The sequence below is a fragment of the Kitasatospora sp. NPDC032757 genome, from assembly GCF_055579305.1.
The window spans coordinates 56,531-106,580 of record NZ_JBVINN010000031.1 but is presented as its reverse complement, the minus strand read 5'-3'; the positions used below and the strand labels follow the sequence as shown (position 1 = coordinate 106,580).

Genomic DNA, 50,050 nt, shown 5'->3' with positions numbered 1-50,050 from the left:
CCACACCCCCCACCCCCTCACCCCCAGCCACCACCCCCCCCCCCCCCCCCCCCCCCCCCCCCCCCCCTCCCCCCCCCCCCCCCCCCCCCAGGGCCTCACTGCTTTCGGAGCGGCGTCGGAGCGGCTCGGAGCGGCTTTCGGGTCAGCCCAGTTCGAGGCTGCGCAGGACCAGCCCGGTGGCCGGCTTCGGGCCGAAGGAGGTGGACTTGCGCGGCATGGTGACGCCCTGCTCGGCGAGCCGGCGGACCACGCTCTCGCGCACCGGGTGCAGCAGGACCGCGGTGCCGCCGCTGCGGGCGGCTTCACGCTCGGCGGCCACGGCGGTGTGCAGGTAGCCGATGTCGTCCGGGCCGTCGGGGACGCGCCAGGTGTGGTCGAGCAGGGTGGCGTGCAGGACGGTCGCGTCCAGGTGGCGCCACTCCTCCGGCCGGTCCTGCGGCACGGTGGCGTCGAGCAGGTCCTCGTCGGGTTCGCCGACCAGCCAGAACACGCCCTCGCCGCCGGTCAGCAGGAAACTGCTGCCGCCGTTCCGCTTCTGCTCGGCGAGGGACCGCAGCGCCGTGTCCAGCGGGCCGGGCACCTCCTTGACCTGCCAGCGGTCGCCGAGCTTCTCCAGCGCCTCGGTGACCGGCAGCCGGTACAGCACCCGGTGGATCGCCCGGACCTTCAGCGGGTAGCGGGCGGTGTCGACCAGCAGCACCAGGCCGCGGTCCCACGGGCTGCGCGGCAGGTGCCGGTGCTCGCGCTGGAGCCGCAGGTACATCTCCCAGCGGTGGTGGCCGTCGGCGATCAGCGCCCGGCAGGTGGCCAGGTCGCGGCCGATCTCGGCGATCTCGGCGGGGTCGGTGACGGCCCAGAGACGGTGGTGGGTGCCGTCGGTGGTGGTCGTGGTGAGCAGCGGCTCGCCCTGGACGGCGCGTTCGACCACGCCGGCCGCGCCGCCGTTGCCCCGGTAGGTGAGCAGCAGCGGTTCGAGGTTGGCGCGGGTGGTGCGCATCAGGCCGACCCGGTCGGCGACCGGCCGGGGCATCACGTCCTCGTGCGGGAGGACGACGCCGGCCTCGCTTCCGCTGACGGCGAGGGCACCGATCAGGCCGCGCTGGAGCAGCTCCGGGGAGTCGCCGCCGGCGGGCACGCGCTGCTCGTAGACGTACAGCGCGGGCTCCGGGTCGGCGGCCAGGACGCCTTCGCGCTGCCAGTCGCGCAGCAGCCGGGCGGCGTGCCGGTACCGGGTGTCGCGGTCGGGGCGGTCGCCGGCGTCGTCCGGTTCGGGGCGCGGCAGGATCAGCCGGACCACGTTGTGCGGGTCGGCCGTCTCCAGGTCGAGCCGGCGGCCGGGGTCGACGACGTCGTACGGGGGCGAGGTCACCGCGGCCAGGGTGCCGACCCGGTCGGGGACGTATCGGAGGCCACGGAAGGGGGACAGGGACAGACCTGCGGTGGCGACGTGACCGGGATCGCCGGGGCCGCCCTGCGGAGACTCCGCTCCGCTTTCTGCACTGGGGGTGCTCATTCTGGGCATCGTAACCGGGTACGCGTTGTTCAGAGATCGGAACACCCGTGCTGGTCGGTGGGGCGGGTGTCGTGACCGAGGGCGAGGTACGGCGTGAGCGAGCGCAGCGGCGGGCAGGAGCGGGTGGACGGCGGCAGCGGGGGCGCGGACGGCTCCCCGGGCGGATTCGCGGGCGATGAGGGCTCCGACGGGGGCGGGGTCCCGGCGCAGGGACAGGCGGGGGAGCCCGTGGGGGACGTGTACGAGTGGTTCCGCCGGGGCGGGAAACTGCTGGCGCAGGGGCACCCGGCCGCTGCCGAGCAGCTGCTGGCGCGGGCGGCCGCGGCGGAGCCGCACTCGCGCAGCATCCGGGAGACGTTGGCGAGAGCGCAGTTCGACGCGGGTTCGTACGCGGCGGCGCTGGAGAACTTCCGGGCGGTCGCCCTGGCCGATCCGTCGGACGACTACGCTCAGTTCGGGTGGGGCGTCGCGGCCGCGCGGCTGGGCGACTTCGAGACGTCCGCCGAGCACCTGGCGTTGGCCGTGGCGATGCGACCGGAGGCCGACCACTACCGGGCCGCGCTGCGGCAGACCCGGGCGACCCTGGCGGCGCGCGCGGGCGCGTTCGGACCGCTGCTGCCCGGGGCACCGGGGTACCTGGAGCCCCCGCGGGCCGGTGACGGCTCGCAGGCCGTGCCCGGCCCGGACGACTCGGGCGGCTCGGGCGGCTCGGGCAACCCGGAGGGCTCGGGCGGCCCGGACGCCACGGGCGGGCGGCGCGGCACGCATGGCACGGATGACGGCGATCGACGCAGTGAATGAGGTAGAGCAGGCATGACCGAGACGGCCACCACCGCGCGACGGACCTCCCCCGGCGGGAGCGGGCTCCCGCTGACCGAGGCGTACGACACGGCACTGCTGGACCTCGACGGGGTGGTGTACGCCGGGCCGCACGCGATCGAGCACGCGGTGGCGTCGCTGGCCTCCGCGCGGACGGCCGGGATGCGGCTGGCGTACGTGACCAACAACGCCTCCCGCCCGCCCCGGGTGATGGCCGCGCACCTGACCGAGCTGGGCGTGCCCGCCGAGCCCGCGGACGTGATCAACTCGGCGCAGGCGGCCGCCCGGGTCGTCTCCGAGAAGGTCCCGGCCGGGTCGAAGGTGCTGGTCGTGGGTGGTCCGGGCCTGGAGGAGGCGCTGGCCGAGCGTGGCCTGGTGGCCGTCCGGACGCTGGCCGAGGAGCCGCTCGCGGTGGTCCAGGGCTTCGACCCCTCGGTGGGGTGGCAGCACTTGGCCGAGGCGTCGTTCGCGATCCAGAGCGGGCTGCCGTGGGTGGCGTCCAACCTGGACCTGACGGTGCCGCAGGCGCGCGGCATCGCGCCGGGCAACGGCACGCTGGTCGCGGCGGTGCGGGCGGCGACGGGCGTGGAGCCGGAGGTGGCGGGCAAGCCGCTGCCGCCGATGCACCGGGAGACGGTGCTGCGGACGGGGGCGCGGCGGCCGCTGGTGGTCGGGGACCGCCTGGACACCGACATCGAGGGCGCGTTCAACGGCGGGGTGGACAGCCTGCTGGTCTTCACCGGGGTGACGACGGCCGCGCAGCTGCTGGAGGCCCCGGTGGAGCACCGGCCGACGTACCTGTCGGCGGACCTGCGCGGGCTGCTGGCCCCGCACCCGGAGGTGGCCGGGCAGTCGGGCGGCGGCTTCGGCTGCGGCGGCTGGGTCGCGGCGGTGCAGGACGGCGAGCTGCGGTTCGCGGCCACCGGTGAGGACCGCTGGGACGGGCTGCGGGCGCTGTGCGCGGCGGCCTGGACGGCGCTGGACGCCGACGGCGGGCCGGCGGACGGCCGGAAGGCGCTGGCCGAGCTGGGCTTCTGAGGGCCGTCCGGCAGATGCCGGGCCCCTGAGGCCGCGCCTGGGGCCCGGGAGCCGGGTCAGAGCAGGGTGCGCAGCCGCAGCAGGTCGCGGAAGCCCGCCTCCAGCTTGACCCGGCCGCCGGCCCAGGCGGACGCGAAGTTGAGCCGGCCGTCGACCATGGCGACCAGGTCGTCGCTGCTCATGGTGAGCCGGATCTCGGCCTTCTCCGTCGGGGCGCCGGGGGCCTCGGTGACGTCCTCGATGCGGCCGTCGCGCAGCCGGCCGGTGAAGGTCAGGTCGAGGTCGGTGATCCGGCAGGTGAGCGAGCGGTCGAGGGCGGCGGCCTTGCGGACGTCTCCGGTGGACTTCGCCATGTTCCGGCTGAGCTGTTCCAGTGCCGCGCGGCACTCCTCGGCGTTGGCCATGGCGGCTGGTCCACTCCCTGTACGGCGGCGACTGCGGTGACTGCGGGGTCACGGTACCGCAGGAGGGTTTTGGCGGTAGCGTCGTCTGTGGGGTGCCCGGAACGGTCCGGGCACCGACGGCGACGAAGCAATGCGCGCAGGCGCTAAGGAGGCACCCGGATGCTGCCGAAGACGGTGCGGGGAGCGGTGGAGGTCGCCGCCGGGCTGGTGGAGGAGGTCGGCAAGCGGGTCGTCGGGACGGCGGCCGGGTTGCTGGAGAAGGGCGGGCTCGACGTCGCCGAGCTCGAGCGCCGGCTGGGTGGGCAGTTCCCGCCGTCGGCCGAGTCGCTGCAGACGCTGGCCGAGGAGGCGTTGACCGCCGGGCGGGCCGGGGTGGACCTGGCCGTCGGGGTGGCGCGCGGCGAGGTGGAGAAGGCCTTCGAGCGGGTCGGTGACCAGGTGACCAAGGTCGGCGTGGTCCTCGCCTACCTGGAGAGCAAGCTGCGCGAGGTCGAGGAGGAGGGCGTCGCGCCCGCGCCGAAGCCGGGGGCCGGGGCGGAGGAGCCCGGGCCGGCGCCGCGGGCCGACGGGCTGTTCGGGCAGGGCTGGGAGCGTGAGGACGAGCCGGCGGCGCCCGCGGCCCGGGCGGTCGGTGAGCCGATAGTGGCCGAGCGGGTGGAGGTCGACGCGCCGGTCGAGGTCGATCCGCCGGTGCCGCCGGTGCGTGCGGGGCGGGCGGTGCAGGAACCGGTGGCGGAGAGGCCGCCGAGGAAGGCCCCGGCGAAGCGTGCGGGCGCCCCCGAGCCCGCGTCCAGGGCCACGTCCAAGGCCGTGTCCAAGACGCCCTCGAAGCCCGCCCCGAAGCCCGCGGCGAAGAAGGCGGCCACCAAGAAGGCGGCCACCAAGAAGGCGGCCGCGAAGAAGGCGGCCACCAAGAAGGCGGCCGCCGACAAGACGACGGTCCGGAAGCCGGCCACCAAGGCCGCGGCCACGGAGAACGCGGCCACCAAGGACGCGGCGGCCAGGAAGGCCGTCACCAAGAAGGCGGCGGTGAAGAAGACCGCCGCTGTCAGGAAGACCGGCGGCGCGAAGAAGCCCGAGCAGCCCGATGCCTGACCTCGACCCGGCCGTCCCGGCTCCCGCCCCCGCCGCGGGCACGCCCGGCGCCGTGGGTGAACCGCTCCCGCTGGGTGTCGAGCTCACCCCGACCGGCCACCCGGCCGTGGACGCCGGGCTGGCCCGGCTGGAGGTGCTGGACGGGGTACCGACCGACGCGCACGTCGCGGTGTACGAAGATGTTCACCAGCGGCTGACCGACACGCTGGCCGCGCTCGACCGGGAATGACCCGCCGGGGATGACCCGCAGAACCACCTGTAGGAGCTGAAACACCAGTGGCAGTGGCACGACGCCGTCTCGACGCGGAGCTGGTCCGCCGCAAGCTGGCCCGGTCGCGCGAGCACGCGTCCGAGCTGATCGCGGCCGGCCGGGTGACCATCGGCGGCACCACCGCGACCAAGCCGGCCACCCAGGTGGAGACCTCGGCGGCGGTCGTGGTGGCCAAGGACGAGAACGACCCGGACTACGTCTCGCGCGGCGGCCACAAGCTGGCCGGCGCCTTCGCCGCCTTTGTGCCGCAGGGCCTGGTGGTCGAGGGCCGCCGGGCGCTGGACGCGGGCGCGTCCACGGGCGGCTTCACCGACGTGCTGCTGCGCGCCGGGGCGGCAAACGTGCTGGCGGTGGACGTCGGCTACGGGCAGCTGGCCTGGTCGCTGCAGAGCGACGACCGGGTGACGGTGATGGACCGCACCAACGTGCGCGAGCTGACCGTGGACCTGATCGGCGGCACGCCGGTCGACCTGGTGGTCGGCGACCTCTCGTTCATCTCGCTCGGCCTGGTCCTGCCCGCGCTGGCCGGCTGCGCCGCCGAGGACGCCGACCTGGTGCTGATGGTCAAGCCGCAGTTCGAGATCGGCAAGGAGCGGCTCGGCAGCGGCGGGGTGGTGCGCAGCCCGCAGCTGCGTGCCGAGATGGTGCGCCAGGTCGCCGGGCAGGCCTGGGAGCTCGGGCTGGGTGTGCGGGCCGTCACGGCGAGCCCGCTGCCGGGGCCGTCCGGGAACGTCGAGTACTTCCTCTGGCTGCGCCGGGACGCCGAGCAGTTGGACCCGGCGGAGGCGGACCGGGCCGTCGCGGAGGGCCCCCGATAGGGTGCTCTGCGGACGTCCGGTCCGTCATGCTGGGTGACGCGGCCGAACCGGGCCAAGGGCGACCCGGCAGCCGTAGGGAGAGGGCAGCGGGCATGAATGATGAACGTACGGTCTTCCTGATCGCGCACACCGGCCGGGAGGCGGCGCTGCGCAGTGTCGAGGGGCTGGTGCACGGCCTGCTGAAGGCGGGGATCAGAATCCGGCTGCTGGCGGCCGAGGCGGTGGACCTGGATCTGCCGGACGGGGTCGAGCGGGTGGCCGGGGGGCCGGGTGCGGCGGACGGTTGTGAGCTGATCCTGGTCGCGGGCGGGGACGGGACGCTGCTGCGCGGTGCGGAACTGGCGCGCGAGCACGGGCTGCCGATGCTGGGCATCAACCTCGGCCGGGTGGGCTTCCTCGCCGAGGCCGAGCGGGACGATCTCGCGGTGGTGGTCGAGCGGGTGGTCGACGCCGACTACGAGGTCGAGGAGCGGATGACCCTCGACGTGATCGTCCGGACCAACGGCGATGTGGTGCACCACGACTGGGCGTTGAACGAGGCGTCGATCGAGAAGGCGTCCCGGGAGCGGATGCTGGAGGTGGTGACCGAGGTGGACGGCCGCCCGGTCTCCAACTTCGGTTGTGACGGGGTGGTCTGTGCGACGCCGACCGGCTCGACGGCATACGCGTTTTCCGGCGGCGGGCCGGTGGTCTGGCCGGAGGTGGAGGCGCTGCTGATGGTGCCGATCAGCGCGCACGCGCTGTTCGCCCGGCCGCTGGTGACCTCGCCGGACTCGGTGCTGGCGGTGGAGGTGCAGCCGAAGACCCCGCACGGGGTGCTCTGGTGCGACGGCCGCCGTTCGGTCGAACTGCCCGCCGGGGCACGGGTGGAGGTCCGCCGGGGCCAGACGCCGGTGCGCCTGGCGCGGCTGCACCGGGCGCCGTTCACCGACCGTCTGGTGGCCAAGTTCGCGCTGCCGGTGACGGGTTGGCGCGGACGGGCGGAGACGCACTGAATCCACCGCAGGTCACGGTGAACTGATCCTTCGTCAGACCGCCAGTGGCTGGCTGTCGTCGGCGGCCTCGCTCCACCGGCCGCCGGCGGCCGCCCGGGTGGCGAGCGCGGCGAGGCGTTCGACGGCGGCCGGCACGGCCGGGGCCGGCAGGGTGAGCGGAATCCGGATGTGGTGCTCGAACGCGCCGTCCGAGCCGAAGCGGTTGCCCGCGGCGATCCGGACGCCACCGTGCTCGCCCGCCAGGGCCAGCGCCGCGCCGGAGACGCCGCCGGTGGAGACCCAGAGCACGAGCCCGCCGGGCGGGGCGGCGTAGCGCCACTCGGGCAGGTGGGCGGGAAGTGCGCGGGCGAAGGCGTCGGCGGTGGCCCGCATCCGGTCCCGCTGATGGGCGCGGACGGCGGCCAGCGGCTCGCCCAGCAGCTCGGCGGCGATCAGCTGGTCCAGCACCGGGGCGCCGACGTCGCTGTAGACGCGCTCGGAGGCCAGCCGGCGGACCAGGGCGGGGGCGGCCCGGACCCAGCCGATCCGCAGGCCGCCCCAGAGCAGCTTGCCGGCCGAGCCGACCGTGACCACCTGGGCCGAGCGGTCCAGTGCGGCCATCGGGCGGGGGAGTGCGGCGTCGTCCGGGACGCCCCAGCCGAGTTCGGCGGTGGTCTCGTCGACCAGCACCACGGTGCCGGCGGCGCGGGCGGCGGCCAGCAGTTCGCGGCGCTGCTCCTCGGAGACGAGGGCGCCGGTCGGGTTGTGGAAGTCCGGGATCACGTAGGCGACCTTGGGCGCGGCGCCGTGCAGCACCCGCCGCCACTCGGGGAGGTCCCATTCGGGCTGCCGGGCCGCACCGCCGGGCCAGGCGTACGGGACGGGGACGAGGCGGGCGTCACCGCGCCGCAGTGCTTGCAGCGTGTGTGCGTAGCTGGGCGCCTCGACGGCGACCCGGTCGCCGCGGCCGATCAGCGCCCGCTGGACGAGGTGCAGGCCGCCCATCGCGCCGATGGTGATCAGGATCTGGTCGGGGGTGGTGGGCAGTCCGCGTTCGGTGAAGCGGCGGGCCACCGCCTCGCGCAGCACCGGGACGCCGGTGGGGAAGTGGCCGTGCCCGGCGGCGTACGCGGGCAGCTGCTCGACGGCCCGGGCGGCGGCCGCGCCGAGGAAGGGCTGCGGGGCGGGCAGCGCGGCGACGCCGAGGTCCAGGGTGTGGCCCTGCTCGTCCGGCGGCACCGGCTGCAGTGCGTCGCCGGGCGGCGGCGCACCCTCGGGCAGGGCGGTCCAGCTGCCGGATCCGCGCCGGCTGCGCAGGTAGCCGTCGGTGCGCAGGGCCTCGTACGCGGTGGCCACGGTGGTGCGGCTGAGCCGCAGGGCGAGGGCCAGTTCGCGTTCGGCGGGCAGCCGGGCGCCGACCGGCAGCCGGCCTTCGGAGACCAGCAGCCGGATCTGCCCGGCCAGGGTGCGGTAGGCGGGCCGGCGGGAGGCCGGCTCGGGCAGCCGGGCGGTGGAGAGCAGCCGGGCGAGCGCGGCGGCGGTGACGGTGGTGTGCCAGTCGGCCATGCTGATCAGTCCACTTGCTTGGAATTGGCCCTGGAGCGGTCTTCATTGGCCTGCCCATCATGGCAGGGCGGCCATGGAGTCCGCCACCGCCGGCGGCGAGGCCCCGGGGTGCAGCACCACCCGCAGGAGACCCGATGGCCACCACCACCACGCCCGCGCCCGTCCCCGCTCCCGTCACCGCCGGGACCTCCCTCGCCGTCCGCCTGCTCGGTGACACCCACGCGCTGGGCCGCCGGCTCCCGCAGCTCGCCGTCGGGCTCTGGCTGTACGGGACGAGCATGGGGCTGATGCTGCGCTCCGGGCTCGGTCTCGACCCCTGGGACGTCTTCCACCAGGGCCTCCAGCGCACCGCGGGCCTCTCGGTGGGCACCTGGGTCACCATCTGCGGCGCCCTCGTCCTGCTGCTCTGGATCCCGCTGCGCCAGCGCCCCGGCCTCGGCACCGTCGCCAACGTGCTGGTGCTCGGCGCGGCGATGGACGTCACCCTGAGGGTGGTCGGCACACCCGGCCCGCTGCCGGCCCGGATCGCCCTGATGACCGCCGCGATCCTGCTGAACGGCCTGGCCACCGGCCTCTACATCGGCGCCCGCTTCGGCCCCGGCCCGCGCGACGGCCTGATGACCGGCCTGCACCGGCGTACCGGCCGCTCGCTGCGGCTGATCCGGACCGGGATCGAACTGGCCGTGCTGGCCGCCGGTGTCCTGCTCGGCGGCACCGCCGGCGTCGGCACCGTCGCGTACGCGCTGGCCATCGGCCCGCTCGCACAGTTCTTCCTGCGCTGGTGCACCGTCCCCACCAGTGCGCAAACTTCCCGGAAGGGATGAACTTGCGGGCGCAGAGTTGCCGCTCGTCGCGCGGCGGGGGTGGAACCTCGTAAGGTCGTCACCGTGTTGGACGAGATGCGGATACGGGATCTTGGGGTCATCGACGACGCGGTGGTCGAACTGGCCCCCGGCTTCACCGCCGTGACCGGTGAGACCGGCGCCGGCAAAACGATGGTGGTGACCAGCCTCGGGCTGCTGCTCGGCGGCCGCGCCGACCCGGGCCTGGTGCGCAACGGCGCCGGGCGCGCGGTCGTCGAGGGCCGCCTCGAGCTGCCCGCCGGCTCCCCGGTGGCCGCCCGCGCGGTCGAGGCCGGCGCCGAACTGGACGACGGTGCGCTGCTGATCAGCCGGACCGTCTCCGCCGAGGGCCGCTCCCGGGCGTACGTCGGCGGCCGGGCCGTGCCGGTCGGGCTGCTGGCCGAACTCGGCGAGGACCTGATCGCCGTCCACGGCCAGACCGACCAGCAGCGGCTGCTCCGCCCGGCCCGCCAGCGCGGCGCCCTGGACCGTTACGCGGGCGAGGCGGTGGCCGAGCCGCTGGCCCGGTACCGCGAGGTCTACCGCCGGCTGCGCGAGGTCTCCGCCACCCTGGAGGAGCTGACCACCCGGGCCCGCGAGCGCGCCCAGGAGGCGGACCTGCTCCGCTTCGGCCTGGACGAGGTCGCCGCCGCCGAGCCGGTGGCCGGCGAGGACGCCGAACTGAGCGCCGAGGCCGAGCGGCTCGGCCACGCCGACGCGCTCTCCTCCGCCGCCACCCTCGCCCACGCCGCCCTGGCCGGCGACCCGGCCGACCCGGAGGCGCTGGACGCCGGCACCCTGCTCGCCCAGTCCCGCCGCGCCCTGGACGCCGTCCGCCACCACGACGAGCGGCTCGCCACCCTCGCCGACCGGCTGAACGAGGTCGGCTACCTGCTCGCCGACGTGGCCGGCGACCTGGCCGGCTACGCCGACGACCTGGACGCCGACCCCGTCCGGCTGGCCGCCGTCGAGGACCGCCGGGCCGTCCTGGCCCAGCTGCTGCGCAAGTACGGCGGCCCGGAGAACTCCCTGGCCGAGGTGCTGGCCTGGGCCGAGACCGGCTCCGCCCGGCTCCTCGAGCTCGACGGCGACGACGAGCGGATCGACGAGCTGGGCGCCCGGGAGACCGCGCTGCGCGCCGAGCTGGCCGAGCTGGCGGCCGAGGTCTCGGCCGCCCGGCACGCCGCCGCCGGCCGCTTCGCCGAGGCCGTCTCCGCCGAGCTGGCCGAACTCGCCATGCCGCACGCCCGGGTCACCTTCTCGATCAGCCAGGTCGACGACCTGTCCGGGATCGAGATCGAGGGCCGCACCGTCGCCTACGGACAGCACGGCGTGGACGAGGTCGAGGTACTGCTCGCCCCGCACCCCGGCGCCCAGCCCCGGCCGATCGCCAAGGGCGCGTCCGGCGGTGAGCTGTCCCGGGTGATGCTCGCCGTCGAGGTGGTCTTCGCCGGCGCCGACCCCGTCCCCACCTACCTGTTCGACGAGGTGGACGCCGGCGTCGGCGGCAAGGCCGCGGTCGAGATCGGCCGCCGCCTCGCCAAACTGGCCGAATCCGCCCAGGTCGTGGTGGTCACCCACCTCCCGCAGGTCGCCGCCTTCGCCGACCGGCACCTGGTGGTCGAGAAGACCAACGACGGCACTGTGACCCGCAGTGGTGTCAAGGTGCTGAACGACGAGGAGCGGGTGCGCGAACTCTCCCGGATGCTGGCCGGACTCGAGGATTCCGAGCTCGGCCGCGCCCACGCGGAGGAGCTGCTGGCCGCCGCCAGGGCGCCGCGCCACGGGTAGCCGGCGCCGGCGGCCCCCTGCGGACCGACGGCGACGCGCCCTGGTGGCGCCGACTGTCCAAGAGGGCCGCCGACCTGGCATGGTGGCGGCTGGACACTGGCTTTCCAGTCCCGAGCGTCGCTGGCGGGAAATCCTCGCACCGCGGCGCGCGAACCTGATCGAGTCGGATGCGAGACGACGTGGACCATTCCGCCGCCCGGGCCGCCGCGGCCGCCCCAGAACCGGGTCAGCTGCACGTGGTGCTCGTCCTGGCCGCCAGTACCGGCGGCATCGGTGCGCACGTGCGCTCCCTGGCACAGGGCCTGGTCGCGCACGGAGTGGCCGTGACGGTGTGCGCGCCCGCCGGCACGGACGCGCTCTTCGGCTTCTCCCGCACCGGCGCCAGATTCCACCTGGTCGACATCACCCCCACCGCGGGAGCCCGCAGCGACGCCACCGCGATCGGCGAGCTGCGCCGGGCCTTCACCGGCGCCGACGTGGTGCACGCCCACGGCCTGCGCGCCGCGCTCCTCTCCGACCTGGCGCTGCGCACCGCCGGCCGCTTCCCGGGCCTGCGCCCGGAGACCCCGTTGGTGGTCACCTCGCACCACGCGCTGCTGGCCACCGGCATGGAGCGGCGGCTCCAGCGGCTGATGGAGCGCCGGGTGGCGCGCGCCGCCGACCTGGTGCTCGGCGCCTCCTCCGACCTGGTGGCCCGGGCCCGCGAGCTGGGCGCCACCGACGCCCGCCTCGGGCCGGTCGCCGCCCCGCCGATGCCGGAGGGCCGGCTGGAGCGGGCCGAGGCCCGGGCGGCGCTGCTCGGCGACGGCCCGGACCGCCCGCTGCTGCTGGCGGTCGGCAGGCTCGTCCCGCAGAAGGCCTTCGGGCTGCTGCTGGACGCCTGCCGGGAGCTGGCCGCGCTGGACCCGGAGCCGCTGCTGCTACTCGCGGGGGACGGCCCGGAGGCCGCCCCGCTGCGCGAGCGGGTGGCCGCCGAGAAGCTCCCCGTCCGCCTGCTCGGCTACCGCACCGACGTACCGGACCTGCTGGCCGCCGCCGACGTGGTGGTCGTCTCCAGCCGCTGGGAGGCCCGTTCCCTGGTGGTCCAGGAGGCGATGCGGGCCGGCGTGCCGGTGGTCGCCACCGCCGTCGGCGGCGTCCCCGAACTGGCCGGGGACGCGGCTGTGCTCGTCCCGCCCGGCGACGCGGCCGCGATCGGCCGCGCCGTGCGCGAGCTGCTCGCCGACCCGGCCCGCCGCGAACGGCTGGTGGCGGCCGGCCGGCAGCAGGCGCAGACCTGGCCGGACGAGGCCGCCACCGTCGCCCAGGTGCTCAGCACCTACGACGAGCTGGTCCAGCGCACCGGCTAGGTCCCGTCCGCCGGGATCGACCGGACAGGACCCGCCCGCTCAGACGGTGGCCTGCTCGGCCCGGTCGGCGGCCAGGCCGTCCGGCTGGGCGGAGAGGTAGGCGCCGCCGCAGGCCGTGAGCCGCAGCGCGGTGTCGATCAGCGGGACGTGGCTGAAGGCCTGCGGGAAGTTGCCGACCTGGCGCTTCTCCCGCGGGTCCCACTCCTCGGCGAGCAGCCCGACGTCGTTGCGCAGGGCCAGCAGCTTGTCGAAGAGCTCGCGCGCCTCCTGAACCCGGCCGATCATGGCGAGGTCGTCGGCCAGCCAGAACGAGCAGGCCAGGAAGGCGCCCTCGTGGCCGGAGAGGCCGTCGACGTTGTTGCCGCTCTCGTCGTGCGTCGGGTAGCGCAGCACGAAGCCGTCCTCGGTGGAGAGCTCGCGCTGGATGGCCTCGATGGTGCCGATCACCCGCTTGTCGTCCGGCGGGAGGAAGCCCACCTGCGGGATCAGCAGCAGCGAGGCGTCCAGCTCCTTGCCGCCGTAGTACTGCGTGAAGGTGTTGCGCTCCGGGTCGTAGCCCTTCTCGCAGACGTCCCGGTGGATGGTCTCGCGCAGCTCGCGCCAACGCTCCAGGTGGCCGTCGGAGGGCGCGTCCTCGGGGGTCTGCTCCAGCAGCTTGATGGTGCGGTCGACGGCGACCCAGGCCATCACCTTGGAGTGGACGAAGTGCCGGCGCGGGCCGCGGACCTCCCAGATGCCCTCGTCCGGCTCCTGCCAGTGGTCCTCCAGGTACTCGATCAGGCGCAGCTGGAGGTGGTGGGCGTGGTCGTTGCGGACCAGGCCGGTCATGTGGGCCAGGTGCAGGGCCTCGACCACCTCGCCGTAGACGTCCAGCTGGAGCTGGCCCGCCGCGCCGTTGCCGACCCGGACGGGCTGGGAGCCCTCGTAGCCGGGCAGCCAGTCGAGCGAGGACTCGGTGAGCTCGCGCTCGCCGGCGATGCCGTACATGATCTGCAGGTTCTCCGGGTCCCCGGCGACAGCGCGCAGCAGCCACTCGCGCCAGGCCTTGGCCTCGTCGCGGTAGCCGGTGCGCAGCAGCGAGGAGAGCGTGATCGCGGCGTCGCGCAGCCAGGTGTAGCGGTAGTCCCAGTTGCGCTCGCCGCCGATGTCCTCGGGCAGCGAGGTGGTGGGGGCGGCGACGATGCCGCCGGTGGGGGCGTAGGTGAGGCCCTTGAGGGTGATCAGCGAGCGGATCACGGCCTCGCGGTAGGGGCCCTGGTAGGTGCACTGGCCGGCCCAGTCGTGCCAGAAGCCGGCCGTGGCGTCGAGCATCTCCTCGGCGTCCGGGGCGGTCGGCGCGTCCAGGTGGGAGGCCTGCCAGGTGAGCGCGAAGGCGATCCGCTCGCCGGCCGTGACGGTGAAGTCGGCGTAGGTGGTGAGGTTGCGCCCGTACGTCTCGGCCTCGCCGTCCAGCCAGACGGAGTCGGGGCCGGCCACGGCGACGGTGCGGTGGCCGCCGTCGGCCTGCTCGACCCGGTGCACCCAGGGGACGATCCGGCCGTAGCTGAACCGCATCCGCACCGCCGAGCGCATCCGGACGGTGCCGGACAGGCCCTCGACGATCCGGATCACCTGGGGGACGGAGTCCCGGCCGGCCAGCGGGCGCGGGGGCATGAAGTCGATCACCCGGACGCTGCCGCCCCGGCAGTCCCACTCCTGCTCCAGGATCAGCGAGTCGCCCCGGTAGCGGCGCCGGTCGGCGGGGACGGCCGGCGCGGCCGCGGTGGGCGGCGGGACGCGGAGGTCGCCGGTGTCGGTGAAGCGCGCGCGCGGTGCGGCCGGGGCCGGGGCGGCCGCCGGGGCGGGCAGCTCGGTGTCGACCACTTCGGCCGGGCCGATCCGCCAGAAGCCGTGTTCATCGGTGCCGAGCAGGCCGGCGAAGACCGCCGGCGAGTCGAAGCGGGGCAGGCACAGCCAGTCGACCGCCCCGTCCCTGCTGACCAGGGCGGCGGTCTGCATGTCCCCGATGAGTGCGTAGTCCTCGATACGGCCGGCCACGTGGATCTCCAGTTCGCAATGTGGTCACGACGCATCGGCGATCCGGGGAGAGCCAGCGGGTCTGCGGGGCCGGGGCCGCCCCCGGGACGTCCGGCCTGCCGATGGGTGCCGGCGGGCCTTGCTGGAGTGTCCGCGCGAGGCTCGGTCGAGACCCCGGAGTGGGTGGGGAGGGGCTCGAATACGGGGAGGTCCGGTCGCGCATCGGGGACCGAGAGGTTTCTGACCCTCCCACGCCCTCCGCGTGCTCGTGCTGTCGGCGATGCGTCCGTGCAGCTTACGACGGACGAAAGGGGCGAAGCACGCGGGCGCAGCCCCGTGTGGCGCCACAATTCGGCGGAAATGCCGTGCATCGCGGGGGTGGCGGGCAGGATGGCCCGGAAGGATCACCACCGGGTGGCCCGTCGGGAGGGCTGGTCATGGCCCGGACGAGTGCCGCCGGGTGGCCCGCCCGGGCCGGTCGTGAAACCGGTGTGACCCATGCGCCGTATGGTGCGCCTGTTGTGCGCCTGGTGGTGCGCCGGGCGTGCGGTCCGAGGACACCGGGAGTGCCCGGAACGCGTCCCGGCCGGGTCACTGTTACCCTGGTATCCCGTGGACCGGTGGGATCAAACGCCCCGGACCAGCCGAACCGACGACCCCGCGAGCGACGTGCACCGCACCCCGCTCCGGTCGGTTCAGGCGAGCCGCGAGCCTCCCGCCCACGTCACCTTCGACACGCGACCCACGGGAGCCCCCTCTTGGCACAGCCCCATTCCGGCAAGGCATCGAACGGCCGCGCCGTGACGACCAAGCACCTCTTCGTCACCGGGGGTGTCGCCTCGTCGCTCGGCAAGGGCCTCACCGCCTCCAGCCTGGGCGCCCTGCTCAAGGCCCGCGGCCTGCGTGTGACGATGCAGAAGCTCGACCCGTACCTCAACGTGGACCCGGGCACCATGAACCCGTTCCAGCACGGTGAGGTCTTCGTCACCGACGACGGCGCCGAGACCGACCTCGACATCGGTCACTACGAGCGGTTCCTCGACACCAACCTGCACGGCTCGGCGAACGTCACCACCGGCCAGGTGTACTCGACCGTCATCGCCAAGGAGCGCCGCGGCGAGTACCTGGGCGACACCGTCCAGGTGATCCCGCACATCACCAACGAGATCAAGTCCCGGATCCGCCGGATGGCGACCGAGGACGTCGACGTGGTGATCACCGAGGTCGGCGGCACCGTCGGCGACATCGAGTCGCTGCCCTTCCTGGAGGCCGTCCGCCAGGTCCGCCACGAGGTCGGCCGGGACAACGTCTTCTTCGTGCACGTCTCCCTGCTGCCCTACATCGGCCCCTCGGGCGAGCTGAAGACCAAGCCCACCCAGCACTCGGTGGCCGCGCTGCGCAACATCGGCATCCAGCCGGACGCCATCGTGCTGCGCGCCGACCGCGAGGTCCCGCAGGCCATCAAGCGCAAGATCTCGCTGATGTGCGACGTGGACGAGGAGGCCGTGGTCGCGGCCATCGACGCCAAGTCGATCTACGACATCCCCAAGGTGCTGCACGGCGAGGGCCTGGACGCCTACGTCGTCCGCCGCCTGGACCTGCCGTTCCGCGACGTCGACTGGACCACCTGGGACGACCTGCTGCGCCGCGTCCACGAGCCGCAGCACATCGTCAAGGTCGCGCTGGTGGGCAAGTACATCGACCTGCCGGACGCCTACCTGTCGGTGACCGAGGCGCTGCGTGCCGGCGGTTTCGCCAACAACGCCCGGGTCGAGATCAAGTGGGTCACCTCGGACGACTGCACCACGCCCGAGGGCGCACAGGAGCACCTCGGCGACGTGGACGCGATCTGCATCCCCGGTGGCTTCGGCGACCGCGGGGTGGACGGCAAGGTCGCCGCGATCACCTACGCCCGCGAGAACAGGATCCCGCTGCTCGGCCTCTGCCTGGGTCTGCAGTGCGTGGTCATCGAGGCCGCCCGCAACCTGGCCGGCCTGCCCGAGGCCAACTCGACCGAGTTCGACGCGGCCGCCAAGTACCCGGTCGTCTCCACCATGGCCGAGCAGCTGGCGATCGTCGACGGCAAGGGCGACCTGGGCGGCACCATGCGCCTGGGCCTCTACCCGGCCAAGCTCGCCGAGGGCTCGATCGTCCGCGAGGTCTACGGCGGCGAGCAGTACGTCGAGGAGCGCCACCGCCACCGCTACGAGGTCAACAACGCGTACCGCGCCGACCTGGAGAAGACCGGCCTGCAGTTCTCCGGCCTCTCCCCGAAGGGTGACCTGGTCGAGTACGTCGAGTACCCGCGCGAGGTGCACCCCTACCTGGTGGCCACCCAGGCCCACCCGGAGCTGAAGTCCCGCCCGACCCGTCCGCACCCGCTCTTCGCGGGCCTGGTGAAGGCGGCCATCGAGATCAAGACGGCGGACGCCTCGGAGTAGGCCGTCACCGTTCACCGACGGCGGCCCCGCGATTCCCGCGGGGCCGCCGTTCGGCGTTAGATTGTGTCGTACTGACGAAAAGGGGAGACCGATGGACGACCAGGGCATCTTCGACGTGGCGGAGGAGTGGGAGGTCCGGGAGAGCGATACGCCGTTCCAGGGCAAGGTCACCGGCGTGCGCACCGAGGAGGTCCGGATGCCCGACGGCAGCTGGGCCCGCCGCGACTACCAGACCCACCCCGGCTCGGTCTCCGTCCTCGCGCTGGACGACCAGCAGCGGGTGCTCATCCTGCGCCAGTACCGCCACCCCGTCCGCCAGCGGCTCTGGGAGCTGCCGGCCGGCCTGCTCGACGTGCCCGGCGAGAACCCGCTGCACGCCGCCCAGCGCGAGCTGTACGAGGAGGCGCACTGCAAGGCCGGGGCCTGGCGGGTGCTGGTCGACTTCTACACCTCGCCCGGCGGCACCGACGAGGCGCTGCGGCTCTTCCTCGCCACCGACCTCGCCGAGGCCGAGGGCGAGCGCTACGAGGCGCACGGCGAGGAGCTCGAGATCGAGACCGCCCGGGTGCCCGTCGCGGAGCTGGTCCGCCTGATCCACGCCGGCGAACTGCACAACCCCACCCTGATCACCGGCACCCTCGCCGTGCACGCGGCGCTCACCGGCCCCGGCGGCCTGGACGCGCTGCGGCCCGCGGACTCGCCCTGGCCGGCCCGGCCCTTCGAGGCCTGACTCCGGGAGCCGCGCCCCGCGGTTGATCCGCGGGGGTGATTTACCGGTTCGTACGACCGGATGTCACCTCGGCCGAGCCGGACGGCCGAACTACGCTTCGCAGACAGGGCGCCCCTGCCGGGCCGCCTCCGCTGAGCACTGGGTGACGTCGGGAGTGGCACGGGTGGCGAGAAAGACGGCGACCATGGAAGCGGGCTCCGGCGCACCCCCCGCGGGCGTTCCCGGGTTGGACCGGCTGCCCGCCGGGCCCGCCCTGCTCGTCGGCAGGCGCGCCGAGCTGGCCGCGCTGCGGGCCGCCGCCGCGCGGCCCGCCGAGGGTCGCAGTCCCGTCCTGGTGCTGGCCGGCCGCCCCGGCTCCGGCCGGACCACACTGGCGGCCCGGTTCGCCGTCACCGTCGCCGCCGACTACCCCGACGGCGTGCTCTTCGCCCGCCTCTCCGCCCCCGACGGCGGCCGCGTGCCGCCCGCCCGGGCCGCCCGGCGGCTGCTGGAGCAGCTCGGTGCCGACGGTGCCGGCGTGCCGCTGCCCGGCGCCGTCGAGGACGGGAGGGACGAGCCCGCCTGCGTCGCGCTGCGCGAGGCGCTGGCCGGCCGGAAGGTCCTCATGGTGCTGGACGACGTCCGGGACGCCGGGCAGGTCTGGCCGCTGCTCGCGGACGAGCCGGGCTGCCTCGTCCTGGCCACCACCGCCGGGCCGCTCACCGGGATCGAGGACATCGACCCGGTCATCCTCGGCGGGCTCGACCGGCAGGCCTCGGGCGAACTGCTCGGCGACCTGGTGGGCGGCACCAGGATCAGCTGCGACCCGGTCGGCGGGGCCGACCTCGCGGAGGCCTGCGCCTCCCGGCCCGCGGCGCTGCGGCTGATGGCCGGGTGGCTGCGGGGCAACCCCGAGCTGGCCGTCACGGACGCGGCGCGGGAGCTGGCCCGGGCGGTGCGGGAGGCGGACGGGACGGTGGCAGGCCAGGCGGCGGGGACTGCGGCGGCCAAGGCGGCGGGAAAGGCGGCGCAGGGGGCGGGGAAGGAGGGGAGGCCGGACGGGACGGGTGTTCCGGCGAAGGACGTTGCGGCCGGCGGGCAGGACGCCCCGGTCAAGGACTCCCCGGTCAAGGACTCCCCGGCCATGGACGTCCGGGCGGGGAAGAACGGGAAGCGCCCGTCGGCCGAGGAGCGGGCCGGACGGGGGAAGCGGCCGGCTGCCGGGGGCGGGAGGCCCGCGGACGCCGAGGCCGGGAAGCCGGCCGACAAGCCCGCCGACAGGCCGCTCGGCAAGTCACTCGACAAGCCGCTCGACAAGCCCGTCGTGCCGCCGACCGACCCGGCGGCCTGGGTGAAGCCCGGGCCCGAGCCCGCCGAACCCGTCCCCGTCCCGGACAACGACCCGCTGATCGGCGCGTTCACCCTCCTCTACGGGACGCTGCCGGCCGCCCAGGCCCGGATGCTGCGGTCGCTCACCCTCGCGCCCGCCCAGACGGCGGACCTGCGCACCGCCTCCGCCCTGGTCGGCTGCCCGGCGCCGGAGGCCGCCACGATGCTGGCCGCACTCGCCGAGCGGGAGCTGCTCGGCGAGGAGGCGCCCGCCGCCGACGGCACCCCCCGCTACCGGGTACCCGGCCGGCTCTACCCCCGGCTGGTCCGGCTGCGCGAGCGCGAGGACCGGCCCGCCGCGGTCGAGCTGGCCAGGGCGCGGCTGCTGGAGCGGCTGGTCCGGCTCACCGAGGCGGCCCGCGCCCTGCTCGACCCGGCCGGCGGCCCCGCGCCGGACCCGCTGCCCGGCCCGCTGAGACTGCGCTCGGCCGCGCAGGCCCGGCAGTGGCTGCTCGGCGAGCGCGACGTCCTGCTCGGCGCCGTCGCCGACGCGATCGGCCAGGGAGACCTGGACGGCTCGGCCGGCCGGCTGGTCACCGCCCTGCTCCGGTCGCTGCCGCTGACCGGCGCCGCCGCCCCGGCCGATCTCTACCAGCTGCACGAGCTGGTGCTGACGGTGGCCGAGCGGCACGGGAAGCCCCGCCGCGCCGCCGCCGCGCTGCTCAACCTGGGGGACCTCCAGGCCGCCGCCGGCAGCTGGGAGCAGGCCGCCGGCCACTACCGCGCCGCCCTGGACCACGCCCGCTCCGCCGACGACGAGCCGCTCTGTGCCCGCGCGCTGGAGAGCGCGGCCGGCTGTCACCGGGCGCTCGGTGACGCGGTGCGTGCTGCCGACTGGTACGGCCGGGCGCTCGGCCTGCGGCAGTCCATGGGCGACCAGGCCGCCGAGGCCCGGCTGCTCGCCCGGGTGGCGGAGGCGCACACCGCGCAGCGCCGCTTCGAGGAGGCCGAGCGGGAGTACCGGGCGTCCCTGTCGGTGCTGCGCCGGCTGGGCGACGAACGCGGGCAGCAGACGGTCGGCGCCTCCCTGGCGGACCTGCGGGAACGCCTCGACGCCGGGTGGTAGTGCGCGGTTCGGGAGTATCGTCAGAGATGCCCGGTTGAGACGCCATTGGTAGGAAGATCACTGGGGAAGCCTACGAACCTGCCAATGTGTCCGGCAGATTTATTCACTTTGGAAGGCTGACACGCCGCCTGGGCTTCATTACACTCGAACTCAGTCGCGCAGCGATCCGTGCCCCGGTGTCTTCCGGAGGTCTCCCCACGTGCGCGTCGCCCGCCGGTCTTCTCCGGTAGGGACCCCCATGGCAAGAGGACGTGTTTAGCCGTGAAGGTCGGCATCCCCCGCGAGGTCAAGAACCACGAGTACCGCGTGGCCATCACGCCCGCCGGCGTGCATGAGCTGGTCCGCAACGGACACGAGGTCTACATCGAGGACAACGCCGGTGTCGGCTCCTCGATCCCCAACGAGGAGTACGTGGCCGCCGGCGCCACCATCCTCCCCACCGCCGACGAGGTGTGGGCCACCGCCGACCTGCTGCTGAAGGTCAAGGAGCCCATCGCTGAGGAGTACCACCGTCTGCGCAAGGGCCAGACCCTCTTCACGTACCTGCACCTGGCGGCCGACCGCGCCGGCACCGACGCGCTGGTCGCGTCCGGCACCACCGCGATCGCGTACGAGACCGTGCAGCTCGCCAACGGCGCCCTGCCGCTGCTCGCCCCGATGTCCGAGGTCGCGGGCCGGCTGGCCCCGCAGGTCGGCTCGTACCACCTGATGCGCCCGGCCGGCGGCCGCGGCGTGCTGCCCGGCGGCGTGCCCGGCACCCACCCGGCCAAGGCCGTCGTCATCGGCGGTGGCGTCTCCGGCTGGCACGCGGCCACCATCGCCATCGGCATGGGTTACGAGGTGACCCTGCTCGACCGCGACATCAACAAGCTGCGCGAGGCCGACAAGGTCTTCGGCACCAAGATCAAGGCCATCGCCTCCAACTCCCTGGAGCTGGAGAAGGCCGTCCTGGACGCCGACCTGGTGATCGGCGCCGTGCTGATCCCGGGCGCCAAGGCCCCGAAGCTCGTCACCAACGAGCTGGTCTCCCGCATGAAGCCGGGCTCCGTGCTCGTCGACATCGCCATCGACCAGGGCGGCTGCTTCGAGGACTCGCACCCGACCACGCACGCCGAGCCGACCTTCCAGGTCCACAACTCGGTCTTCTACTGCGTGGCCAACATGCCGGGCGCCGTCCCGAACACCTCCACCTACGCGCTGACCAACGCGACGCTGCCGTACGTCGTCGAGCTGGCCAACCGTGGCTGGAAGGACGCGCTGCGCCGCGACCCGGCCCTGGCCAAGGGTCTGAACGTGCACGAGGGCCAGATCACCTTCGGCGCCGTCGCCGAGGCCTTCGGCCTGGAGTCGGTCGCCCTGGAGAGCATCCTCGCCTGATCTCGTCCTTCCGGGTCGGTACGGGTCCGCGCCCTCACGGGCGCAGGCCCGTACCGACCGTGGCCGCTCCCCGCGGGGCGGCCCGCAGGCCCCCGACCCTCCCTCCTTCCCCGTCGGCGGACAGGAGGGGCCCCATCCTGGGGTCGGGGGCTTCGGCATGCCCGTGAACGGGCGGTGGCGTGGGTGGGTCGCTCTGTCGTCAATTTCTGTGGGTCGCGTCACCCGACGGCAGAAACGTTAGGGTCAAGGGCCCGCGCATCCCTTGACAGAGGGATGCCCGATAGTCGACACATCCTGCCCACTACCGTGGATTGTGTTGCTGCGAACGCCTTGAACGGCCTAGAGTCGCAAACCGTCGGCATGCTGCCACGCTGACGAATCGACATAGAGTCCTGGATGCCCAAGGAGGTAAGACGACTTGTGAATGAGTCGACATTTGCTCCCGGGGGTGGTCAGCCAGGACTGGCGGAGCACACCGCCGGCCAGCCGAGTGAGGAGTCCGGGGCCCGGCAGGCCACCGTGGGCTCGGCCGAGGTCGGCTCGGTCGCACTCCGTACCTTCGAAGCACGCCAGAACACAGCACAGGTGACCACGGTGACCGACTACGACGCCGATCTGCCGGCCCACGGCCTGGCCTACGGCGAGTTCGCCTACGGCGCCTACGACGACCCGGACGCCGAGTACGAGCCGGACCCGGAGTACGCCGCCACGCTGGCCCCCGACGCCGCGCGCCAGCGCCGCGAGCGGGTCGGCCCGACCGGCCGTCCGCTGCCGTACTTCCCGATCCCCGCGCCGGTGGCCGAGCACGGCCCCGCGCAGATCATCGCGATGTGCAACCAGAAGGGCGGCGTCGGCAAGACCACGTCGACCATCAACCTGGGCGCGGCGCTGGCCGAGTACGGCCGCCGCGTGCTGCTCGTCGACTTCGACCCGCAGGGCGCGCTCTCGGTGGGCCTCGGCGTCAACCCGATGGAGCTCGACGTCACCGTCTACAACCTGCTCATGGAGCGGGGCCTGACGGCCGATGAGGTGCTGCTGAAGACGGCCGTGCCGGGCATGGACCTGCTGCCGTCCAACATCGACCTCTCCGCCGCCGAGGTGCAGCTGGTCAGCGAGGTGGCCCGGGAGTCCGCGCTGGCGCGCGCCCTGAAGCCGCTGCTGCCCGACTACGACTACGTCATCATCGACTGCCAGCCCTCGCTGGGCCTGCTGACGGTCAATGCCCTGACGGCCGCTCACAGCGTCATCGTCCCGCTGGAGTGCGAGTTCTTCGCCCTGCGCGGCGTCGCGCTGCTCACCGAGACCATCGAGAAGGTCTGCGAGCGGCTCAACCCCGAGCTGCGCCTGGACGGCATCCTGGCCACCATGTACGACTCGCGCACCGTGCACAGCCGCGAGGTGCTGGCCCGGGTCGTCGAGGCGTTCGGCGACCACGTCTTCCACACCGTCATCGGGCGGACCGTGCGCTTCCCGGAGACCACCGTCGCCGGCGAGCCGATCACCACGTACGCGACCAACTCGGTCGGTGCCGCCGCCTACCGTCAGCTCGCCAGGGAGGTGCTCGACCGGTGCCGCCCCGCCGAGTGAGTCTCCCGGGTGCCGACGAGCTGTTCCGGACCACCGGGGGGATGGCGCTGTCGCCGTCCCTCGCGCCGCGTCCGGCCGCCGAGGCTCCCAGACCGGAGACCGCACGGACCGTCAACGGTGCCGGCGGCACCGGCGCCGGCACGGACGGTGCCGAGGACGCCGAGGGCGGCGCCGAGGAGCGCCGGCCGTCGACGGTCGGCGCGCCGGGCGTCTCGGGCGGTATGCCGGGCACGGCGCCGGGCGGTACGCCGGCCGGAGTGTCGGTACCCGGTCCGGCGCAGCCGGGCGGTGCCCAGGGAGCCGGCCAGGGAGCCGGTGCCGGGCAGGCGGGTGCGGCGGGTGCCGCGCAGGCCGGGACGACGGTGCAGGGCGGCCGGGCCGCCGCGCCGGGGCCGCGCCAGCACGCGGGTGCCGCCGAGGAGCAGGCGGGCGGCGCGGGGCGCCCCCGTCCGCGTGGCCGGGCACCGCGCCGCCCGAGCGGGCGGGAGCGGCACGACGAGAAGATCACCGTGTACGTGTCGGCCGAGGAACTGATGGACCTCGAACACACCCGCCTGGTGTTGCGCGGGGAGCACGGGCTCGCGGTGGACCGCGGCCGGATCGTCCGGGAGGCCATCGCGGTGGTGCTGGCCGACCTGGAGCAGCGCGGCGAGGCGAGCATCCTGGTGCGGCGGCTGCGCGGGCGCTGATGCGCGGGCGCTGAGCCGGCGCCTACGGGTGCAGAGCGGGTGCCGGGCGGCGCTTACGGGTGGGCGCGGGTGCTGTGGTGCTGTGGCGGGTGGCTTTGTTCCTGCGGGTGCTGTGCGGCCGCTTGAGGGCTCTTTGCGGGCGGGTTGAGCCGCCTGCAGGGGTCGGGCCGCCCTGGGGGCGCCTGTCGGGCGCTGGGCCCTGCGCGCCGGGTGCGGTGTGTTCTCTGCTCTCTGCTGCGGTGGGCGGTGGCGCCCTGCGGCTGCGCCCCGCGGTCGGACCCGGGTGTGTGCCGAGGTTGCGGGCGGCGTGTCGGTGGCCCCGGCGTGGGGCGGGCGGCGCGGCCGGGTGAAGATGGACCGTCATGCCGAGCAGCCCCGAACCCTCCGTCGCCGCCGCCGGGACCGTCGGGCCCGCCGATGAGTCGCGGGGCGGCTTCCGGGTGCGGCTGGACAACTTCGAAGGCCCCTTCGACCTGCTGCTGAGCCTGATCGCCAAGCACCGGATGGACGTCACCGAGGTGGCACTGGCGACGGTCACCGACGAGTTCATGTCCTACATCCGGGCCATGGGCCCGGATTGGGACCTGGACGCCGCGACCGAGTTCCTGGTCGTCGCCGCGACCCTGCTCGATCTCAAGGCCGCGCGGCTGCTGCCCGCCGCCGAGGTCGAGGACGAGGAGGACCTCGCCCTGCTGGAGGCGCGCGACCTGCTCTTCGCCCGGCTGCTGCAGTACCGGGCCTACAAGCGGGCGGCCGCCGTGTTCGGCGAGCGCTGGGCCGCCGAGCTGCTCCGGCGGCCGCGGACCGCCGGGCTGGAGCCCGAGCACGCGCAGCTGCTGCCCGAGGTCGTGATCGGCATCGGCGCGGAGCGGTTCGCGCAGCTGGCGGCGAGGGCCATGGCGCCGAAGCCCGAGCCGGTCGTCTACGTCGACCACATCCACACCCCGCCGGTCAGTGTCCGGGAACAGGCTGGGCTGGTGGTCGGGCTGCTCACCGAGCTGGGCGAGGCCTCGTTCCAGCGGCTGGTCGAGGACGCGCCGGACGACCTGGTCGTGGTCGCGCGGTTCCTGGCGCTGCTGGAGCTGTACCGGGAGCGGGTGCTCGCCTTCGAGCAGCCGGAGGCGCTGGGCGAGCTGCTGGTGCGGTGGGTGGCCGAGGCGGACCGGGGCGCGGTCGAGGTGACGGACGAGTTCGACCGGCCGGCGGGCGAGCAGCCGGGCGGGCCGGGGCTGGGCACGTCGGGCGGGCCGCGGGGGGTCGGTCTGGAGCGGGTCGGGCCGCAGAAGGAGGAGCGATGACGTCTGGGACGGATGCCGGAGGGCGGCCGGTGCGGCGTCCGCTCGGGGTGCCCGGGCGGCCGCGGGCCGAGGAGTGGCTGGAACCGGCGCCGGGGCTCGGTGACGCGCTGCCCGGCGAGGTGGTGTCCGGTGACGCGGTACCTGGTGACGTGGTACTCGACGAGGCAGGGCTCGACGAGGTAGGGCTCGACGAGGGCGGGCTGGACGAGGTGGTGGCCGGGGGGTCGGCGGCCGGTGGGCCGGTAGCCGGCGAGCAGGCTCGGGCCGAGGCGCTGGTCGTGCACCAGAAGTCGGCCCCGACGACTTCCGGTGCCGGCGAGGTTCTGTCCGAGGAGGAGCCCGGGCTCGGGCTGAAGGCGGAGCTGGAGGCGATTCTGATGATCGTCGACGAGCCGGCCGGCGAGGCCCACCTGGCGTCCGTGCTGGAGCGGCCCCGGGCCGACGTGGCCGAGGCGCTGCGTGAGCTGTCCGCCGAGTACACCGCCCAGGGCCGGGGCTTCGACCTGCGGCTGGTCGCCGGCGGGTGGCGGTTCTACAGCCGGACCGAGTGCGCGCCGGCCGTCGAGCGGTTCGTCCTGGACGGCCAGCAGGCCCGGCTCTCCCAGGCCGCGCTGGAGACGCTGGCGGTCGTCGCCTACCGTCAGCCGGTGTCCAGATCGCGGGTCTCGGCCGTCCGTGGTGTGAACTGTGACGGCGTGATGCGTACCCTGGTACAGCGAGGACTGGTGGAAGAGGCCGGATCCGAGCCCGAAACAGGTGCGATCCTGTATCGGACGACGAACTACTTCCTGGAACGGATGGGGCTCCGCGGCCTGGATGAGCTGCCGGAGCTCGCTCCCTTCCTGCCCGAGGTCGACGACGTGGAAGCGGAGTCCCTGGAGGGCACGATGATCGCGGAGGCGGTCGCCGCCGCTGCCGTGCAGGCCGCGGGCGGCAGTGGCGAGGCCGATCGGGCTGCGCCTGATCGGTAGGGGGCGGTGAGGTCGGCCGAAACGACCGCACAGCCCAGACGGAAAACGACGTACGGACACTTTGATGCGTAGCAGTGGCAACGGCAGGAACAGCAGCGGCGGCGGCAGCGGTCGTGGCGGACAGGGCGGGGGCCGGGGCGGCAGCGGCTCCTACGGGGGCGGAAGCGGCTCCGGCCGCGGTGGCTCGGGCTCGTACGGCGGTGGCTCCGGCTCCTCGCGCGGCGGCTCGGGTTCGTACGGCAGCGGGTCGGGCTCCTCGCGTGGCGGGTCGGGCTCCGGCTCCTATGGCGGCGGTTCGGGCTCGCGTGGCGGCTCGGGTTCGTACGGCGGCGGCTCGGGTTCGCGCGGCGGTTCCGGCTCCTACGGCGGCGGCTCGGGATCGCGCGGTGGCTCCGGTTCGTACGGCGGCGGTTCCGGCTCCGCGCGGGGCGGTTCGTACGGCGGCGGGTCGGGTTCGCGTGGCGGCTCCGGCTCCTACGACCGCCGGGACGACCGCCGGGACGACCGGCGTGACGACCGCCGCTACCCGGACCGCCCGCTGCGGCCCGAGGAGCGTCGCTACGACCGCCCCGAGTACGGCGGCGGCCCCAACGCCACCCCCGCCCGTGGCGGCTACACCGGCCGTCGTCCCGGCCCGGCCCCGCGTCCGCGCCGTGAGGGCCAGGGCGCCCCGGGCGACCCGCGCCGTCAGCCGCAGCGTTCGCGCGAGCTGCAGGCCAAGATCGAGGACGCGGTGCTGGCCCGGCACGACAAGCCGGCCGTGAAGCTTCCCAAGACCTTCGGCGAGCCCGAGGGCGAGCGCCTGCAGAAGGTGCTGGCGCGTGCCGGTATCGGCAGCCGTCGGGCCTGCGAGGAGCTGATCGAGCAGGGCCGCGTCGAGGTCAACGGCAAGCGGGTCACCGAGCAGGGCAAGCGGGTCGACCCGGAGAAGGACGAGATCAAGGTGGACGGCCTGACCGTCGCCACCCAGTCGTTCCTCTTCTTCGCGCTGAACAAGCCGGCCGGCGTGGTCTCCACCATGGAGGACCCGGACGGCCGCCAGTGCCTCGGCGACTACGTGACCAACCGGGAGACCCGGCTGTTCCACGTCGGCCGCCTGGACACCGAGACCGAGGGCATCATCCTGCTCACCAACCACGGCGAGCTGGCCCACCGTCTCACCCACCCGCGGTACGGCGTGACCAAGACCTACCTGGCCGCCATCCAGGGGCCGATCCCGCGCGACCTGGGCAAGCGGCTGGCGCAGGGCATCGAGCTGGAGGACGGGTTCGCCCGCGCCGACAGCTTCAAGGTGGTCTCCAACGTCGGCAAGAACTACCTGGTCGAGGTGACCCTGCACGAGGGTCGCAAGCACATCGTCCGTCGGATGCTGGCCGAGGCCGGGTTCCCGGTCGAGAAGCTGGTCCGCACCCACTTCGGTCCGATCGCGCTGGGCGACCAGAAGTCCGGCTGGCTGCGCCGTCTGACCAACCCCGAGGTCGGCCAGCTGATGCACGAGGTCGGTCTGTAGACCGGTCGGCATATTTAGGTGGACCGGTCTGCATATTCTGCGGGCCGTCCGCCGTGCCGCGCTGTTCGTCGGCGTCTGCGGTTCGCTGTCCGCCGGCCGCTGACCGCCGCGTCTGACGGCGGTACGGCTCCGTATGTCCGCCGTCCGGCGCCTGCCTCGTTTCTGTAGACCGGTCGGCATAGATCGGTAGACCGGTCTGCATATTCGGGCGCTTCGGGCGACGTCGCCGCGGCGCTGCTGTGCCTGTGGCGTCATGCCGTGTCCTGAGGGCCTCCCCGCCGAGTGGCGGGGAGGCCCTCACGCCGTTCGGCGGGTTCTGCTGTGAGCCGGGACGCATCGCCTGGTCATCGCCTTGTCAGCGTCATGATCCGTGGCCGAGGATTGCCACCTGACCACGACCCGCCGGGTGGCGGGACTGCGCCACTTCGGCGCGGACGAGGGGCGAGACGGGGGAGCGGCGTCGTGTCCGATGCACCACTCAGCGCACTGGGACTGGCCGTGCCGGACGGACAGGTCTACGCGGCGCTGGTGGCCAATCCGCAGTCCACGGCGGAGGACCTCGCGGCCGGCTGCGGGCTGACCCTCCAGCAGAGCATCCGCGCGCTGGACCGGCTGGCGCAGCACGGCATGGCGACCCGGGCACCGGTGGACCGGCACCGGTTCCTGCCGGTCGCCCCCGACGTCGCGATCGGCACGCTGATCGGCCACCGGGAGTCCGAACTGCGGCACGCCCGCGCCGAGATGCACCGCCTGATGGACGCCTTCCGGGAGGCCTCGCGCTACACCGACCCGGCGCATTCGGTCGAGGTCCTGACCGGCGGGGAGGCGATCGCCCAGCGGCTGGAGCACATCACCGAGACCAGCCAGTACCAGGTGCGCGGCTTCGACTGCCCCCCGTACATCCAGGACCCGGTGGCCAACATCCCGTTGCAGCGGCAGCGGATGAAGGAGGGGCTGCGGTTCCGGACCATCTACGACCGGGAGGCCGTCGCCTGGCCGGGCCGGTTGGAGAAGAACATCCTGGTCGGCGTCGCGGACGGTGAGGAGGCGCGGGTCCGGCCGGTGCTGCCGATGAAAATGATCATGTCGGACGACCGGATGGCGATCATCCCGATCAGCGTCGGCGACAGCGTGCTCGACGCCGCCTACGTGATCCACCCGTCCGCATTGCTCCAGGCGCTGGACACGCTCTTCGAGGCGGAGTGGGAGCGCGCCGTCCAGCTCCAGGCCGCGCTCGGCGCGGCCGAGGGGGCGCTGGAGCCGGAGGCCGACCACCGCAAGCTGCTGGGCCTGCTGGCGGCCGGCCTCACCGACGAGTCGATCGCCCGCTCCCTCGGCTGGAGTGCCCGGACCACCCAGCGCCGGCTGCAGAGCCTGATGCGCGAGCTGGGCGCCACCACCCGCTTCCAGGCCGGCATGGCGGCCCGGGAGCGGGGCTGGCTCTGAGGACGGCGAGTCCCGGGCGTCGGGTCCCCGGGGTCGGGTCCCGGGCGTCGGGTTCGGGGCGTCGGGTTCGGGTACGGGGCCGGTTCCGGGGTGGAGCCGGTTCGGGGTGGAGCCGGCTGAGGGCGGGGAGGTTCCGGGCGGGGTGCGCCGGTCAGCTCCAGGGGGTGAGGCTCGCCCAGCGGCCGTCCGGTCCGCGCTCGACCTTCTCCAGGCCGACCACGGCGGACCGGTTCAGCCGGCCGTAGATGTGCGGGAACAGCACGCCGGGCGTGGCACCGGGCGGCGGTGCGCCGTTCGGAGCCTCCCACTTGACCATCGGCTCCACCAGCGCCTCCTCGATCAGCAGCACCATCAGCGGCTCGCGGGCGTCGGCGAAGAAGGCGTTGGCCACCGCGAGCGCCGTCTGCTCGTCCGCCGAGCAGTGGATGAACCCGTCGGTGAGCAGCGAGGCGGTGGCGTACGGCCGGCCGGGGTCGGCCAGCCAGTCGTCCAGGGGGGCGAGGTGCAGGATCATGTTCCTGTTGTACCCGAGCTTCCGGTCGGACCAGGGTTTGTACCCGGGCTTGTGGCCGGGCCAGTTCCTGAGCGGCCGTCAGGACGGCGGGTCGTGGAAGCGGTCACAGGCCCGCCACCTTCGCGGACGCGGAGACCTCGTAGACCAGCGTGACGGTCCGGCGTGCACCCGGGCCGAGCGGCAGGTCCCAGCGGACGATGCCCTCGGCGTCGAAGGCGTCCGGGGCCGGGGAGCACTCCTCTTTGCGCAGCCGCACCTCGACCGCCGACACCTCGGAGACCGGGACCCGTTCGCGGACCGTGACCAGCTGCTCGTCCCGCTCCTCGGGGCCGGAGAACCGCGAGAGGTGCAGCCGCACCGTCCGGGTGGTCACCGAGCGCTGGGTGAGGCCGGCGGTGGCCTGGCGCTCCTCGGTCTCACGGACCACCCGGTATCCGTCCGAGCTGCCGAACGCCAGCTCGGCGTCTGCGCCCACGGCCGTGAAGGACAGCTCGCCGCGGCCGGTGAAGCCGCTGCCGCGGACCAGCTCGACCGGCCCGGCGAGCAGCGCGTGCCCGGCCGCGTTGCAGAACCGGACCACCTGGGTGACCAGCGGGGACAGCTCCGGAGCGCACGCGTACTCGCTGCTCGCCGGAGCCGTGAAGGAGCCCAGCGGGACCCGGTGCGCCCGGCCGTCCGACGGCACGGTGGCCGGTGCGGGGGCGCGCAGCACCCGGACCTCGCCCCCGTCGTCCACCCCCGGCACCGCCTCGGACGGGCCGAGCGTGCTGATCGCCTCCTCGCGCAGCTCGACCTCGACCGTGCGGCGCTCCTCGGCGCTGCGCTCGCGCAGCGTCAGCACGTCCTCGGTGAGCGAGGGCGGGGCGGTGGCCAGGGCCGAGCGGGCGGTGGAGAGGGTGAGGCGGGCGCCCGTCCAGTCCTCGCCGGTGCGCTGCCACACCACGGCCTCGGACTCCAGTCGCAGCGCGCCGTCGGCGAGGGTGGCGCGGTAGGAGGGCCGCCAGACCGCGCACGGCACCAGGTGGCTGACGGTCAGCCGGACGGGGCCGGCGTCGCCCGCCTCGACGGTCAGGTCCAGGTGGGCGACCAGTTCGGCCGGCTCCTCCTCGGCCTGGTCGAGCGCGTTGTGGGCCTGCGAGCGCTGCTCTTCCAGGTCGCGCAGCCGGGAGCGGACGGCCCGCAGCTCCTCGCCGTACCGCTCGCGCTCGGCGTCCACCCGGTCCAGCTCGCGCGCCCAGCGGGCCCGCTCGACCTCGCCGATGCCGGCGCCCTCGCCGACCTCGCGCAGCAGGTCGGCGGAGAGCTGGGCGAGCAGCGCGAGGCGGGCCTGGATGCGTTCGTGCAGCTGGTCCTCGCGGCGGGCCTGCTCGTCGAGCTCGTGGACGCGGTGGCGCAGCGCGGAGTCGTCCGGGCCGGGTGGCAGCGGGGCGCGCGGGGTCCAGGCGCGCACGATGCGGGCGTCCAGGACGCGGGTGGCGGGGTCGCCGGTCTCGGCGCGCAGGGTGCGGTCGACGGCGAGGGCGGTGATCGGGCCGAGACGCAGCCGCTGGACGCCGGCGGCGAGGTCGAGGGTGACCGTGCGCTCGACCTGGCTGCGGTCCTCCAGGCAGGTGACGGCGGTGACCGGGAGGGGGATGGTCTCGCTGCTCATCGTTCAGTTCCTCCGGTTTCCGCCGACGATGGCCTTTCCGGCCGGGATTCTGATCTGGTAGCCGCCGTCGAGCTCGGCCCGGCCGCCCGGTGGCAGTTCGACCCGCCAGAGCCGGGTGCTGGGCGGGCACTCCGGGGACGGCACGGCGGGTGCGTGCCAGTCGGCCCGCTCCTCGATCCGGATGTCGGCCTCGCGGCTGACCGGTACGCGCTCGCGGACCTCGACGGTGACGGCCCGGCCGAGCCGGTTCGCCAGCTCCACGTGCACGCGGTGGTCGAGCACGGTGCTGTTGTTCAGCATGCCCGCCGTGGACTCGCGCAGCTCGGTGCGGCGCGCGACCTCGATGCTCTCGGTGACGCCGGTGCCGAGCCGTTGCGTGCCGCCCGGCGCGAGGGTGGGCAGCGCCGCGGTGAGCAGGAACTCGCCGTCGACGGTGACCTCGACCGGGCCGGCCAGGACGGCCTGCGCGGTCCGGTTGGCGAGCACCAGCGTGCCGTACACCGTCTCGTCGACCGCCGGGACGGTGACGTACTCGGCGTGGACGGAGAGCGGGATCTCGCCGACGGTGACGGTGTGCCAGGTGCTGTCGGACGGGATGTCGGCGGGGGCGGCGGCGTCGAAGCGGTGGTCGAAGGAGCCAGCCGAGACGCGCGGCGGCACGGCGTGACGAGGGAGCGGCAGGGTGGTCACGGCCCGGGCGGCGGTGGCGGCCGGGGACGGGGCGCCGCCGGGACGGCCGGCGGCGGGCGGGCGGAGGGTGCCGCGGTGGTCGGCGGACGCCTCGGGTCCGGCCAGGACCAGGGCGGGGTAGTCGAGGAGCGCGGCGTCGGGGGCCGGGGGAGCGAACGGGGACTGCGCCCTGGCGCCCGCCTCGGCTTCGGCGCCCGCCTCGGCTTCGGCGCCCGCCACGGCCTCGGTGGTCCAGGCGGGGGCGGAGGCCCGTGTGGTGCGGGCCCGGCGTGCGAGGGGGGCCGGGGCCGACGCGGCCGCCGGCGGGGCGGGCATCGGGGCCGGCATCGGGCCGCCGGGCTGCGGAGGCGGGGGCGGCGCGCCGTACCCGGCGAAGCCGGGGGTCGGCAGACCCGCCGCCTCGACGGCGCGGCTGCCACCCGGGCGCGCGGGGCGGGGTGCTGCCTGGGCGACGGGCATCGCGGGACGCGGCGCGGCGCCTCCGGCGACGGCGAGCGGGCGCCGGGGCTCGGGGCGGGGGCCGGCCGCCTCGTAGCCCGCGAAGAGGTCCGAGAGGCCGGCCGGGGGTTCGCGCCAGCCCGAGGGCGGAGCGGGGGGCTGGCTGCGGCCGATCCGCAGCGAGCGCAGCCGGGGAAGGTCGGTGCGGCGGTCGAGGTCGGCGGTCGAGAGGGCGAGGCGGACGCCGGTCCAGTCCTCGCCGGTGCGCTGGGCGACGGAGGCGCGCAGGACCAGCTGCCCGGTGTCCGAGCCCTGCCGGTACGACAGGCGGTAGGCGGGTACCCAGCGGGCGGCGGGGACGCCGTACTCGAGTTCGATGTCGAGTTCGGTGGGGGTGGGGGTCCCTGCGTCGGGGGTGGGCGGGCCGCCGGGGGCGGTCTCGGCGTCGGGGGTGGGTGGGGTGAGGGTGAGCAGGACGGTCGCGGAGGTCTCCACGGGCTGGGCCGGCCCGGCGGTGGACGAGCGCTCCAGCCGGTCGGTGAGCAGCGCCGTCTCGTGTTCGGCGAGTTCGAGTTTCCGCGCCAGCTCCTCGGCCCGCAGGTGGAGCCGGGTGAGGCGGTCGTCGACGAACTCGGCCAGCTCCAGCCAGGCGTCGGCCGGGGTCCGGCGCAGTGGCTCGTCGCGTCGTCGCTGCGGCGGCACGGCGCGCAGCGCGGCGGTCTCGGCGATCGCGGTGAGGACCAGCCGGTGCCGCTCGCGGACCGCGTGCTCCTGCTCCCTGGCCTCATCCAACTGCCGCTTCAGTTCGGGCAGTTCGGTGGGGCTTCGGAGTTCGGCGACCGGTTCGAGCCGAGCCTCGGTGACGGCGGTGCCGGGCGGGCCGTCGATCACCCGGGCCCGCAGCGACCGCCCGTCGATCACCCGGGGCAGACCGGTCAGCCGGAGCCGCCCGTCCGGTGGCAGGGTCACCAGGGCCCGCCGGCGGCAGACTGCGCCGGAGGCGTAGACCACGACGGAGTCGAGCACCGACGGGTGGGCCGGTACCGCCGGTCCGTCGGAGTGCTCCCTGTCGCCCGCGCTGTGCTGATCGTTCACCCGGTCTACCCCTTCGTTCGTGCCGCTCGCGCCGACTCGCGCGCTGCCGCCCCCTGAGCGGTCAGTCTGCCTCGCTTCGGCGTGGGCGTCCTCGGATTTCGCCCGTGCGTCCGGGCCCGTGTCCGGGCCCGGTTCTCCGTCCGTGCCTGCGTCTGCGTCCGTGCCTACGTGTGTGCCTGCCCCTGTGTCTGCCCCTGGGCCCGTCCCCGGGTCGGCGTCCGCGCCGGGTGAGGTCCTGTGCGTGCGGTCTTGTGCGTGCGGTCCTGTGCGTGCGGTCCTGTGCGTGAAAGGGGACGGGGACGGGATCGGAACGGTTGCGGTCGGCCGGTGGGCGCTGCCGGGCCGTGGCCGCAAGGGCGGTGGGGATGCGAGAGGATGGGCGGGCACGTCCAGGCCAGCCCCGTGAGGAGAGCCAACCCGTCATGCGCACTGCCGTCGTCGTCGGTACCGGACTCATCGGCACGTCCGCCGCGCTCGCCCTGACCGGCCGCGGACTGACCGTCCATCTGGAGGACGCCGACCCGGACGCGGCCCGCACCGCGGCCTCGCTCGGCGCCGGCACCACCGAACCCGCCGACGGTCCGGTGGACCTGGCGATCATCGCCGTGCCGCCCGCGCTGGTCGGCAAGGTGCTCGCCGACTGCCAGCGGCGCGGCCTGGCCCGCTGGTACACGGACGTCGCCAGTGTGAAGGCCGGGCCGCGTGCCGAGGTCGCCGCGCTGGGCTGCGACACCGTCCACTACATCGGCAGCCACCCGATGGCCGGGCGCGAGCGCTCGGGCCCGCTGGCCGCCCGCGCCGACCTGTTCGAGGGCCGGCCCTGGGTGCTCACCCCCACCACCGACACCGACACCGAGACGCTCAACGCCGTCCTGGAGCTGGTCGCCCTCTGCGGCGCGATGCCGATCGTGATGGACGCCGCCGCGCACGACCGCGCTGTCGCGCTGGTCTCGCACGCCCCGCAGCTGGTCTCCTCGCTGGTCGCCGCCCGGCTGGAGAACGCCGACGAGACGGCCATAAGGCTCTCCGGCCAGGGCGTCCGTGACGTCACCCGGATCGCGGCCTCCAACCCCGGCATGTGGGTGGACATCCTCTCCGCCAACGCCGGCGCGGTCGCCGACATCCTGGAGGAGGTCGCCTCCGACCTCGGCGACACCGTCACCGCGCTGCGTGCGATGCAGGCCGCCGGGGAGGGCGAGCGCCAGGCCGGCGCGGCCGGGATCGAGGCCGTGATGCGCCGCGGCAACACCGGCCAGGCCCGCATCCCCGGCAAGCACGGCGCGCCGCCCACCCGGTACGAGACGGTGGCCGTCGTGCTCGGCGACCAGCCCGGCGAGCTGGGCCGCCTCTTCGGCGAGGTCGGCGCGGCGGGCGTCAACATCGAGGACGTCGACATCGAGCACTCGACCGGCCAGCAGGTCGGCTTCGTCCAGCTGTCGGTCGCCCCGTCGGCGGTGAAGCCGCTGACGGCGGCACTGCGGTCGAGCGGGTGGAGCGTCCGGGACTGAGCCGGGCCCGGGCGGTGCGCGGCGCCGGGGTGACCGGTGCCCGCCGGGGTCGCGGCTGATCCATGGCGGCGAGCGGGTGCGGTCGGTGCGGTCGGTGCGGACGGTTCGATGGGGTTCGGACGGTTCGGACGGTTCGGACGGTTCGGCGGGTGTGGCGGGTGCGGCCAGGGGCTTGCTCGGGGCTTGCCGGGGCGTCGGGCGGGCCCGGAGAACGGGCGGGGCTGGGTCCGGCGGCAGTCCATTAACCTTGAGGGAGACATTCCCCGGTTTTCGCGCTGCGCGGATTCACGCCGCGCAGGTGCCGGGCCCCAGGATCAGAGAGAGGTTCGCCCCGTGGACACTGCCGACCGAGCGCACGCCCCGGTCGTCGTCGCCATCGACGGACCCTCCGGCTCCGGCAAGTCGACCGTCTCCCGGGCGGTCGCCGCCCGGCTCGGGCTGAGCTTCCTGGACACCGGTGCGATGTACCGGGCGATGACCTGGTGGATGCTGGCCAACGACGTCGACGTCCACGACGCCGAGGCGGTGGCCATCGCGTGCGGCAAGCCGGTGATCGTCTCCGGCACCGACGCGGACGGTCCGACGATCACCGTCGACGGGCAGGACGTCTCCGGTCCGATTCGCGGCCCCGAGGTCACCGCGCAGGTCAGCGCCGTGGCCGCGGTGCCGGCGGTGCGGGCTCGGCTGGTGGAGCTGCAGCGCGGCTGCGCCGAGGTCGCCGAGCGCGGCATCGTCGCCGAGGGCCGGGACATGGGCAGCGTGGTGTTCCCGGAGGCCACCGTCAAGGTCTTCCTGACCGCCTCCGAGGCGGCCCGCGCCGAGCGCCGGGCGGCCGAGCTGCGCGCCAAGGGGGTCGACGAGGCCACCATCACCGCGATGGCCGCCGACCTGGCCCGCCGGGACGCTGCCGACTCCACGAGGAAGACCGCCCCGCTCACCCAGGCCGCGGACGCGGTGCTGGTGGACACCAGCGAGCTCACCCTGGAGCAGGTGATCGGCACGATCGCCGCGCTGGTGGAGGAACGGGCCGGGCTCTCGGCGGTCTGACCGTGGGGTCGGGCTGTGAGGTCGGGCCGTGGGATCCGGCTGTGAGTTCCGGCCAAGGGCACCGACCGACGGCTCCGGCCGTGGGGTTGGCCGTCGGTCCGGCCTGTGGGCCGGACCGCGGCATGATCAACTGACCGCCGCACCAAAGCGGGGCGCCACCGAGGCGCTTCGCTCGTAGTACTCGCGCTGCCCCGACCGGGGCAGGTACGCACGGCACGCCCCTGGGAAGGGCCGGGCCGGGAAATGGAAAACACGAACATGACCGCAGAGCACTCCGCCACCGGACACGGTGAGCTGGACGCCGCCGAGTACGCCGAGTTCATGGCGCTCGCCGCCGAGGAGGGTTTCGACCCCGAGGACGTGGACGGCCTCGGCGACGGCAGCCACGTGCCGCTGCCGGTGCTGGCCGTCGTCGGCCGCCCGAACGTCGGCAAGTCCACCCTGGTGAACCGCATCATCGGCCGCCGTGAGGCCGTCGTCGAGGACAAGCCGGGCGTCACCCGCGACCGCGTCAGCTACGAGGCCACCTGGAACGGCCGTCGCTTCAAGGTGGTCGACACCGGCGGCTGGGAGATCGACGTCCTCGGCATCGACGCCATGGTCGCCGCCCAGGCCGAGCTGGGCATCGAGACCGCCGACGCGGTGCTGTTCGTGGTCGACGCCACGGTCGGCGCGACGGACACCGACGAAGCCCTGATCAAGATCATCCGCCGGGCCGGCAAGCCGACCGTGCTCTGCGCCAACAAGGTCGACGGCCCGTCCACCGAGGCCGAGGCCGCCTACCTCTGGTCCCTCGGCCTCGGCGAGCCCTACCCCGTCTCGGCCCTTCACGGCCGTGGCTCCGGCGACCTGCTCGACGCCGTGATGGCCGCCCTGCCCGTGGCCCCGCCGCAGCTCTTCGGCGACCTCGCCCCCGGCGGCCCGCGCCGCGTCGCGCTGATCGGCCGGCCGAACGTCGGCAAGTCCAGCCTGCTGAACAAGGTCGCCGGCGAGGAGCGGGTGGTCGTCAACGAGCTGGCCGGCACCACCCGTGACCCGGTCGACGAGATGATCGAACTCGGCGGCAAGACCTGGAAGTTCGTGGACACCGCCGGTATCCGCCGCCGGGTCCACCTGACCGCCGGCGCCGACTTCTACGCCTCGCTGCGCACCTCCTCCGCGCTGGAGAAGGCCGAGGTCGCGGTCGTCCTGATCGACGCCAGCGAGACCCTCGCCGAGCAGGACACCCGGATCATCTCGATGGCCGTCGAGGCCGGCCGCGCCGTCGTCGTCGCCTACAACAAGTGGGACCAGCTGGACGAGGAGCGCCGCTACTACCTGGAGCGCGAGATCGAGCGCGACCTCGTCCAGGTGCAGTGGGCCCCCCGGGTCAACGTCTCGGCCCTCACCGGCCGGCACATGGAGAAGCTCGTCCCGGCGATCGAGACCGCGCTGGAGGGCTGGGAGACCCGCATCCCGACCGCCCGGCTGAACGCCTTCCTCGGCGAGCTGGTCGCGGCCCACCCGCACCCGATCCGCGGCGGCAAGCAGCCGCGCATCCTGTTCGGCACCCAGGCGGGCACCCGGCCGCCGCGCTTCGTGCTGTTCGCCTCGGGCTTCCTGGAGGCCGGCTACCGCCGCTTCGTCGAGCGCCGGCTGCGTGAGGAGTTCGGCTTCGTCGGGACGCCGATCTCGATCTCGGTGCGGGTGCGCGAGAAGCGCAAGAGGAAGTAACGAGAAGACGTGTAGGTCGTGGGGTGCGCCGGAGCAGCGGAAGCCGTGACGGCGCGCACATGACGCAGAGAGGGCCCTGCCACTTCGGTGGCGGGGCCCTCTCTGCGTCGGGGTGCGGGGGTCGGGGTACGGGGTCGGGCTGCGGGCTGTGAGTGGCGTTGCGACGTTCTGGCGTTGTGGTGTGGGTGCGGCGGGGCTCGGGGCTCGGGTCAGTGCCGGTCGCTGCTGCGGCCCGGGGGGAGCGAGAGCAGGTTGCGGTGGCGGCCGACGGTGGCCGGACCGCTGCCGGCGCCCATCGGGGCCGGGGTGGCTGCGGGCATCGGGTGCGGGACCGGCCCGAGGTAGCCGGCCGCCACCCAGCCCTGGCCGTTGGTGAACTGGGCGGCGGGCTGGGCGGGTTGGCCACCCTGGGCGGGGTGTCCGGGCTGCGCGGCCGGTCCGCCCGGGTGGCCGTGGGTGTCGTGCCGGCCGGCCGGGTCGGCATGGCCGGTTCCGTCGCTGGTGGCGTTGGAGGTGCCGGAGGCGTTGGAGGCGTTGGCCGGGGTGTGCTGGGCGCCGCCGTGCGGGGTGTGGGCGGCGGGGTGGCTGCTGTGGCTGCTGTGGCTGCTGTGGGTGGTGAGGCCCGGGCCGGTCTGCTGGTTCGGCATGAACTGGGGGATGTCGAGGGCCTGGCCCGCGTACGTCTGGAACGTCTGCTGCTGCGGCGGGTACGGCCGAGGGTCGGCGAGCATCGGATAGCCGTTGTCCCGGACGGCGAACCCGGTGAACCTCAGGTTCTCCTCGCCGGCGCGGTCACCGGGCAGTGCCCGGAACAGCCGCCGGTACTCGGAGTACAGCTCGTCGTAGATCGGCGTCGCCGAATGGGGGTGCTCCGCGTCGTACGACGGGCGCATGCCCGGGATCGCACGGGGGACGGTGGTGGACCGGCGGTGGGAGGCGGAGACGTCGTAGCTGTACACACAGGGGCCAACGAGTGAACCCGCCCGGGGATGCGGGGTGGGCCTGCCCGGCCGGAGGCCGGCCGCATCGATCGGGGTGTTGATCGTGGCGGCCGGCCGTCGGCGGGGGTTGGTGGCCGGGGGGCCGGTGGCCGGGGTCGGGAGGGCGCGCAGCGGTTCAGGTGCGGGTGCGGTGCAGGCGCGGTGAGGGTCCGGTGCGGCGGGCGCGGCTCAGGTGCCCGCGAGCGGGAGGGAGGCGGCGACGACCTGGCCGAGGGCGACGGCACGCTCCAGCGCCTGACGGAGCAGGTCCTCGCGCGGCTGCCTGCCGACCAAGCCGGCCGGGACCGCGTACATCGTCACCTCCGTCAGCTGGTTGGCGGCGAACCGCCAGGCGTCGGTGACCTGGAGCGGCTGGTGCGCCTGCCACCAGCCGGTGCTGCCGCCGGCTGCCGCCGGCTGGAGGATCGCGTGCAGCTTGCCCATCGCCACCAGCACCGACCAGCCGGCCAGCTGGTCCGGCGTCTTGTTGAGGTCGGTGACGGGCTGGAAGCCGGCGTCCTGAAGGAGGTCCAGGAACTCGTCGGTGCCTGAGGTGTTTCCCGGACGGCCGACCGGCCCGGTGGGCTCGACGACGAGCGAGGCGTGACCGGTGTCCCCGTGCAGGACTAGGCCGCAGGTGATGCCGAGGATGGCGGCCTGGCCGGGCGCGCTGGGCTGGGCGGGGGCGGGCTGGCCGGCGCCCGGGACTGCCGGGCCCGGTACGACCGGGGTCGGGGCGAGGGCCGGCGTGGCTGCGGGGGTGTCGCCCTGGGCCTGGCTGATGCTGCGCACCGCGCCGACCAGTTGCTCCTCGGCGACCGGCACCACCTGGGAGGGGATGCAGCGGGCGTGGGCGAAGGCGAGCACCGCTGTCTCCTCGCCGACGAACAGCACGGTGCTGGTGGGCTCCTGGAGGGAGTCGCCGGGGGTGCGGCAGGAGGTGCACTCGTAGCTGTCGGGTGCGTGGGCGCCGCCGAGCAGGCGGTCGGCCTCGTCGTCGCCGATCTCGGATCGGACCTCGTCGCTGACGTCGAGCATGCGCGGCACTGGGACTCCTCGGGTGTCGGGTTTGTCGCGGGCGGGGGCGGGGGTGGGGGCGGAGGCGGGGGCGGGGCGGTGCGAACGGGGCGGTGGGTGGGGCCGGGGCGGGTGGGCGTCGGGTCGGTCTGTCGGGTCGGTGTGTCGGCTCGGTTCTCCGAGCCGTCCTCAAGACCGTCCAGGACTGTTCGGGACTGTCCGAGTGGCCGATTCCGGCCGCCTTTACCAACGGACCCCTGTGGCAGGGGTCACGGGTGGGTGCCGAGGCTGACGGGAATTGCCCCTGAACCGATCGCAGTGCGTGTTCCGCTGCTCGCAATCTGTCGATGTCGATGGCAGGCCTGCCGGAATGAAACGGTGAGGTGGGTCACGGCTCGGCGATGTTTGATCTAGGAAATGACGGTTAAATCGGACATTTGGGGCAGGATTGCATGGTCGTTACCGTGGGTAACGCCTGGCTGAGCTGGGCAGACCGCCGGTTGTTTGGTTCCCCGGCCGCCGACTCGTAGCTTCATTGGCGGTGCAACGAGCACCACCCGGGTTCACCCCCGACGCACAGCCCGCCGGTTCACCCGGCGCCGGCAGTGCCCGCCGATGCGACCGCTCGAACAGGTCCCCGGTGCGTGGCGGGTGGCCAGGGCGGCGCGGCACGTCCGACACGTGCCCGGCCGCCCGACGGACGCGGCGAGCGAAATCGACCCCCTTCGAGGGCTTGGTTCCGCATGCCCGCCCGGGGCTGTCGAGAGGAACCCCATGACCTTCCGTAACGAGTCCGCCGCTGCCACCACCTCCACCGTCACCAAGCGCAACCGCGTTCGGATGGCTGTCGTGGCGGGCGCCGCTGTCGCGGCCCTGCCGGTGGCCGGCCTCGTCACGGCCACCTCGGCCTCCGCCGCCTCCGTCTCCACCTGGGACGCTGTCGCCCAGTGCGAGAGCGGCGGCAACTGGGCCATCAACACCGGCAACGGTTTCTACGGCGGTCTGCAGTTCACCTCCAGCACCTGGGCCGCCTTCGGCGGCACCGCCTTCGCCTCGCAGGCCAACCTGGCCACCAAGGCGCAGCAGATCTCCATCGCCGAGAAGGTCCTCGCCTCGCAGGGCCCGGGCGCCTGGCCCGTGTGCTCCGTCAAGGCCGGCCTGACGAAGGGCGGCGCCCCCGCCGCCGTCGACACCTCCGCCGCCGCGAAGCCGGCCGCCCCGGCTGCCACCGCCGCGCCGAAGGCCGCGCCGGCCCCCAAGGCCGCCGAGGCTCCGAAGACCGCCGCCCCGAAGGCCGCCGAGGCCCCGAAGGCTGCCGTCGCCGCGCCGAAGTCCTCGGACTCCGCCAAGTCGTGGAAGTCCGACAACGCCGCGAAGTCCGGCAAGGCCGCGACCTCGAACGACGCCCAGCCGGTCGCGGGTGGCAACTACACCGTCAAGTCCGGTGACACCCTGAGCACCATCGCGGCTGCCAAGGGCATCGACTGGCATACCCTGTACAACAACAACACCAAGGTCATCGGCGGCAACCCCGACCTGATCTTCCCGGGCCAGGCCCTGACTGTCTGATCCGATGGACCCCGGGCCGGCCGACTACTGGTCCGGTTGACCCCGGGGCCGACCGATTCGTTGGTGGCGTGCCACTTCGGACGTACTGTCCGCCCGGCCGCTTCTCCGCTGTGCGGGGGAGCGGCCGTCTGCGTGTCCGGCGTGTCGGGACGGTCCGGGGCGGTGCGCGCCTGGGGTCGGCCGCTGTGCCTTCTCAGCGTTCATAGGATCAGCCGCGAATCCTTCGTACCGATGGGCAGTCCGGCGCGGGTCTTCGCCGCGCTCGTCGCTGTCCTGCTACTGACCGTAGGCACGGTGTCCGGTGGGCAGGCCCAGGCTGCCTCGACCGTCGCGGACCTGGTCTGGGACGACCTCGCCGAGTGCGAGAGCGGCGGTGACTGGCAGGCGAACACCGGCAACGGCTGTTTCGGCGGGCTGCAGATCTGGCCTCCGACCCGGGCGGAGGTGGGCGGTCCGCGGTACGCCGACCGGCCCGACCTTGCGAGCCGGCGCCAGAAGACCACCGTCGCCGAGGAGATCCTCCGGATGCAGGGGTGGGATGCCTGGCCGGTCTGCGCTCGGGAGATCGGGATGATCGGCGAGGCGCGGCGGTGAGCGGTGGCGGGTCCCGCTTGTCGGAGGGGTGCGCGAGGATGGTGGGGTGATCCAGGGCGAGCTGTTCGGCGAGGGCTCCGGCGCCGGCACGTCACGTGAGCGGTCCGAGCCCGCGCCCGGCGCCGTGCTCGTCCCCGGCTGGCTGGACGCCGCCGCCCAGCTGCGCCTGGTGGCCGCTTGCCGGGAGTGGGCCCGCCCGCCGGCCGGTATGCACACCGTCCGGATGCCGACCGGCGGCCTGATGTCCGTGCAGATGGTCAGCCTGGGGTGGCATTGGTTTCCGTACGGCTACCGCCGGACCGCTGCCGACGGGACGCCGGTCAAGGCGTTCCCGCCGGAGCTCGGCCGATTGGCCCGCCGGGCCGTCGCGGACGCCTACGGCGGGGCGGCCGGCGAGATCGCGGGTGCGGCCGGCTACGAGCCGGACATCGCCATCGTCAACCACTACCCGCACGGCGCGAAGATGGGTCTGCACCAGGACCGCGACGAGCGGACCGACGCCCCCGTGGTGTCGCTGTCGCTCGGCGACACCTGCGTCTTCCGGCTCGGCAACACCGAGACCCGGACCCGCCCGTGGACCGACCTGGAGTTGCAGAGCGGCGACCTGCTGGTCTTCGGCGGCCCGTCCCGGTTCGCGTACCACGGCGTGGTGCGCACCCTGCCCGGCACGGCGGACCCGGCGCTCGGCCTGACCGGGCGGCTCAACATCACCGTCCGCCGGTCCGGTCTCTGAGCGCTTGCGGGAACGGTCCGCCGCCCGCCGTCGGCGTTCGAGAGAGTGGGACCTCGTTCGAGTGAATCGGCGAAAGGTGCCCCCGGTGTCGGGAATGCCCGGGCTCGCTGGAGAATTCGATGGGGCGGGAGAATTCGAGAACACGGGCGTCGGCGGCCGGGCGGAAGACCTCCGTCCGGACCGGCCGTCCGGAGAGGAAGTGCACGCATGGGTACCCCCGTCGACGAGCTTGTCGAACTGCTGGACCTTGAGCAGATCGAACTGAACATCTTCCGCGGGCGCAGCCCCGAGGAGGCGCTCCAGCGGACGTTCGGCGGCCAGGTCGCCGGACAGGCGCTGGTTGCGGCGGGGCGCACGGTGGACGGCGAGCGCCCCGTCCACTCACTGCACGCCTATTTCCTGCGCCCCGGCGTGCCCGGCGTGCCGATCGTCTACCAGGTGGACCGGATCCGGGACGGCCGCTCCTTCACCACCCGCCGGGTGCTGGCCATCCAGGGCGGCCGGTCGATCTTCGCCCTCACCGCCGACTTCCACCTCCCCGAGGAGGGCGGCATCGAGCACCAGTACCCGATGCCCGAGGTCGCCGCCCCCGAGGACCTGCCCAGCGCGCTGGAGGAGGTCGGCTCCCGCCTCGGCGAGCTGCCCCCGTTCATCAGCCGCCGGCAGCCGTTCGACATCCGGTACGTCGACCGGCTGCGCTGGAGCAAGGAGGAGCTGGCCGGTGTCGAGGCCCGCAGTGGCGTCTGGCTGCGGACCAACGGCGCCCTGCCCGACGACCCGCTGATCCACGTCTGCGCCCTCACCTACGCGAGCGACATGACGCTGCTGGACGCCGTCCGCGCCCCCGTGGAGCCCCTCTGGGGCAGACGCCACTTCGACATGGCCTCGCTCGACCACGCCATGTGGTTCCACCGGCCGTTCCGGACCGACGACTGGCTGCTCTACCAGCAGGAGTCCCCGATCGCGCACGCCGGCCGCGGCCTGGCCCGCGGGCAGATCTACGACCGCAGCGGGCAGCTGGTGGTCTCCGTGGTGCAGGAGGGGCTGTTCCGGCCGCTCAAGGGCTGATCCCCGGCCGGGATGATCTGCTGCCGTGATCGGTGTTGAGGTGGTGACGGACGCGTCGGAGCTGTCGGCGGACGCGTGGCGGTCGTGACGGTGTCGACGGACGCGTGAAGGCGTCGACGGACACGTCGAGGCGTCTTCGAAGGCGTCGAGGCGTCGGGCGTCGGGGCGTCGTCGGACGCGTCGAGGTCGATGGTGTTGTCGGACAGGGACGGCCTGCGGGTCGTGGACCGGAGCGGGAGGTACGCCGATGACGGCGACAGCCGCGGAGGAATGGAAGCACTGGAGCGACAACCGGGCGGCGGCGGTGAGCACGCCGCACGGCCAGCTGGCTCTCACCGGTACGCACTGGCTGGAGCCCGAGCCCACCGAGGTCCCCGGCCTGCCCGGCCTATGGTGGGCCGACGCCGAGGGAGCCCGGGTCCGGGCGGCGGCGGCCGACGGGATCACCGTCACCGGTGCGCCGGCCCCCGTCGACGGTGAGGCGTTGCTCCGACCGGACACCGACCCGGCCGCCGACACCGCCTCGCTGGGCGAGCTGCGCCTCGCCCCGATCGAGCGCGAGGGCGAGCTGGCCCTGCGGGTTTTCGACCCGGCCGCACCGCGCCGGGCCTCCTTCGCCGGCATCTCCGCGTACCCCTACTCGCCGGAGTGGGCCGTCCCGGCGGTCTACACCCCGTTCGAGGGCGGCGACGATCAGGTCGTCGTCGTCCCCAACGCGGACGGCAAGGACCGCCCGCTGGCCGTCACCGGCCGGATCGCCTTCACCGTCGCGGGCGAGCACCGGACCCTGACCGTCAGCCACGCGGGCAACCGCCTCACCGGCGTCATCGCCGACGCCACCAGCGGGACGGACACCTACCGCTTCCGCTTCATCACCCTGCCCGCCCCGGAGGCGGACGGTCACACGGTGTTCGACCTCAACCGCGCCTACCTGCCGCCGTGCGCCTTCTCGGATCACTTCATCTGCCCCTTCCCGCCGCCGGGCAACCGGCTGGACTTCGCGGTCGAGGCGGGGGAGAAGCAGGTGTTGACCCGGTAGGGGCGCTGGGGGGCGGGGGTGGCGTCGGGGGGTGGGGTCGGGCCCTCAGCCGGGGCTGCGGTGAGCGCTGTCGCGGCGGGCTGCTGCCGGAGCCGCCCCGGTGGTGGGCCGAGCGGTGGGCAGGGTGAGTATGGGGGACTGTGTCGACCAATCATCCTGCCAATTCGGCGGCCGGTCCCGCTTCGTCCGGTGCCGGGCCTGTTCCGTCCGGCGCCGAGCCTGCCCTGTCCGAACTCCCCGAGTCCGAGCCTGCTGTGTCCGAGCCTCCAGTGTCCGCTTCTGCCTCGTGCCCCGGTGCCGAGGCTCCCGCGTCCGGGCCGGAGGCCTCCGCCCCGCCGTGGTACCGCCGGGTCACTCGCGGGGCCTTCGCCGACCTCAGCCCGCTGCGCGACAACGCCGACTACCGGCGGGTCTGGTTCGGCCAGGCCGTCTCGTCGATCGGCCAGCAGATGACGGCCGTCGCCGTCTCCGTCCAGGTCTACGACCTGACCGGCTCCAGCTTCGCCACCGGCCTGGTCGGGCTGTTCTCCCTGTTCCCGCTGATCGCCTTCGGCCTCTACGGCGGCGCCATCGCCGACACCGTGGACCGCCGCCGCCTCGGACTGATCGGGTCCGCCGGGCTCGCGGCCGTGTCCGCCGTCCTGGCCGCCCAGGCACTCGCCGGACTCGGCCTGGTCGCCGTCCTCTACGCGGCCGTGGCAGTCCAGGCCGGCTTCTTCGCGCTCAGCTCGCCCGCCCGCTCGGCGATGATCCCGCGCCTCGTCCCGAGCCACCAGCTCCCCGCCGCCAACGCCCTGAACACCGTCAGCATGAACCTCGGCCTCACCGTCGGCCCCATGCTCGGCGGCGTCCTCATCGGCGGCTACGGAGCCCAGGCCGCCTACCTGGTCGACACCGTCGCCTTCGCCGCCACCCTCTACGCGATGTGGCGCCTGCCCGCCATGCGCCCCCTCGGCGAACGCAAGGGCCGCGCCTCCGTCCTCGACGGCCTGCGCTTCCTGCGCGAGCAGCCCAACCTGCGCACCAGCTTCCTCGCCGACCTGGCCGCGATGATCTTCGGCATGCCGCGCGCCCTCTTCCCGGCCATCGCCGTCACCTTCTACGGCGGCGACGCCCGCACCGTCGGCCTCCTGGTCTCCGCCCCCGCCGTCGGCGCCCTGATCGGCGCCCTCTTCTCCGGCTGGGTCAGCCGGGTCAACCGCCAGGGCGTGGCCGTCCTCGCCTCCGTCGCCGCCTGGGGCCTCGCCATCGCCGCCTTCGGCCTGGTCCGCAACCTCTGGCTCGGCCTCCTCTTCCTCGCCGTCGCCGGCTGCGCCGACACCGTCAGCATGATCTTCCGCAACACGATGATGCAGGTCGCCGCCCCCGACGAGATGCGCGGCCGCCTCCAGGGCATCTTCGTCGTCGTCGTCGCCGGCGGCCCCCGCCTCGGCGATTTCGAGTCCGGCGCGGTCGCCTCCCTCACCAGCCCCGCCGCCTCCGTCATCAGCGGCGGCCTCGCCTGCGTCGCCGCCATCGTCCTCCTCGCCGCCCGCCGCCCGGCCTTCCTCCGCTACGACGCCCGCCAGCCCACCCCCTGACCCCGCGCCCCACCAAACCTGGCAGCGAGCACCCCCCGACGTGCTGTATTGTTTTCCACGTCGCCGGGACACCGGGGACAAGGTCGAGAAGCCCACAGCAGAGCCCCCCAGGCTCCGCCAGGGCACCGAGACCACGGGACGTGGCGCAGCTTGGTAGCGCACTTGACTGGGGGTCAAGGGGTCGCAGGTTCAAATCCTGTCGTCCCGACTGGGGTTCGCCCCATTGTCGCAGGTCAGAGGCCGTTTTCTCGTTTACGAGGAGGCGGCCTTCGGCATGCGCTGGGCCTGCCTCTCACATTCGCCTCACGGTTTTCACGGTTCGACGCCGAAGAGTCGGGGCTGATCGGCGTCGCGAGTTGGTGACTTTTGGCGCCCTCTGCCGGTATGTCCGATTTCGATCACCGGTACGGCTCGATCGTTGCTCGCCGTGATCGCAGATTCTGGCCAGAGGGTTCGCACTTGACGCATCTGGCATCGATCAAGTGCACGGAAGGGTTTCAGGCGCTGCCCGGTCGCCGGGTGAGTTGGGTGCTGGTAGGGCGGCCGCAGTTGCCTTCGGAGAAGGCGCGGCGCAAACGCGGGCGGGAATGGCGCTCCTGGTACAGCGTCAGGTGCCTGCAGTGGTGAGGCTCGAAATGCGCGATCGCCATGTCGAGTGCGTGCTCGGCGCGGGGAGGGGTACGGGCCCGTAGGGTTCCAAAAGTCCCGCACAAGGGCCGACCTGTAATTTCGTCAGTTGCTTCTATCTTCGCCAGGCTCTGCGTGACACTGGGGAGAGTCCGCCGGTTACCTCGTGGCGCTGGATTCGGTGTTCGGGGAACGGTATGGCGTCGAGGGTTGTCGGCAGGGCTCGCTCGGCCCCGGCGGGGTGGGGCCGTCCGGTGCTGTGGTGGCGGGCGTACTCGGCGAGCACGCGTGGCAGGTGCTGTTCATGGTGGATCGGTAGCCGGTCGGTGCGCCCGGCTCGTCCGATGCCTATGTACCTCTCCGCGCGGCGTTCATCCGTGGCGTCCGCGGTGACTCCTCGGGGTTGCGATGTCGTCCGTGCTGGGGACCGCGTCGAAAGCCTGCCGAGTCGGTCAGGAGGTTGCGGGCGAGTTGGGTGGCCCGGGCCGCGGCGGGGTGGGCGGTGACGTCCGGGCGAGGGCAGCGAGCACTGCGCGGTCCGGCCAGGAAGAGCGCCGCTGAACGCGAGGCCAGCGGCGCAGCGCGCAACCTCGCGGCGCAGCACGAGGAGCTCGACCTCCTTGTCCTCTTCGTCCTCTTCCGAGTGCGACAGCGGCAGAAGCCGGCCGCCGGCCGGAGGAAGATCAGCTCGAGCACGGCCACGCCGTACCGGCCGAGGTTGCGATGGTCGCCTGGGTTCGCAGTGTGCCCGGTCAAAAACTGTGCGTGGCTTGTGGCACTTTGCAGGTGGACGGCGCGACAGTGGGGACGTACGGTTTCGTTCCTGGTGACGGAGGGATCTTTCAAGGAGTCGGGGAGCTGTGCACGAATCCATCGCTCCGGACGAGCTTGACTTGTCATTGCTGGAGGCACTCCAGCGTGCGCCGCGTGCGCCGTGGTCCCTCATCTCTCAGGTGCTGGATGTCGCGCCGATCACTCTGGCTCGCCGCTGGGACCGCTTGCGTGGGGCCGGGCTTGCCTGGGTGAGCGCCACGCCTGGCCCGGCCTTTCATGATGTCGGCGTGACGGCGTTCGTCTTGATGAGGTGTCGTCCGCGACTTCGGGAGAAGTTGGCCATAAGGCTGCAGAACGATCCCTCGGTTGCAACCCTGGAAATCACGGGCGGCGCCCCCGATCTCGTCATGACGGTGTTCTCTCCAAGCCTTCGCTCGCTTCACGAGCGCGTGCTGAGCCGGCTGGAGACGTATCCCGGAGTCAACTATGTCGAGGTGTCGATCGTGACCACGCTGTACGGGGAGGGCAGTCGATGGCGGCTCCGCGCTCTCGATGCCCGTCAAGTGAGCCTGCTCGCGTCGGGGACCTCGCGGGATGCGGGTGGCCCCGCCAAGATGCCGCAGCTGGATTCGGTGGACCGTGCTCTGCTGGACGCGCTGGTCGTTGACGGCCGGATGGCCTTCCAGGACCTGGGGGCGCGGGCAGACGTGACCCCCGCGACGGCGCGACGTCGGGTAGGCCGGCTCATCGAGAGCGGGCTGACGAGAGTCAGGTGCGATCTTGCCACGCCCGTGTTCGGCTGGCCCATCTCCGCGACGATCTGGGGAAAGGTTCCCGCGAACAGTCTTCAGGAGGTGTGTCGGAGCCTGGCTCGATCCCCTCAGGTTCGCGTCGTGGCCGCTACAACAGGACCCAACAACCTCATGGTCACCTGTTGGCTCCACTCATTGGGGGAGATCGAGGCGGTCGAAGCGAACCTGCTTGAGCGGTTTCCCTCTGTGGTCGTGTCGAACCGGGTCATCGATCTTCGGCCCGTCAAGCGCATGGGCAGGATTCTGGGAGACGACGGCCGGGCGACCGGTGTCGTCCCGCTCCGGCCCTGGACGGATTGAGTCTCCTTGGAGGCGCAGGACAACTGCGCGTCGACGGCACTCGATCGTCTGACTTGAACCGTGGCACCGGCAGTGGTCACGGGCAGAAGAATGCATTTCCGCTTGAGGTGATCCGGCGCGCCCCGGCCTGCCGGCCTGGATGCCGGTGTTCGGCCTGACCGTTTCCGAGAGCCCGCCGCCCGCTGGCCTCGGCCCTGGATCGACATGATCACCGGCGCGGTCCGTGATCACCCTGCCGGAGCCGTGGAAGCCGTCACCCACCCGACGCAGCCGGGCCCTGGCCGTGCTGACCTTGCGACCTTCGGGCCGAGTGGGCGGAACGGGGCGTGGGGCGATGGCCCGAGCAGGATCGAGGCCAGTGTCGATTTCCCACAGGTTGCGCCCTTGGATTGCAGAATTCAAACAAATTTCTTCCTCTGATGACCGTCGACCTCAGACTCTTCCCAAGCGCGATGACGCGCCGGCGCCGAGTGAGGTCCCTGAACGAGCACGTTCGAGCCTCCTTGGGCGCGCAGGACAAGGATTCGGAGGACCCCGATGGCTGGGCCGGTCGTTGTCGCTGGCCGACTCTGAGCGTGTGCGCGCCCCGGTCGCCCAGTTGGTCTGCGGTTTCACCTCCGGGGCTCGCTGGTTCCGGTGCGCTTTGCAGGCGCCGAGCACCTCGCCGGGGGCGACGTTCTGGATGGCTTAGCGGCTTCCCAGTGGCGTGCCGGACGTCGTCGTGGATGCGCTTGTCCCGCGCCGCGAAGGTGGCCGGGCGGCGTGGGCCGGGTCACCCTGAGCGACTCGGCATGTCCTTGCGGTCGACGCCTCGTGCCCGCCCGAAGGACGATCCGGGCCCGCATGGCCATTTCCGCGGGCGTGTCCGGCTGGTCGCCAATTCGCTTAGCACGACGGCCTGTTCCACAGGGAGCTCTACGCCGACCGGGCGACTCGCTCAAGATCAGGTAACGCTGACAGGATCACGAGACAGTAGGAGTGACAACATGGCGCGAACGCCAATCGGACAGGAACCGGCGGCATTCCGCGCGGCATCCGGCGCTGACCTCGATGGTGCGGCTGAACCATCTCCTCCCGCGAACACATCGGACTCTCCTGTGGCCGAGCCGAGATTGAGAGCCAACGACCGCTTCGCTCTGATCGGTTCGCGCTTCGGGCTCATCATCACCTGGTGTTTGATGATCCTGGTCTTCAGCGTGCTCCTGCCCGGAGTCTTCCTCTCGGGCTCGAACCTGGGGTACCTCCTCAGTTCGCAGGCCACCGTCCTCATCGTGGCGATCGCGGTGACCATTCCCATGGCCGCCGGGGAGTTCGACCTGTCG

General features: G+C 73.8%; 39 protein-coding genes and 1 tRNA gene (1 of these 40 only partly in view). 31 read left to right on the top strand and 9 right to left on the bottom strand.

Annotated features, from left to right (window positions below; genetic code table 11):
• Positions 1 to 142 precede the first annotated feature (142 nt).
• Positions 143 to 1,513: a DUF1015 family protein gene (locus ACZ5WK_RS28475; protein ID WP_465551424.1), complete on the bottom strand. Its 1,371-nt coding sequence runs from the start codon at positions 1,511 to 1,513 to the stop codon at positions 143 to 145.
• Positions 1,514 to 1,606: 93 nt separating this feature from the next.
• On the opposite strand from ACZ5WK_RS28475, the gene ACZ5WK_RS28470 reads away from it, so the two are divergent.
• Both ACZ5WK_RS28470 and ACZ5WK_RS28465 read left to right on the top strand, forming a co-directional pair.
• Positions 1,607 to 2,314, top strand: coding sequence for a tetratricopeptide repeat protein (locus tag ACZ5WK_RS28470; RefSeq protein WP_465551422.1), 708 nt, complete (start codon positions 1,607 to 1,609; stop codon positions 2,312 to 2,314).
• A 12-nt stretch (positions 2,315 to 2,326) separates the two neighbouring features.
• The gene (locus ACZ5WK_RS28465) at positions 2,327 to 3,370 is read left to right on the top strand and encodes an HAD-IIA family hydrolase (RefSeq protein ID WP_465551420.1); all 1,044 of its coding nucleotides are present in this window, start codon (positions 2,327 to 2,329) and stop codon (positions 3,368 to 3,370) included.
• A 56-nt stretch (positions 3,371 to 3,426) separates the two neighbouring features.
• Here the strand turns inward: ACZ5WK_RS28465 and ACZ5WK_RS28460 are convergent, their stop codons facing one another.
• A complete protein-coding gene (locus ACZ5WK_RS28460) occupies positions 3,427 to 3,774 on the bottom strand; it encodes an SCP2 sterol-binding domain-containing protein (RefSeq protein WP_405361740.1) in 348 nt (115 codons plus the stop codon).
• 159 nt (positions 3,775 to 3,933) lie between these two features.
• On the opposite strand from ACZ5WK_RS28460, the gene ACZ5WK_RS28455 reads away from it, so the two are divergent.
• From ACZ5WK_RS28455 to ACZ5WK_RS28440, 4 genes are all read left to right on the top strand, one after another.
• Positions 3,934 to 4,869, top strand: coding sequence for a hypothetical protein (locus ACZ5WK_RS28455; protein ID WP_465551418.1), 936 nt, complete (start codon positions 3,934 to 3,936; stop codon positions 4,867 to 4,869).
• On the top strand, positions 4,862 to 5,098 hold the full coding sequence (locus ACZ5WK_RS28450; RefSeq protein ID WP_465551416.1) for a hypothetical protein: 237 nt from the start codon (positions 4,862 to 4,864) through the stop codon (positions 5,096 to 5,098). The genes ACZ5WK_RS28455 and ACZ5WK_RS28450 overlap by 8 nt, the downstream gene beginning before the upstream one ends.
• Positions 5,099 to 5,151: 53 nt before the next feature.
• Positions 5,152 to 5,958, top strand: a complete 807-nt coding sequence (locus ACZ5WK_RS28445) for a TlyA family RNA methyltransferase (RefSeq protein WP_465551446.1) — start codon at positions 5,152 to 5,154, stop codon at positions 5,956 to 5,958.
• A gap of 92 nt (positions 5,959 to 6,050) precedes the next feature.
• Positions 6,051 to 6,953 carry an NAD kinase gene (locus ACZ5WK_RS28440; protein ID WP_396325819.1) on the top strand — a complete coding sequence of 301 codons (903 nt, stop codon included), beginning with the start codon at positions 6,051 to 6,053 and terminating at the stop codon, positions 6,951 to 6,953.
• A 33-nt stretch (positions 6,954 to 6,986) separates the two neighbouring features.
• Here the strand turns inward: ACZ5WK_RS28440 and yczR are convergent, their stop codons facing one another.
• Positions 6,987 to 8,498, bottom strand: coding sequence for a MocR-like transcription factor YczR (gene yczR, locus ACZ5WK_RS28435; RefSeq protein ID WP_465551414.1), 1,512 nt, complete (start codon positions 8,496 to 8,498; stop codon positions 6,987 to 6,989).
• A gap of 134 nt (positions 8,499 to 8,632) precedes the next feature.
• Between yczR and yczE the strand changes: the two genes are divergently transcribed.
• The 3 genes from yczE (at position 8,633) to ACZ5WK_RS28420 (ending at position 12,480) form a co-directional block, all read left to right on the top strand.
• A complete protein-coding gene (gene yczE / locus ACZ5WK_RS28430) occupies positions 8,633 to 9,322 on the top strand; it encodes a membrane protein YczE (protein ID WP_465551412.1) in 690 nt (229 codons plus the stop codon).
• Between the two features lie 75 nt (positions 9,323 to 9,397).
• Positions 9,398 to 11,131, top strand: coding sequence for a DNA repair protein RecN (gene recN / locus ACZ5WK_RS28425; protein ID WP_465551444.1), 1,734 nt, complete (start codon positions 9,398 to 9,400; stop codon positions 11,129 to 11,131).
• Between the two features lie 167 nt (positions 11,132 to 11,298).
• Positions 11,299 to 12,480 (top strand): glycosyltransferase family 4 protein, encoded by a 1,182-nt coding sequence (locus ACZ5WK_RS28420; RefSeq protein ID WP_465551410.1) that lies wholly within the window; start codon positions 11,299 to 11,301, stop codon positions 12,478 to 12,480.
• 39 nt (positions 12,481 to 12,519) lie between these two features.
• On the opposite strand, the gene ACZ5WK_RS28415 is transcribed toward ACZ5WK_RS28420, so the two are convergent.
• On the bottom strand, positions 12,520 to 14,517 hold the full coding sequence (locus tag ACZ5WK_RS28415) for a glycoside hydrolase family 15 protein (protein ID WP_465551408.1): 1,998 nt from the start codon (positions 14,515 to 14,517) through the stop codon (positions 12,520 to 12,522).
• Between the two features lie 779 nt (positions 14,518 to 15,296).
• On the opposite strand from ACZ5WK_RS28415, the gene ACZ5WK_RS28410 reads away from it, so the two are divergent.
• The 10 genes from ACZ5WK_RS28410 (at position 15,297) to ACZ5WK_RS28365 (ending at position 28,979) form a co-directional block, all read left to right on the top strand.
• Complete coding sequence (locus tag ACZ5WK_RS28410; RefSeq protein WP_396325824.1) at positions 15,297 to 16,937, top strand: CTP synthase; 1,641 nt, start codon at positions 15,297 to 15,299, stop codon at positions 16,935 to 16,937.
• A 91-nt stretch (positions 16,938 to 17,028) separates the two neighbouring features.
• Complete coding sequence (locus ACZ5WK_RS28405; protein WP_465551405.1) at positions 17,029 to 17,667, top strand: NUDIX domain-containing protein; 639 nt, start codon at positions 17,029 to 17,031, stop codon at positions 17,665 to 17,667.
• Between the two features lie 163 nt (positions 17,668 to 17,830).
• Entirely contained in the window at positions 17,831 to 20,101 is a 2,271-nt protein-coding gene (locus tag ACZ5WK_RS28400) for an AAA family ATPase (RefSeq protein WP_465551403.1), read from the top strand.
• 261 nt (positions 20,102 to 20,362) lie between these two features.
• Positions 20,363 to 21,478: an alanine dehydrogenase gene (gene ald, locus ACZ5WK_RS28395; protein WP_465551401.1), complete on the top strand. Its 1,116-nt coding sequence runs from the start codon at positions 20,363 to 20,365 to the stop codon at positions 21,476 to 21,478.
• 519 nt (positions 21,479 to 21,997) lie between these two features.
• A complete protein-coding gene (locus tag ACZ5WK_RS28390; RefSeq protein ID WP_374106126.1) occupies positions 21,998 to 23,065 on the top strand; it encodes a ParA family protein in 1,068 nt (355 codons plus the stop codon).
• The gene (locus ACZ5WK_RS28385; RefSeq protein ID WP_465551399.1) at positions 23,062 to 23,754 is read left to right on the top strand and encodes a hypothetical protein; all 693 of its coding nucleotides are present in this window, start codon (positions 23,062 to 23,064) and stop codon (positions 23,752 to 23,754) included. Before ACZ5WK_RS28390 ends, ACZ5WK_RS28385 begins: the two co-directional genes overlap by 4 nt.
• Before the next feature lie 362 nt (positions 23,755 to 24,116).
• Entirely contained in the window at positions 24,117 to 25,052 is a 936-nt protein-coding gene (locus tag ACZ5WK_RS28380) for a segregation and condensation protein A (protein WP_465551397.1), read from the top strand.
• A gap of 377 nt (positions 25,053 to 25,429) precedes the next feature.
• On the top strand, positions 25,430 to 26,023 hold the full coding sequence (scpB, locus tag ACZ5WK_RS28375; RefSeq protein WP_396325842.1) for an SMC-Scp complex subunit ScpB: 594 nt from the start codon (positions 25,430 to 25,432) through the stop codon (positions 26,021 to 26,023).
• A 64-nt stretch (positions 26,024 to 26,087) separates the two neighbouring features.
• On the top strand, positions 26,088 to 27,533 hold the full coding sequence (locus ACZ5WK_RS28370; RefSeq protein ID WP_465551395.1) for a pseudouridine synthase: 1,446 nt from the start codon (positions 26,088 to 26,090) through the stop codon (positions 27,531 to 27,533).
• A 462-nt stretch (positions 27,534 to 27,995) separates the two neighbouring features.
• Entirely contained in the window at positions 27,996 to 28,979 is a 984-nt protein-coding gene (locus tag ACZ5WK_RS28365) for a TrmB family transcriptional regulator (protein ID WP_465551393.1), read from the top strand.
• A 151-nt stretch (positions 28,980 to 29,130) separates the two neighbouring features.
• Here ACZ5WK_RS28365 and ACZ5WK_RS28360 read toward each other — a convergent pair whose 3' ends face one another.
• The 3 genes from ACZ5WK_RS28360 to ACZ5WK_RS28350 all read right to left on the bottom strand — a co-directional run bounded on the left by ACZ5WK_RS28360 (position 29,131) and on the right by ACZ5WK_RS28350 (position 33,367).
• Positions 29,131 to 29,493, bottom strand: coding sequence for a DUF952 domain-containing protein (locus tag ACZ5WK_RS28360; protein ID WP_465551391.1), 363 nt, complete (start codon positions 29,491 to 29,493; stop codon positions 29,131 to 29,133).
• 103 nt (positions 29,494 to 29,596) lie between these two features.
• A complete protein-coding gene (locus ACZ5WK_RS28355) occupies positions 29,597 to 31,144 on the bottom strand; it encodes a mucoidy inhibitor MuiA family protein (RefSeq protein ID WP_465551389.1) in 1,548 nt (515 codons plus the stop codon).
• Positions 31,145 to 31,147: 3 nt separating this feature from the next.
• On the bottom strand, positions 31,148 to 33,367 hold the full coding sequence (locus ACZ5WK_RS28350) for a DUF4139 domain-containing protein (RefSeq protein ID WP_465551387.1): 2,220 nt from the start codon (positions 33,365 to 33,367) through the stop codon (positions 31,148 to 31,150).
• A gap of 422 nt (positions 33,368 to 33,789) precedes the next feature.
• On the opposite strand from ACZ5WK_RS28350, the gene ACZ5WK_RS28345 reads away from it, so the two are divergent.
• From ACZ5WK_RS28345 to der, 3 genes are all read left to right on the top strand, one after another.
• Complete coding sequence (locus tag ACZ5WK_RS28345) at positions 33,790 to 34,875, top strand: prephenate dehydrogenase (RefSeq protein WP_396325835.1); 1,086 nt, start codon at positions 33,790 to 33,792, stop codon at positions 34,873 to 34,875.
• A gap of 333 nt (positions 34,876 to 35,208) precedes the next feature.
• Entirely contained in the window at positions 35,209 to 35,922 is a 714-nt protein-coding gene (gene cmk / locus ACZ5WK_RS28340; RefSeq protein WP_465551385.1) for a (d)CMP kinase, read from the top strand.
• Positions 35,923 to 36,180: 258 nt separating this feature from the next.
• The gene (gene der, locus ACZ5WK_RS28335; RefSeq protein ID WP_465551383.1) at positions 36,181 to 37,635 is read left to right on the top strand and encodes a ribosome biogenesis GTPase Der; all 1,455 of its coding nucleotides are present in this window, start codon (positions 36,181 to 36,183) and stop codon (positions 37,633 to 37,635) included.
• Between the two features lie 209 nt (positions 37,636 to 37,844).
• Here der and ACZ5WK_RS28330 read toward each other — a convergent pair whose 3' ends face one another.
• Positions 37,845 to 38,594, bottom strand: coding sequence for a hypothetical protein (locus ACZ5WK_RS28330; RefSeq protein ID WP_465551381.1), 750 nt, complete (start codon positions 38,592 to 38,594; stop codon positions 37,845 to 37,847).
• Between the two features lie 210 nt (positions 38,595 to 38,804).
• Positions 38,805 to 39,662 (bottom strand): hypothetical protein, encoded by an 858-nt coding sequence (locus ACZ5WK_RS28325; protein WP_465551379.1) that lies wholly within the window; start codon positions 39,660 to 39,662, stop codon positions 38,805 to 38,807.
• Positions 39,663 to 40,406: 744 nt separating this feature from the next.
• Between ACZ5WK_RS28325 and ACZ5WK_RS28320 the strand changes: the two genes are divergently transcribed.
• The 9 genes from ACZ5WK_RS28320 to ACZ5WK_RS28280 all read left to right on the top strand — a co-directional run.
• Positions 40,407 to 41,201 carry a transglycosylase family protein gene (locus ACZ5WK_RS28320; protein ID WP_465551377.1) on the top strand — a complete coding sequence of 265 codons (795 nt, stop codon included), beginning with the start codon at positions 40,407 to 40,409 and terminating at the stop codon, positions 41,199 to 41,201.
• A 231-nt stretch (positions 41,202 to 41,432) separates the two neighbouring features.
• Complete coding sequence (locus ACZ5WK_RS28315) at positions 41,433 to 41,795, top strand: transglycosylase family protein (protein WP_465551375.1); 363 nt, start codon at positions 41,433 to 41,435, stop codon at positions 41,793 to 41,795.
• A 49-nt stretch (positions 41,796 to 41,844) separates the two neighbouring features.
• Complete coding sequence (locus ACZ5WK_RS28310; RefSeq protein ID WP_465551441.1) at positions 41,845 to 42,528, top strand: alpha-ketoglutarate-dependent dioxygenase AlkB family protein; 684 nt, start codon at positions 41,845 to 41,847, stop codon at positions 42,526 to 42,528.
• A 207-nt stretch (positions 42,529 to 42,735) separates the two neighbouring features.
• Positions 42,736 to 43,596, top strand: a complete 861-nt coding sequence (locus ACZ5WK_RS28305; protein ID WP_396323578.1) for an acyl-CoA thioesterase — start codon at positions 42,736 to 42,738, stop codon at positions 43,594 to 43,596.
• Between the two features lie 247 nt (positions 43,597 to 43,843).
• Positions 43,844 to 44,635 (top strand): DUF1684 domain-containing protein, encoded by a 792-nt coding sequence (locus ACZ5WK_RS28300; RefSeq protein WP_465551372.1) that lies wholly within the window; start codon positions 43,844 to 43,846, stop codon positions 44,633 to 44,635.
• Between the two features lie 269 nt (positions 44,636 to 44,904).
• Positions 44,905 to 46,215 carry an MFS transporter gene (locus ACZ5WK_RS28295; protein WP_465551370.1) on the top strand — a complete coding sequence of 437 codons (1,311 nt, stop codon included), beginning with the start codon at positions 44,905 to 44,907 and terminating at the stop codon, positions 46,213 to 46,215.
• Between the two features lie 134 nt (positions 46,216 to 46,349).
• A tRNA-Pro gene (locus ACZ5WK_RS28290) sits at positions 46,350 to 46,423 on the top strand.
• Positions 46,424 to 47,702: 1,279 nt separating this feature from the next.
• Positions 47,703 to 48,728: an Lrp/AsnC family transcriptional regulator gene (locus tag ACZ5WK_RS28285; RefSeq protein WP_465551368.1), complete on the top strand. Its 1,026-nt coding sequence runs from the start codon at positions 47,703 to 47,705 to the stop codon at positions 48,726 to 48,728.
• A 986-nt stretch (positions 48,729 to 49,714) separates the two neighbouring features.
• Positions 49,715 to 50,050: the 5' portion of an ABC transporter permease gene (locus ACZ5WK_RS28280; protein ID WP_465551366.1), read on the top strand. It continues 756 nt past the right edge of the window; the window shows 336 of its 1,092 coding nt (coding positions 1-336); its start codon is at positions 49,715 to 49,717; its stop codon lies beyond the right edge, outside the window.

What these genes read in the sequence shown, in the direction of transcription:
- ACZ5WK_RS28475 (WP_465551424.1), bottom strand. Translation starts at nt 1,513, where the DNA reads ATGAGCACCCCCAGTGCAGAAAGCGGAGCGGAGTCTCCGCAGGGCGGC.
- ACZ5WK_RS28465 (WP_465551420.1), top strand. Translation starts at nt 2,327, where the DNA reads ATGACCGAGACGGCCACCACCGCGCGACGGACCTCCCCCGGCGGGAGC.
- ACZ5WK_RS28460 (WP_405361740.1), bottom strand. Translation starts at nt 3,774, where the DNA reads ATGGCCAACGCCGAGGAGTGCCGCGCGGCACTGGAACAGCTCAGCCGG.
- ACZ5WK_RS28455 (WP_465551418.1), top strand. Translation starts at nt 3,934, where the DNA reads ATGCTGCCGAAGACGGTGCGGGGAGCGGTGGAGGTCGCCGCCGGGCTG.
- ACZ5WK_RS28450 (WP_465551416.1), top strand. Translation starts at nt 4,862, where the DNA reads ATGCCTGACCTCGACCCGGCCGTCCCGGCTCCCGCCCCCGCCGCGGGC.
- ACZ5WK_RS28440 (WP_396325819.1), top strand. Translation starts at nt 6,051, where the DNA reads ATGAATGATGAACGTACGGTCTTCCTGATCGCGCACACCGGCCGGGAG.
- yczR (WP_465551414.1), bottom strand. Translation starts at nt 8,498, where the DNA reads ATGGCCGACTGGCACACCACCGTCACCGCCGCCGCGCTCGCCCGGCTG.
- yczE (WP_465551412.1), top strand. Translation starts at nt 8,633, where the DNA reads ATGGCCACCACCACCACGCCCGCGCCCGTCCCCGCTCCCGTCACCGCC.
- recN (WP_465551444.1), top strand. Translation starts at nt 9,398, where the DNA reads ATGCGGATACGGGATCTTGGGGTCATCGACGACGCGGTGGTCGAACTG.
- ACZ5WK_RS28420 (WP_465551410.1), top strand. Translation starts at nt 11,299, where the DNA reads ATGCGAGACGACGTGGACCATTCCGCCGCCCGGGCCGCCGCGGCCGCC.
- ACZ5WK_RS28405 (WP_465551405.1), top strand. Translation starts at nt 17,029, where the DNA reads ATGGACGACCAGGGCATCTTCGACGTGGCGGAGGAGTGGGAGGTCCGG.
- ACZ5WK_RS28380 (WP_465551397.1), top strand. Translation starts at nt 24,117, where the DNA reads ATGCCGAGCAGCCCCGAACCCTCCGTCGCCGCCGCCGGGACCGTCGGG.
- scpB (WP_396325842.1), top strand. Translation starts at nt 25,430, where the DNA reads ATGATCGTCGACGAGCCGGCCGGCGAGGCCCACCTGGCGTCCGTGCTG.
- ACZ5WK_RS28370 (WP_465551395.1), top strand. Translation starts at nt 26,088, where the DNA reads ATGCGTAGCAGTGGCAACGGCAGGAACAGCAGCGGCGGCGGCAGCGGT.
- ACZ5WK_RS28360 (WP_465551391.1), bottom strand. Translation starts at nt 29,493, where the DNA reads ATGATCCTGCACCTCGCCCCCCTGGACGACTGGCTGGCCGACCCCGGC.
- ACZ5WK_RS28355 (WP_465551389.1), bottom strand. Translation starts at nt 31,144, where the DNA reads ATGAGCAGCGAGACCATCCCCCTCCCGGTCACCGCCGTCACCTGCCTG.
- ACZ5WK_RS28345 (WP_396325835.1), top strand. Translation starts at nt 33,790, where the DNA reads ATGCGCACTGCCGTCGTCGTCGGTACCGGACTCATCGGCACGTCCGCC.
- der (WP_465551383.1), top strand. Translation starts at nt 36,181, where the DNA reads ATGACCGCAGAGCACTCCGCCACCGGACACGGTGAGCTGGACGCCGCC.
- ACZ5WK_RS28320 (WP_465551377.1), top strand. Translation starts at nt 40,407, where the DNA reads ATGACCTTCCGTAACGAGTCCGCCGCTGCCACCACCTCCACCGTCACC.
- ACZ5WK_RS28315 (WP_465551375.1), top strand. Translation starts at nt 41,433, where the DNA reads ATGGGCAGTCCGGCGCGGGTCTTCGCCGCGCTCGTCGCTGTCCTGCTA.
- ACZ5WK_RS28305 (WP_396323578.1), top strand. Translation starts at nt 42,736, where the DNA reads ATGGGTACCCCCGTCGACGAGCTTGTCGAACTGCTGGACCTTGAGCAG.
- ACZ5WK_RS28300 (WP_465551372.1), top strand. Translation starts at nt 43,844, where the DNA reads ATGACGGCGACAGCCGCGGAGGAATGGAAGCACTGGAGCGACAACCGG.